The sequence below is a fragment of the Pseudoalteromonas distincta genome, assembly GCF_000814675.1.
Taxonomy (GTDB): Bacteria; Pseudomonadota; Gammaproteobacteria; order Enterobacterales; family Alteromonadaceae; genus Pseudoalteromonas; species Pseudoalteromonas distincta.
On the sequence record NZ_JWIG01000007.1, the window covers coordinates 57,672 to 115,342 of the forward strand.

Annotated in this window: 46 protein-coding genes and 1 pseudogene (2 of these 47 cut by a window edge); 28 read left to right on the top strand and 19 right to left on the bottom strand. The window is 40.2% G+C overall.

Translation table 11 applies throughout. The features are described 5' to 3' along the window. Positions 1–255, bottom strand: partial view of a DUF4870 domain-containing protein gene (locus tag QT16_RS05575; RefSeq protein ID WP_039486921.1) — the 5' portion only. Its footprint begins 111 nt before the window's first position; 255 of the gene's 366 nt are visible here — the first part of the coding sequence; the start codon lies at positions 253–255; the stop codon falls past the left edge of the window. Between the two features lie 185 nt (positions 256–440). Between QT16_RS05575 and QT16_RS05580 the strand changes: the two genes are divergently transcribed. From QT16_RS05580 to QT16_RS05595, 4 genes are all read left to right on the top strand, one after another. Then, entirely contained in the window at positions 441–1,142 is a 702-nt protein-coding gene (locus QT16_RS05580; RefSeq protein WP_002962336.1) for a spondin domain-containing protein, read from the top strand. A gap of 10 nt (positions 1,143–1,152) precedes the next feature. Next, entirely contained in the window at positions 1,153–1,887 is a 735-nt protein-coding gene (locus QT16_RS05585) for a spondin domain-containing protein (RefSeq protein ID WP_039486924.1), read from the top strand. Between the two features lie 62 nt (positions 1,888–1,949). Beyond that, entirely contained in the window at positions 1,950–2,675 is a 726-nt protein-coding gene (locus QT16_RS05590; protein ID WP_002962333.1) for a response regulator transcription factor, read from the top strand. 10 nt (positions 2,676–2,685) lie between these two features. Beyond that, entirely contained in the window at positions 2,686–4,173 is a 1,488-nt protein-coding gene (locus QT16_RS05595) for a sensor histidine kinase (RefSeq protein ID WP_033021861.1), read from the top strand. 43 nt (positions 4,174–4,216) lie between these two features. On the opposite strand, the gene QT16_RS05600 is transcribed toward QT16_RS05595, so the two are convergent. Both QT16_RS05600 and QT16_RS05605 read right to left on the bottom strand, forming a co-directional pair. After that, positions 4,217–6,391, bottom strand: a complete 2,175-nt coding sequence (locus QT16_RS05600) for a S9 family peptidase (protein ID WP_039486928.1) — start codon at positions 6,389–6,391, stop codon at positions 4,217–4,219. A gap of 137 nt (positions 6,392–6,528) precedes the next feature. Further along, positions 6,529–9,999, bottom strand: coding sequence for a S8 family serine peptidase (locus QT16_RS05605; RefSeq protein WP_039486930.1), 3,471 nt, complete (start codon positions 9,997–9,999; stop codon positions 6,529–6,531). Between the two features lie 236 nt (positions 10,000–10,235). Between QT16_RS05605 and QT16_RS05610 the strand changes: the two genes are divergently transcribed. Together QT16_RS05610 and QT16_RS05615 are read left to right on the top strand one after the other, a co-directional pair. After that, a complete protein-coding gene (locus QT16_RS05610; protein WP_002960170.1) occupies positions 10,236–10,706 on the top strand; it encodes a DUF2721 domain-containing protein in 471 nt (156 codons plus the stop codon). Between the two features lie 92 nt (positions 10,707–10,798). After that, on the top strand, positions 10,799–11,251 hold the full coding sequence (locus tag QT16_RS05615) for a c-type cytochrome (protein ID WP_024595584.1): 453 nt from the start codon (positions 10,799–10,801) through the stop codon (positions 11,249–11,251). An 88-nt stretch (positions 11,252–11,339) separates the two neighbouring features. Here QT16_RS05615 and QT16_RS05620 read toward each other — a convergent pair whose 3' ends face one another. Then, the gene (locus tag QT16_RS05620) at positions 11,340–14,462 is read right to left on the bottom strand and encodes an efflux RND transporter permease subunit (protein ID WP_039486933.1); all 3,123 of its coding nucleotides are present in this window, start codon (positions 14,460–14,462) and stop codon (positions 11,340–11,342) included. Positions 14,463–14,474: 12 nt separating this feature from the next. Next, the gene (locus tag QT16_RS05625; RefSeq protein ID WP_039486935.1) at positions 14,475–15,653 is read right to left on the bottom strand and encodes an efflux RND transporter periplasmic adaptor subunit; all 1,179 of its coding nucleotides are present in this window, start codon (positions 15,651–15,653) and stop codon (positions 14,475–14,477) included. 288 nt (positions 15,654–15,941) lie between these two features. Here QT16_RS05625 and QT16_RS05630 point away from each other — a divergent pair, with 288 nt between their 5' ends. Further along, the gene (locus QT16_RS05630) at positions 15,942–18,449 is read left to right on the top strand and encodes a zinc-dependent metalloprotease (RefSeq protein ID WP_039486938.1); all 2,508 of its coding nucleotides are present in this window, start codon (positions 15,942–15,944) and stop codon (positions 18,447–18,449) included. 69 nt (positions 18,450–18,518) lie between these two features. Here the strand turns inward: QT16_RS05630 and QT16_RS05635 are convergent, their stop codons facing one another. Next, complete coding sequence (locus QT16_RS05635) at positions 18,519–19,307, bottom strand: PhzF family phenazine biosynthesis protein (protein ID WP_039486940.1); 789 nt, start codon at positions 19,305–19,307, stop codon at positions 18,519–18,521. Positions 19,308–19,379: 72 nt separating this feature from the next. Further along, positions 19,380–19,994, bottom strand: coding sequence for a PQ-loop repeat-containing protein (locus tag QT16_RS05640; protein ID WP_039487033.1), 615 nt, complete (start codon positions 19,992–19,994; stop codon positions 19,380–19,382). Between the two features lie 289 nt (positions 19,995–20,283). Here QT16_RS05640 and QT16_RS05645 point away from each other — a divergent pair, with 289 nt between their 5' ends. Then, positions 20,284–21,417: a PepSY-associated TM helix domain-containing protein gene (locus QT16_RS05645; RefSeq protein ID WP_039486942.1), complete on the top strand. Its 1,134-nt coding sequence runs from the start codon at positions 20,284–20,286 to the stop codon at positions 21,415–21,417. Positions 21,418–21,466: 49 nt separating this feature from the next. After that, positions 21,467–22,552 (top strand): tetratricopeptide repeat protein, encoded by a 1,086-nt coding sequence (locus tag QT16_RS05650; protein ID WP_039486945.1) that lies wholly within the window; start codon positions 21,467–21,469, stop codon positions 22,550–22,552. Positions 22,553–22,581: 29 nt separating this feature from the next. On the opposite strand, the gene QT16_RS05655 is transcribed toward QT16_RS05650, so the two are convergent. From QT16_RS05655 to QT16_RS05670, 4 genes are all read right to left on the bottom strand, one after another. Further along, entirely contained in the window at positions 22,582–25,398 is a 2,817-nt protein-coding gene (locus tag QT16_RS05655) for a TolB family protein (RefSeq protein ID WP_039486947.1), read from the bottom strand. Positions 25,399–25,520: 122 nt separating this feature from the next. Beyond that, entirely contained in the window at positions 25,521–27,068 is a 1,548-nt protein-coding gene (locus tag QT16_RS05660; RefSeq protein WP_039486950.1) for a PH domain-containing protein, read from the bottom strand. After that, positions 27,061–27,594 carry a PH domain-containing protein gene (locus tag QT16_RS05665; RefSeq protein WP_039486952.1) on the bottom strand — a complete coding sequence of 178 codons (534 nt, stop codon included), beginning with the start codon at positions 27,592–27,594 and terminating at the stop codon, positions 27,061–27,063. Before QT16_RS05665 ends, QT16_RS05660 begins: the two co-directional genes overlap by 8 nt. A 36-nt stretch (positions 27,595–27,630) precedes the next feature. Then, positions 27,631–28,479 (bottom strand): D-hexose-6-phosphate mutarotase, encoded by an 849-nt coding sequence (locus tag QT16_RS05670; protein WP_039486955.1) that lies wholly within the window; start codon positions 28,477–28,479, stop codon positions 27,631–27,633. Between the two features lie 427 nt (positions 28,480–28,906). On the opposite strand from QT16_RS05670, the gene QT16_RS05675 reads away from it, so the two are divergent. The 9 genes from QT16_RS05675 (at position 28,907) to QT16_RS05715 (ending at position 39,403) form a co-directional block, all read left to right on the top strand. Next, on the top strand, positions 28,907–29,389 hold the full coding sequence (locus QT16_RS05675; RefSeq protein WP_002960189.1) for a MarR family winged helix-turn-helix transcriptional regulator: 483 nt from the start codon (positions 28,907–28,909) through the stop codon (positions 29,387–29,389). A gap of 100 nt (positions 29,390–29,489) precedes the next feature. After that, positions 29,490–30,812: a porin family protein gene (locus tag QT16_RS05680; RefSeq protein WP_002960190.1), complete on the top strand. Its 1,323-nt coding sequence runs from the start codon at positions 29,490–29,492 to the stop codon at positions 30,810–30,812. Positions 30,813–30,941: 129 nt separating this feature from the next. Then, complete coding sequence (locus tag QT16_RS05685) at positions 30,942–31,337, top strand: YbaN family protein (protein ID WP_039486957.1); 396 nt, start codon at positions 30,942–30,944, stop codon at positions 31,335–31,337. Between the two features lie 124 nt (positions 31,338–31,461). Further along, positions 31,462–32,094, top strand: coding sequence for a PepSY-associated TM helix domain-containing protein (locus QT16_RS05690; RefSeq protein ID WP_039486959.1), 633 nt, complete (start codon positions 31,462–31,464; stop codon positions 32,092–32,094). Next, positions 32,094–32,603 carry a DUF2271 domain-containing protein gene (locus QT16_RS05695; protein WP_024596098.1) on the top strand — a complete coding sequence of 170 codons (510 nt, stop codon included), beginning with the start codon at positions 32,094–32,096 and terminating at the stop codon, positions 32,601–32,603. The genes QT16_RS05690 and QT16_RS05695 overlap by 1 nt, the downstream gene beginning before the upstream one ends. Positions 32,604–32,637: 34 nt before the next feature. Further along, on the top strand, positions 32,638–33,483 hold the full coding sequence (locus tag QT16_RS05700) for a DUF4198 domain-containing protein (protein WP_002960196.1): 846 nt from the start codon (positions 32,638–32,640) through the stop codon (positions 33,481–33,483). A 280-nt stretch (positions 33,484–33,763) separates the two neighbouring features. Continuing rightward, positions 33,764–36,292, top strand: a complete 2,529-nt coding sequence (locus QT16_RS05705) for a TonB-dependent receptor plug domain-containing protein (RefSeq protein ID WP_039486964.1) — start codon at positions 33,764–33,766, stop codon at positions 36,290–36,292. Positions 36,293–36,498: 206 nt separating this feature from the next. After that, positions 36,499–37,392 carry a DUF4097 family beta strand repeat-containing protein gene (locus QT16_RS05710; RefSeq protein WP_039486967.1) on the top strand — a complete coding sequence of 298 codons (894 nt, stop codon included), beginning with the start codon at positions 36,499–36,501 and terminating at the stop codon, positions 37,390–37,392. A gap of 121 nt (positions 37,393–37,513) precedes the next feature. Continuing rightward, complete coding sequence (locus QT16_RS05715) at positions 37,514–39,403, top strand: monovalent cation:proton antiporter-2 (CPA2) family protein (RefSeq protein ID WP_010554522.1); 1,890 nt, start codon at positions 37,514–37,516, stop codon at positions 39,401–39,403. Between the two features lie 81 nt (positions 39,404–39,484). Here the strand turns inward: QT16_RS05715 and QT16_RS05720 are convergent, their stop codons facing one another. The 4 genes from QT16_RS05720 to QT16_RS05735 all read right to left on the bottom strand — a co-directional run bounded on the left by QT16_RS05720 (position 39,485) and on the right by QT16_RS05735 (position 44,417). Further along, complete coding sequence (locus QT16_RS05720; protein ID WP_039486971.1) at positions 39,485–39,898, bottom strand: hypothetical protein; 414 nt, start codon at positions 39,896–39,898, stop codon at positions 39,485–39,487. 274 nt (positions 39,899–40,172) lie between these two features. Next, a complete protein-coding gene (locus tag QT16_RS05725; protein WP_039486973.1) occupies positions 40,173–40,886 on the bottom strand; it encodes a hypothetical protein in 714 nt (237 codons plus the stop codon). A 139-nt stretch (positions 40,887–41,025) separates the two neighbouring features. After that, positions 41,026–42,816, bottom strand: coding sequence for an alkaline phosphatase (locus QT16_RS05730; protein ID WP_039487035.1), 1,791 nt, complete (start codon positions 42,814–42,816; stop codon positions 41,026–41,028). Positions 42,817–42,827: 11 nt separating this feature from the next. Further along, a complete protein-coding gene (locus QT16_RS05735; RefSeq protein WP_039486975.1) occupies positions 42,828–44,417 on the bottom strand; it encodes an alkaline phosphatase in 1,590 nt (529 codons plus the stop codon). Between the two features lie 582 nt (positions 44,418–44,999). Here QT16_RS05735 and QT16_RS05740 point away from each other — a divergent pair. The 8 genes and pseudogenes from QT16_RS05740 to QT16_RS05770 all read left to right on the top strand — a co-directional run bounded on the left by QT16_RS05740 (position 45,000) and on the right by QT16_RS05770 (position 50,669). Next, positions 45,000–45,749 carry a GntR family transcriptional regulator gene (locus QT16_RS05740; protein ID WP_039486978.1) on the top strand — a complete coding sequence of 250 codons (750 nt, stop codon included), beginning with the start codon at positions 45,000–45,002 and terminating at the stop codon, positions 45,747–45,749. Between the two features lie 291 nt (positions 45,750–46,040). After that, a pseudogene (locus tag QT16_RS20760) lies at positions 46,041–46,157 on the top strand (putative sulfate exporter family transporter); the annotation flags it as partial. A gap of 426 nt (positions 46,158–46,583) precedes the next feature. Continuing rightward, entirely contained in the window at positions 46,584–46,793 is a 210-nt protein-coding gene (locus tag QT16_RS05745; RefSeq protein ID WP_024595869.1) for a cold-shock protein, read from the top strand. Positions 46,794–46,980: 187 nt separating this feature from the next. Then, positions 46,981–47,190 carry a cold-shock protein gene (locus tag QT16_RS05750; RefSeq protein WP_007580429.1) on the top strand — a complete coding sequence of 70 codons (210 nt, stop codon included), beginning with the start codon at positions 46,981–46,983 and terminating at the stop codon, positions 47,188–47,190. Positions 47,191–47,377: 187 nt separating this feature from the next. Beyond that, positions 47,378–47,587, top strand: coding sequence for a cold-shock protein (locus QT16_RS05755; protein WP_007580429.1), 210 nt, complete (start codon positions 47,378–47,380; stop codon positions 47,585–47,587). A gap of 231 nt (positions 47,588–47,818) precedes the next feature. After that, positions 47,819–48,067, top strand: coding sequence for a DUF3297 family protein (locus tag QT16_RS05760; protein ID WP_002963088.1), 249 nt, complete (start codon positions 47,819–47,821; stop codon positions 48,065–48,067). Positions 48,068–48,235: 168 nt separating this feature from the next. Next, complete coding sequence (locus tag QT16_RS05765; RefSeq protein WP_039486984.1) at positions 48,236–49,141, top strand: homocysteine S-methyltransferase family protein; 906 nt, start codon at positions 48,236–48,238, stop codon at positions 49,139–49,141. Continuing rightward, positions 49,128–50,669, top strand: a complete 1,542-nt coding sequence (locus tag QT16_RS05770; protein ID WP_039486986.1) for a BCCT family transporter — start codon at positions 49,128–49,130, stop codon at positions 50,667–50,669. The genes QT16_RS05765 and QT16_RS05770 overlap by 14 nt, the downstream gene beginning before the upstream one ends. A 162-nt stretch (positions 50,670–50,831) precedes the next feature. Here the strand turns inward: QT16_RS05770 and QT16_RS05775 are convergent, their stop codons facing one another. Beyond that, positions 50,832–51,248: a MerC domain-containing protein gene (locus tag QT16_RS05775; protein ID WP_039486989.1), complete on the bottom strand. Its 417-nt coding sequence runs from the start codon at positions 51,246–51,248 to the stop codon at positions 50,832–50,834. 141 nt (positions 51,249–51,389) lie between these two features. Between QT16_RS05775 and QT16_RS05780 the strand changes: the two genes are divergently transcribed. Together QT16_RS05780 and QT16_RS05785 are read left to right on the top strand one after the other, a co-directional pair. Beyond that, entirely contained in the window at positions 51,390–53,798 is a 2,409-nt protein-coding gene (locus QT16_RS05780) for a TonB-dependent receptor (RefSeq protein ID WP_039486992.1), read from the top strand. Between the two features lie 32 nt (positions 53,799–53,830). Beyond that, entirely contained in the window at positions 53,831–55,228 is a 1,398-nt protein-coding gene (locus tag QT16_RS05785) for a hypothetical protein (protein WP_039486994.1), read from the top strand. 125 nt (positions 55,229–55,353) lie between these two features. Here QT16_RS05785 and QT16_RS05790 read toward each other — a convergent pair whose 3' ends face one another. From QT16_RS05790 to QT16_RS05800, 3 genes are all read right to left on the bottom strand, one after another. After that, entirely contained in the window at positions 55,354–56,193 is an 840-nt protein-coding gene (locus QT16_RS05790; protein ID WP_039486998.1) for an alpha/beta hydrolase, read from the bottom strand. A 37-nt stretch (positions 56,194–56,230) separates the two neighbouring features. After that, the gene (locus QT16_RS05795) at positions 56,231–57,136 is read right to left on the bottom strand and encodes an NYN domain-containing protein (protein WP_039487000.1); all 906 of its coding nucleotides are present in this window, start codon (positions 57,134–57,136) and stop codon (positions 56,231–56,233) included. A gap of 194 nt (positions 57,137–57,330) precedes the next feature. Beyond that, positions 57,331–57,671, bottom strand: the 3' portion of a protein-coding gene (locus tag QT16_RS05800; RefSeq protein WP_039487004.1) for a DEAD/DEAH box helicase. It continues 964 nt past the right edge of the window; 341 of the gene's 1,305 nt are visible here — the last part of the coding sequence; its start codon lies beyond the right edge, outside the window — the gene reads right to left on this strand; it ends in the stop codon at positions 57,331–57,333.

Here is a 57,671-nt window from a genome sequence, read left to right on the forward strand (position 1 = left end):
TATTAAGCCGATTGCTACAAACATCAGTACAAAACAAACTACATATGCAATTGCCATCGTTATTTGAAAGTTAAGCGCCTTTTTACCGTGCACGTCAACAACTGGCATTTCATCTCTTTTAATTAACCACACAATTAATGGCCCAATTATTGAGCCAAACGGCACCACAAACCCAGCAAGCGCACTTAAATGGCATAACATAGCCCACGTACGGTCATCTTTATTAACTGGTTCAACCTGTTGATTTTCTTCCATAACACTCTCCTTTTTGTTTTATGCATGTTGCCTCTTAACTAAACAAATGTCTACAAATCAACCAACGTATTTATGTTTAAAAATCACAGCGTGAAATCTTGTGATAAAAAAGTGATAAGTTTGTGAGAGTTTCTGGAGACGATTATTCAATACTTAACTCGAATCATCACTTACAGGAAATAATAATGAAAACTTCTACATTAACAATCGCAATTCTTTTAGCGGCAGCTAGCCAATCGACTATGGCCGCAGAATTAGACCTAAAAGTAACTAACCTAACCAAAGGTATTCACTTTACTCCACTGTTAATTACAGCACACAACAGCGAAGACACACTGTTTGAAGTAGCAACAGAGGCATCTACAGCACTACAAACAATGGCTGAAGGCGGCAATATTGCAGAGCTAGTTGCACAAGCAACTGCAGCGGGCAGTGATATGGCTGCAAATCCAGCTGAAGGTTTACTTGCACCAGCCGCATCTACAACGGCAACACTTACCACTACCGACGGTAACGAGTACCTATCTTTAACTGCAATGATGCTACCAACTAATGATGGCTTTGTAGGCTTAAACAGCTGGAAAATCCCAACAGAAGCGGGTACTTACACAATTAATTTAAATGCTTACGATGCAGGCACAGAACAAAACAATGAGCTTGTAGTTGAAGGCTCTGGCGCACCAGGTACTCCGGGTATTCCTGCGGCTCCAGGTGGCGACGCTGGCACTGGCGGTACAGGTGTATTAAGTGGTGATACAAATACTAACATTCATATTCACCCGGGTAGCTTAGGTGATGACGATTTAGAAGCGGGTAATAGCGATTTAAGTAATACAGTACACAGATGGTTAAACCCAGTAGCGCAATTAACCGTTACAGTTAAGTAGGAGCATGATTATGTCATCTGCTAACAACCTTAAAAAAAGTCTACTAGTGCTTGCACTTGCAACCACACTTGCAGCGTGTAGCGATAATGATAACGACCCAGTTGTTGAAGAGCCGGTCGTTGTTGAGCCAATTGTTGTAGAACCTGTGATCAGTGAGTTTACTATTACTTTTAGTAACTTAACTGCAGGACAGCCTTTGTCACCACTCTCTGTCATTGCTTTTGAAGATGAAGCACCTTGGTCATTCGGTACAACAGCTTCTGTGGGCTTAGAAATGCTTGCAGAAAGCGGTGCAAATGAAGAATACCTCAGCTACGAAAGTGCACTTGCTGCAATTTCAGCTGAAGGCGCTATTGGCCCTGGTGAAACCACCACAGTGATCATTACTGTTGAAGAGCAAGAAACGCTTAATTTGTCATTTGCTGCCATGCTTGGGAATACAAATGATGCTTTTACCGGTCTTAGTTCTTTAGATGTATCAACATTAGAAGTTGGCGGTTCGTTATCACGCACTACGACTGCTTATGATGCGGGTACGGAAGCAAATACAGAAACAGCTGAAACTGTGCCAGGTCCTGCCGCTAGCGGCGAAGGGTTTAACGAAATACGTGACGATACAGCCGATATAATAACGATGCATCCAGGCATTGTTTCAAATCAAGATGGATTATCTACATCAGCACTTGGTGTTGAACATAAGTTTGATAACCCAGTATCGAAAATAGTAATTACGCGCACGCAGTAACGTTCCAGCTTGTAATGGGGAAGTAAGGGAGCACGGATGCCCCCCTTTTTACGAGGTAATACATGCGTCACGAAAAAATATTAGTAGTAGAAGATGACAGAGAAATAGGTAAGTTAATTACCACGCAGCTAACGTCGCTTAACTTACATGTTGATCATGTTGTGAGCGCAGAACTAGCCTTAAAAAAAATAGCTAAGCATCCCTACGGACTTATTTTACTCGATATAAACTTACCACAAATGGATGGTTTGAGCTTATGCCGAAAAATAAAAGAGCATTACCCTACTACCTCCGTTATTTTACTCACCGCGCTGAGTAGCGATATGGACAGAGTTATTGGCCTTGAAATGGGCGCCGATGATTATATTTGTAAACCCTTTTTTGCACGCGAATTACAAGCCAGAGTAAAAACCCAATTACGCCACAGAGCACAACTACTCGCAGGCCAAAACAACGACAACTCTCCCGCTGATAGCGAACAAACACTAAATGTAGGCTCACTCAACATAGAATTTAGTTCGCACCAAGTGTATTTAGGTAAACAAGCCCTTAACCTTACCGCCACCGAATTTGATTTACTCGTTTACTTTGCACGCCATCCTAATCATGTTTTTAGTCGCCAGCAGTTACTCGATAAAGTATGGGGTTACCAACACAGTGGTTACGAGCACACGGTTAATTCACATATAAACCGCTTACGTGCCAAGCTAGAAGAACACCAACAAGCGCCTATCATCGAAACAGTTTGGGGTGTTGGTTACAAACTAAACCCTAGCCAACTCAATTAAGACACCTATTATGAAATTATCTTTGTATCAAAAATTAGCTATATCGCTAGTCGTGATTTTTTGCTTTATTTGCGCCCTAGTTTACGGCTGGAGCAAGCAACTGGAACTCACCTCAAAACATCATGCTGAGCAAAATTTACATTTGGCGCTTGCCGAGCATTTAGTACAAGATAATCCACTAATAAAAGAAGGTGTTTACGACTATAAAGCGCTTGAGAACCTCTTTCATACCTTGATGTTATTAGGTCCTGCGTTTGAATTTTATTTTGTAGACGAAACCGGAAAAATTCTTACTTACTCAGCAAAGCCGGGTAAAGTTAAACGCACGCACATTAGTTTAACGCCTTTAAAAAGGCTGATTAACGACCCAAGCGCTGCACCTATTTATGGTGATAATCCTCGTAATAAAGAACAACAAAAAATATTTTCAGCCGCGCCAGTATTTAATCAAGATAAGCTACAAGGCTATTTATATGTAATTATTGGTGGTGAGGCTTACGATACCTCACTAAGCACTGTAAAAAATAATGATAAGTTATGGCTGGCCGCTTTATGGCTTGGCTCTGCACTCGCTTTTTTATTTATTGCGATGCTAATTTTGCTACGCTTTTTTACCAACCCAATACAGCGCTTAGCACGTGATGTTAGCAATATTGAAGCCGCTAATTACAGCCTTACCGACACCAAGCTAAGTAACTATTCAACGCAAAAAAGTAACGAAGTGCATAGTTTAGGGCGAAGTATTCAAGCCATGCTTACCCGTATTAACGAGCAGTTTAAAGCACTTGAGCAAGGCGATAAACAACGCAAAGAGTTACTGACTCACTTATCGCACGACCTACGTACACCACTTGCTTCACTGCAGGGGTTTTTAGAAGTTTTAAATCAATCAGGTGAGCAATTAAGTCAAAAAGAACAACAAGAATACTTACAGGTATCGCTTAATAATTGTGGGCAATTAAAGCTACTCATAGAGCAAATATTTGAACTTGCTCACTTAGAAAATGGCGAAATAAGTATAAATAAAGAAACCTTTAATTTAGGTGAACTCATTTACGATTGCATGGCAAAATTTAGTTTAGCCGTTGATAAAAAAGGCATTAGCTTGTCGGTAGAACCTGCGATTTGTGACTTTCCTGTGGTTGCCGATATAGCTAAATTAGAGCGCGTGTTAAGTAACTTAATTGACAATGCAATTAGGCACACCCCTCGCGGCGGCAGTATTGCAGTACATGTAAAACGCAGTGACGATAATCAACTATTTGTGCATGTATCAGACACAGGCGTAGGTATAAAAGAAGATGAGCTGAATGCTATTTTTGACCCGCACTACCAAGCAAGTAATTCTAATAAAGAAGGGCGCCAGCAAGGTGGTTTAGGATTGGCCATTTGCAGAGGTTTATTAAAACTGATGGATAGCGAAATTTACGTACAAAGTGAAATTGGTAAAGGCACTATGTTTAGCTTTAATTTGCCACAAAAAAAGGTGCTTTCTTAAAAAGCACCTTATTGAGTTAAATCTATTTAAATATAAAGATTAATTACTTTTTAATACCCGCTAAATCAAGCATAAATGCATAGTTTAGCGCGGTATCTTCTAAGCGCTTAAAGCGACCTGATGCACCACCGTGCCCTGCTTCCATATCTATTTTAAACAATAACTTATTGTCATCAGTTTTATAGTCACGCAGCTTAGCAACCCATTTTGCAGGCTCAAAGTATTGAACTTGTGAATCGTGCAAGCCAGTCGTCACTAGCATATTAGGATATGCTTGCTTAGATACTTGGTCGTATGGCGAGTAAGACAGCATGTAATCGTAGTACGCTTTTTCGTTCGGATTACCCCACTCGCCGTATTCATTTGTTGTAAGCGGAATACTCGCATCAAGCATCGTGGTTACTACATCTACAAACGGTACCGCTGCAACCATGCCTTTATAAAGTTCAGGCGCTTGGTTTGCTACTGCGCCCATTAATAAGCCACCAGCACTGCCACCTAACGCAAATATTTCATCTTTTGCGCCATACTTTTGAGAAACCAATGCTTTAGTTACATCAACAAAGTCATTAAACGTATTCTTTTTAGTGAGTAGCTTGCCGTCTTCGTACCAAGGACGACCTAGCATTTGCGAGCCACGTACATGGGCAATTGCAAATACAAAGCCACGGTCAAGTAAACTCAAACGCGTGCTTGAAAAAGTAGGGTCCATGGTTGCGCCATAAGAGCCGTAACCATATTGCAGTAGTGGGTTAGTACCATCTTTTTTAAACGCATCTTTACGGTAAACTAAGCTTACTGGTACTTTTATGCCATCACGTGCTGTTACAAAAATACGCTCTGAGGCGTAATTATCAGCATCAAAATCACCTAATACAGCTTGCTGTTTAAGTAGTTTTTTATCGCCAGTCGCTAAATCTACATCGTACGATGAGCTTGGTGTAGTCATACTGGTGTAATAAACACGTAACGTGCTGCTATCTATATCGTTATTGCCATAAGTACCAATTGTATAAGCGCTATCGTTAAAGCTCAGTGGTAACTCTTTACCTGTTTTTAAATCACGCGCAATCAACTTTGATTGGCCCATTTCACGCTCTTGGTAAACTAAGTAGTCATTAAATAAATCAATGCCTTCGAGCTTAATATCATCGCGCGCTGGGATCACACTTTGCCAATTTGCTTTGTCACCTGCTTTATCAATATCCACTTTCATCAGCTGAAAGTTTACAGCATCTAAGTTAGTTACAATGTAGTAAGTATTCCCTAGTTTAGATATTTCATATTCAAGCCCTGCTTCACGCTCAATTAAGCGTTTAGGCATTGCCTTAGCATCATCAGCACTTAGTACCGATACGCCTGATGCTGCTGTGCTGCTGTGCCAAATATAAATTTCTGACTCATCTTTGCTTTTACTCATACCCATGTAGTAACTGGTATCAGTTTCTTCGTAAATTAGCTCATCATCAGCTTGTGGTGTACCTAATGTATGACGATAAACTTGATAACCTAATAAAGTTTGTAAATCTTTTTTAATATAATAAACAGTTTTATTATCGTTTGCCCAAACTATACCGCCGTTGGTGCCCTCAAGTGTATCTTCGAGTAATTTACCGGTAGTTAAATCTTTTATTTTTATACTATAAATACGACGGCTAACAGTATCTTCGCCATAAGCCATTAAATTGCCATTCGGGCTTACATTTAAGCCACTTACTGCATAATAATCATGGCCTTTCGCAAGCTCATTTACATCTAAAATAACTTGCTGATCGGTACCTGTAAAATCGCTGCTGCGTAAGTAAGTAGTGTACTCGTTATCGCCACGTGTTTGCGTTGAGTAAAAATAATCACCGTTTTTAACTGGGACTGAATCATCGTCTTTTTGGATACGCCCTTTTAGCTCTTCAAACAATTCACTTTGCAGCGTTTTGGTATGTGCAAGCATTGCATCTGTGTATGTATTTTCAGCTTCTAAATAGTTAATCACCTCTGGCGCTTTACGTTCGTCATCACGTAACCAATAGTAATTATCTACACGTGTGTCACCATGAATAGTCATCTCATGAGGCACTTTTTTAGCAACTGGGGCAATAGCTTGGGCTACTTGAACCGTTTTAACTTGTGTATTATTTTTTTTGGTTTCTTCAGGGGCTTGATTACAGCCACTTAAAATAGCTAGCGATAATGCAGCAAGTGCGAATGGAGTACGTTTCATCAGTCAAAGTCCTTGTTGGTTTTTATTTTTATTAAGTAATTAAATATACCTAAAAATAACCTGTGTTGTGATTTACTTTGTGAAGCTATGTAAAAAGGGAGCCGAAGCTCCCTTTGTATAACAATTAAGTTATAAAATTACTTTTGTTTACGACGACGCATAAATGCAAATGGCGCTACTAGTAATGTTAACCATGCAAGTGAGCCAGATGAGCTCTTTTTGCTTTCTGGTGCTATAGTCTCTACTACTGGTGGTACTACTTTTGTAATACTTATAGTAACTACAGCAGGAGCAGATACATTACCGCGTACATCAATGGCAACAACTTGAATTTCAGCTGATGAATCACCAGTTAACAATTCAGTATTAGTTACAACCACTTGTCCATCCGCATCAATACCAAAACCTTGGTGAGTACTTGATTGCACATAGTACTCTGACACATCTAAGTCTTGATCAGACTCAGTGATAGTTAGTGCACCAACAACTGTTCCGTTAGCAGCATCTTCTGAAACACTAAATTCACCACCAACTAGCATTGGAGCCTCGATTGCAGGAAGCTCTAACTCAGCACTATTCATCACTTTAACAATATCTAAACCAGACGTTTGTGATAATGCAAATGGACCGCTTGCTTCAACAATTGCTTTTTCACCCGGTTTAAGTGAAGTAACTGCTTCGCCAGTTTCCATAGAAGTAAGCGTTACACTTGGAGATGCTCCAAATGTAGTTGAGCCTTCAATACTATCTGTCTGAGTGAATACACCTGTAACATATGAAGGGTAACCTACAGATGCTTTAAAGTTCATGTTTTCACCAAGTAATGAACCATCAACGTTTAGTAGCTCACTACAAGTTGAGAAGGTAATAGTATCTTCACCGGCTGAGTGATAAAGCGGAGTAACCCATGCTAACGAATCGTTACCAGCGCCATCAGTTTCACCAATTACTGTACGGCTACGGCCAGGGAATGCTGTTTCACGACCGCGGTCGTTATAGTTTTGCATAACTTGATCATAAACACCGTCATTATCAGTATCAACTTCTAATCTGTAGCCTGCTTGGAATACATGCGTTAATGGGTCGCGCAATTGGATAGACGATGTTACAAAAATACCAGAGTCACAAGAGCTATCTGCAAATGCAGAGAAAGTAGTCGCTAAAATATTAAACTCAGCTTCTTCTCGTGTTTTCTCTGTGCCTGTTGCAACAATGCTTTCTGCAAAAGGAGTAATGTCTGTTTGGCCGCTATTTTCAACAATAAGTGCCATTTCGTTATCAATGATTTGAGACGAAACGCTTAATTCTGTCGCAGCTTTTGGCATTGCATGATATACAACGTGTAAATCGTGGTCTGTATCAGTGCTTGCGTCATTAAATACCAATGCACCATCAAACTCTACTGAAGTAAGAGCAGCGCTTCTTGCAGCAATGTCGTCTGCACTAAATGGGTTTTCTAATTCCCACGCTGGTAGTTTTGTTGGATCAACAGTTAGCGTCACATCAAAGTTAATTGACTGACCTGCAGGGATTGTTACCGACTCAGGGAAATCCCAGCTAATTGCAGCTGTATCGTCATCATTTTGGTAGCGAGCTTCAGTACGCAGCGCATACGTTTTAGCATCTGATGAGAAGTTCTTAACAGTCACTGTTTTAGTTAGAGACTCTGTTCCAGCCATTGACACAAGGCCGAATGAAAGAGCCGCTTGTTTAGTATTAAACTGTGTATTATTAACCCATGCAGCAACTGGTAAGTTGACTGCTTTAGTTACATCAACCAAGCCTGAACCAATCATACTAATTGGAGCCAGTTCTGAGTCAGGACTGCTTGCTAAAGGCTCATTTGTTACATTTAAGTCAGCTGCATTCATTATTGTAGCTTTAATCTCAAATGCATTACGTTCAGGATGAGCTTCACGTACCATTGCAACAGCACCGGCTGTAATAGGGCCTGAAAAAGATGTTCCAGATACAGGAGCTAGCTGATCTTGCGTGCCTGCTGCTGCAACTAATATACTAGTACCAGGAGCAGTAATTTCTGGTTTTAATAAACCATCCATCGAAGGGCCACGAGAAGAGAACGTAGCTACTGCACCTGCTGTAGTTTTAATTTTTACATCAATATCAAATGTTGCCGTATCGCCTGCCGCTAATTGAGCTTTTAAAGCAGCACCTGCAGCAAAATTAATGCCTACACTTTTAATAGTTACATTGTCATCACTGCCACCCATTGGTGCAGGAGTGCCATCATCTGTGTTATTTGCAATCAGTACAAATTCAGCACCTTTCTTCTGTGCACTAAGTACTTTAACTGTAAATGCACATGCACCACGGTCAATTAAAACCGCTTTACCAGTAAAATCAACATCATCAGCAAAATCAACACAACCATCTTGGTTTGTGTCAGGGTACACTAAATCGATATCTGCACCTGTAATGACAAAGTCAGTTTGCGGGCCAAAGCCTGATGCTTGAATATTACCTTCAATACCAGCAACAGTACCTGTAGCAGTACCAACTTCAGTTGTAGGATGAGTCATTGCGCCTACTGATAACGCATTTGGTGTCGTGCTTGGGCCACCAATACGGAATGGATGATCACCATCATTACCGGCTGAAATAACCATATTCACACCTAAATCAACAGCACGTTGAATTAGGTATTGCGCACCACCACCTGTATATGTATCGCCAAACTCGCCACCTAATGACATGTTCATAACATCTACGCGGTCTGAAATATCACCATCGCCATTTGGATCCATTGCAGCTTCTAATGCCGCAGCTTGAGCGGCACTTGGACAGCCACCACCACAAACAGAGTAAACATATAATTCAACATCTGGTGCAATACCATTTACTGAGTTTGAAGAAGACGTACCATGATTCGTTGCATCACCTGTAGAAGGAGAATTTGCAGCATCATTTTCAATTGGATCAGCATCGTCACGAATAAAATCGTAACCGCCTTGTATAATACCTTGTGGCCAATCAACCGTTGTAGGATCAGCTTGAGCAGCCTCGTATGCTTCTACAGTACCCTCACCACCAAATGCTTTGTGGGTATAGTCAATACCAGTATCTAGAACAGCCACACGCTGACCTTTACCAGTTACAATACCATCAACAATTAAAGGCTTAGCATTAATATATTCAGACGTTGCAGCTACATGTAATTCGTAGTCAAACATCGGTAATACTTTAGCCACTCGTGAATCTTTAGCTATTTTAGCTAAGGCTTCTGGTGTCGCTTGCACAATTAATGTTGGTGCTAATATTTTTGTTTTACCAATTATTTTTGCATCAAAGTCTAAGCTACTAAGCTCGTTGGCCATCGTGTTTTGAAGCAGCTCAACGTTAGCAATCATTTCACGACTGCTTGACGCTTCATAAGTGCCAGAAGCCACAGCATCAACAGAAGTTGCTGCACGTAAAACAATCATATGTGCTGAAGGCTGTTTTTGCTCAGATGCTAACTCTTTCACCTGTTCAGCAGCTTGAGGTGCAATCGTTGCATTAGGTAAAGTTGCCGCATTAACAAAAGTAGCAAGAAATGCACTTGAGACTGCCGTAGCTATAGCAGTTTTTTTTATTATATTTTTAGCCATGAGTTCCCCTTGGATAGGTTATGTATTATTGTATTTGTATTAATCAAAATGATTATATTGTTGTACTGAATATAAAACTTTTGGTACAACCCAAGCAACACCTTGGTTACAAACACATGACATCAAATCCAAAAAACAAGAAAACACCACCTCAGCAAATTGATTTAAAACAATAAAGTTAAAAAATCATATTTGTGAACTAATGTAAACAACTCTAACTTTTTCTTGAGAAATGAATGAATAACGAAGTAATTAACATTTTAACCATGGCTAAAGTAATTCAAACGGCCGTTGCCCCTGTATTCTTAATCACGGGTATTGCTGCTACTTTAGGTGTTTTATCTAATCGTTTGGCACGAATTACCGATAGGGCACGTCAGTTAGAACGCAGATTAAAAGTAAGTACTGACGAGGACTTTAATAAATCACTCGCTACAGAGCTGCGCGCTCTTTTAAAGCGTTCTCGATGTATACATATTGCTTTTAGTTTAAGTGTATTAAGCGCATTGCTTGTATGTGCTGTGGTTATGTTGTTATTTTTATCGCATATTCAATCTATAAACTTAGGCGTTACCATTGCAAGTTGCTTTGTAGCAGCAATGGCATTACTCATATGTGCATTTATGTCGTTACTTGGTGAGGTATTCTTAGCAACTAGAAGCATGCGTCGCGGGATGATATTTGCAGATATTGATATAAACGATTAAGTTTTAGTTAAATCTATCGTATTCACTTGAATAAATACGATGTTAGATACAAGATACCGAATTAAGAATTACAATTTTCAACAGGGGCAAACATGAAATTAAAAAAAGTATTAGCAACAATAGCACTGGCAACGTGTGCATTTAGCGTATCGGCAAATTCTGCATTTAAAGAGCCAAGTGACGCGATTGAATACCGCCAAGCAGCATTTTCAATGATCTCAGTGCAAATTGGTGACATGGGCGCAATGTTAAAAGGTAAAGTACCTTTTGACGCAGAGCAATTTAAAAAGCGTGCTAACAACGCAGCTGCGCTTTCAAAAATGCCATGGGAAGCGTTTTACGAAGGAACAGATAAAGGCGACACAGCTGCACTTGCTGCTGTTTGGTCTGAAAACGATACTTTTATGAAAAAAGCAACTGCATTCCAACAATACGCGGATGAGTTAGCAGTAGCGGCTCAATCAGGCGATAAGGCCGTAATTGGTAAAGCTTTTGGTGCATGGGCTAAAGGCTGTAAAGATTGCCATAAGCAATTTAAAGATTAATTATTGTTGTAGCCAGTTTAACAACAATAAATAGATAATAAAAAGCACTGAGCGTTAATAACGGTCAGTGCTTTTTTATGTTTTTTATCTACGAGACTTCCACAGCTCGGCTTTTAAATGGGCGTTTAAATACGGCACCAATATCACCTAAAATAATATATAAACACGGTACTAATATAAGCGTTATTAACGTTGCAAACATAACAGCAAAGCCAAGTGCTACTGCCATAGGTATTACAAACTTAGCCTGCAGGCTTGTTTCAAACATAATGGGCAATACACCAGCAAAGGTAGTGATTGATGTTAATAAGATTGCTCTAAAGCGGGCACAACCTGCTTCTATTACTGCATGTTTAACGCTAACACCCTCGCGGCGAACTTGGTTTACGTAATCGGTCATTACTAGGGAGTCGTTTATAACAACGCCTGCAGCAGCAATTAAGCCAAAGCCCGACATTAAGCTCATATCTAAATCAAACCAGTAATGACCCCAAATAGCGCCAGTTAAGCTAAACGGAATAACCGACATTACAATAAGCGGTTGTGAATAGCTTTTAAGCGGAACAGCTAGCAGTATGTATACTAAAATCATTCCGCCAATAAAAAACATTATTTGCTCATTAGCTTGAGCTTGCTGCTCTTCAATGGCGCCACCAAGCTCTGATTTAACACTTGGGAATTCTTCAATTAGCTGTGGCAGTAAGTTTTCTTTTACTTGCTTAACCACTTCGCCTGGCTCAATTTGCTCTTCATCAATATTGCCATAAACATACACAGTACGGTAGCCACCTTCGCGGCGTATATAGCTAATACCTGGCGTTTCTGTTAGCTCTACTACATCACCAAGAAGCACTTCTCGACCTTGCGGAGTAGTAACAATGGTGTGTTTAAGCGATGAAAATGCCTCTCGAGTCAGTTTAGGATAACGTACCATTACGCGTACTTCTTCGCCGTTTCGGATTACGCGCTGTGCTTCGCCACCATAAAAACTAGCACCCACTTGATTTGCAATACCTGCCAAATCTAAGCCTAAATCGTATGCAACTGGTTTAAGGCTCATTTGCACTTCTTTGCTTGCAGGATCTATGGTTGAACTTATATCAAACAACCCTTTTTGCTGTTGAAGTAATTGAATAAAACGACGACCCGCTTGATTTAAAGTATCTATGTCTGAACCATACAATAAATAGCCAAACTCGCCGCCACCATTACCACCGCCGCCACCAACATCGTCTTGAATAGTTAACGACTTAATACCAGCAATAGTCGGCATAGCCTCACGCCACCGTCGCGAAAGCTCAAATGCATTGTATGGACGTGAGTCTTCGTCAACCAATGGCGCAAGTAACTGCGACTCGGTTCTGCCTTGATTAAATACCAATACATCACGAATAATTTTTTGACCAAACTCACGTTCTGTTTCTTCATCGACTCTAAGTACCATAGCCTCTATTTCACGAATAGCGGCAATGGTTTGTAAGTCAGAAACGTTGTCGTTCATTTCAACTTGTATTTGTGGAAAGTCGTGCGGCACTTTAGGAGTTGGAACTGTACGTACTTTATTAGACGTAATAAGTGCAATACTGATTATAAACATTGCAATAAAAGCAAACAAAACAGTCCAGCGCCAATCAACACACTTAGCAATAAAACGTTTGTATGGGCCATTTACGAAACCAAAAAAGCGTGTATTGAAGCGATCGCGCCAGCCACCTTTTTTAATCGGCGAAAAGTGCGTATGAGCAATGTGAGCTGGCAGTATCAGCTTTGATTCAATCAAACTAAATACTAAACACAGCATTACTACAACAGCTATACCATAAAAGAAGGCACTTTCTGGCCCGCTCGACATTGTGAATGGTGCAAATACAGCAATCGTTGTTAACACACCAAAGGTTGCAGGGGTCGCGACTCGGTTAGCGCCACGCACAACATTTTCTACACCACCGCCGCTTTTTTCAACTTCGGTGTAGGCAGCTTCCCCTATCACTATGGCATCATCCACCACGATGCCGAGCACCATTATAAAAGCGAATAACGAAATAATATTAATGCTAATGCCAAATAGCGGCATCATCATCATGGCCCCTAAAAAACATACAGGTAAGCCAATCATTACCCAAAGCGCTAGTTTAAAACGCAAGAATAACGACAACATAATTGCCACCAAAATGGCACCTTGAAACAGGTTAGCTTTCATCATATCTAGGCGAGCATTCAGGTAGTAGGTCATATCCATTAATGGCTCTAATCGAATACCTGGCGGTAGCTGCTTATTTTTTTGATCAATAAACGCTTTAACCGAATCCGCAACGGGAATCATGTTTTGCTCTTGCGTTGCTTTTACCGATAAATACACCGCGTTTTCGCCATTAAACTTAAAGTAGCGCTCACCTTCGATAAATTGATCTTTAATAACTGCAATATCTTGCAGTAAAACTTTAGCGCCATACTCGCCAATTTTTACCGGAATTTGCCTAAACTCTTCACCTGAGTAAAACTGATTCTCGACGCGAACAGAAATAACACCTGCGTCTGTTTTTAGCTGCCCCGCCGAAAAGTTAGCTGAGTAACGGCGTACCGCATTCATTACATCACTAAGGGTTAGATTATATTGGCGTAGCGTGTCAGGCTCTATTTCAATTGCTATTTCATCAAGAGGAACATCGTTTACCACTAACGACACGTTAGATAACTGTAGTAACTCATCCTCTATTTGGTTTGCTATAGGCTTAAGCTCTGTAAGTGGTAAATCAGCAACGAGCGTCATACCTATTACGTCTTGCCTAAACTCAACCTGACTTATGGTGACCGGTTCCATACCGGCCGGAAAAGTCGCAATACCATCAACACGCAACTTTACTTTATCAAGCACATCGGTAAGTTTTGCATCGGTGTTTATTTCCAGGCTGGCTGTACCGCCATTTCTAAATGCGCGATACACGCCTTTTTTAATTTCGGTTATATCTTTAAGTGACTCTTCAACTTTTATAAGAATACTTTCTTCTATTTCCTGAGGAGAGGCACCTGGGTAATTAGCCTCAATATTAATGTAGTTAATCTCTACATTAGGAAACATTTGACGCTGAATCGTAAAGTAACTTATAGCCCCCATAATAATGATAAAAAACATCATTAAATTAGCGGCTACTGAATTATTAGCAAAGTAGGCAATTAGCCCTGTTTGTTTTTGTTGTATTGACTCGCTCATAACTATTACACCCTACAGCTGTTGCGTGTTTGAAGTGCTCGTTTCTGAGCTTTCAGGTTTTGTAGCTACACCTGCAATTTTAACCTGCATTCCTTTTTGCGGGTATTCAGGTAGAGTAATAACAAGTTTATCATCGGCATTTAAACCACTGCTAATGTAAAAATACTCACCCTCTTCACGAATAACCGTTACTTTACGTGGCTCTAGCTCTTGGTTTTCGTTTACTACCCACACAGTTTGGTTGTTAACTAAAGCTTGCGGTAAGCGGTAAATATTATTAAGCATTGCACCTGCAAAATTTACCTGTACGTAGCTGCCAAACTTAATGGCTGGTTGTATGTTTTTAAGACCGTATGGGTCTTCTATACGCACTACTAAACTACTCATACGCGTAGCGTTATCAACAATCCCTAGGTCGCGGTCAATTACACCTTCACGGGTGAAGCTGTTTAGGCCTTTTTGAATAATCGTTGCGGTAATACCTTTAATACGTTCTGGCAAAAAAACGCTATCGAACCCTGCGATAGGAATAATCACTTCAGCGGTCTCAATATTATTGAGTTCAGCAACTTGCGAACCCATAGTGACAAACTGTCCTACACCTATATTTCGGCTAATCACCAATGCGTCGTAAGGGGCTGTAACATCACAATTATCCAAATCACGTTGCGCGCGCTTTAATGCAGCTTGCGCCGACTTAACAGATGCTTGTGCACTGAGCACTTGAGGTTTACGTAAAAATAAATCTGTGCGCGCTTTACTTGGAAAGCGCTTGGCTTCGTCTTCGGCTACTTGAGCTTGAGCTTGTTCCTCTATTAAACCCGCTTGTGCGCGAGCAAGCTCGGCCTCTGCAACAAGTACTGCTGCTTCATAGTTGTCTTTTTCGATAGTGAATAAGGTTTCACCGCGAGCAACTATGCCACCGGCTACAAAATTAGGATGCCAACTTAACACCTCGCCCGACACCTGCGCCGAGAGCAGTGTATTTTCAAGAGGCTTTACTTCACCGTAGCTATTAATAATAACTTGATGATCGTTTGCAGCCACTGGCTCAACTTGCACTGTTGGACGAGTATCAATTACTTCTTTTTTTTCTGGCTCTTGTGCAATGGCATTTATTCCCATAAAGCCAACAACACCAACAATGAGCGCCACAAATGGAAAAACCCATCTAAGTGAATTTGTTTGCATATCCTATTATCCCCAAAATTCTATTAACGCCATAATACCAGAGCCATATGAAACATTAAGGTGACATTTGTAAGCAACTGTTGCAAATACATATAAACCGCTGCTATTTAGGGCTATAGAATATAATTTCACATGCAGCTCATCTCATTCGTTATATTTTGTTACAAACTTTTATTCATTAATATCAGTTAATTAGCGTCAAACACTTAAATTTCATCGCGAAGATGTGCGAAATTAAATTAATTTACGTACAGTCCGATTAAATTAACAAATATTAAAAGTCTCAAAATGAAATTAACGACCATCACCCTTGCGCTTAGCTTAGCGTTTGGCAGCCATGCATTTGCAGCCGATAAAAAAGACGAAAAAGAGTCAAAAACACTTAGCGAAATGATCAAAGGACAAACCGAATTTGCCGGTATATTTAGCCTTTATCAAGACGAAAAAACCGGTAAGCACCTTATGGTGATTAACGAGTCCCAACTCAATACGCCGTTTGTGTATTTTGCGCACACTGTCGATGGCGTTACAGATGCAGGCCATTATCGTGGTTCGTACCGTGAAACTAAGTTAATTGAATTTAGAAAATACTTTGATCGTATCGATATCATTAGCAAAACACCTCGCTACAAATTTGACGAAAACAGTGCCATTTCAAAAGCGAGTGATGCCAATATTAGTGAAGCGGTACTTGCGAGCATTAAAATAGAAAAAGAAGAAGACGGTAAAATAGCATTTAACGTAAATAAGTTATTTTTAAGCGAAGCACTTCATAAAGTATCACCTACGCCAAATCCAGCTGATAAAAACGCCAAAAAGCGCTTTAAAGTAGGCAAATTAGACGATAAAAAATCACGCATTATTAAACAGCGTCCATACCCTAATAACTTAGACGTGGTTGTTGATTACGTATTTACTAACCCAAGCCCAACGGTACGTGGCTCAAATGCAGTAAGCGACCCGCGTAGCGTATCGGTAAAAGTTCAGCACTCGTTTGTCGCTCTACCTAACAATAACTACGCACCACGTATGGATGATGCGCGCATTGGTTATTTTACAAATCAATTTGATCAAATGACATCTACCGATTGGGCACCTTATCAAGATGTTATAAAACGCTGGGACTTACAAAAGAAAGACCCAAGTGCAGCACTTTCAGAGCCAGTAAAACCAATTACTTGGTGGATAGAAAACACCACACCCATTGAATGGCGCGATACTATTCGTGACGCTGTTTTAACGTGGAATACTTCTTTTGAAAAAGCCGGTTTTAAAAATGCCTTAGAGGTAAAAGTACAACCAGATGATGCAGACTGGGATGCGGGCGATATTAATTACAACGTACTGCGTTGGACTTCGTCACCTAAGCCTCCATTTGGCGGATACGGACCAGCACTTGCTAACCCATTAACAGGCGAAATACTGGGTTCAGACATTATGCTTGAGTTTGTATTTATGAAAAACCGCTGGATTTACGACACACTTTTCACACAAGGAACAATGAGCCACGGTGAAACAACAAATACCGGCGAGCTAAATTGCTCTCTTGGGCATGAGATTCAACAAAATCTAATGCTTGCCAAAGGTCTTGCTAGCGGCGACAAAATTGAAGATAAAGAAATGCTTCGCCAAGGTCTAACGCAATTGGTACTTCACGAAGTTGGCCATACTTTAGGTCTTAACCACAATATGAAATCATCTATTTTGTGGGATGAAAAAGAAGTACACGACAAAAACAAAACCCAAGGCATAGTAACCGGTTCTGTTATGGATTATGCACCGGCTAACATTGCCCCAATTGGTGTGCAACAAGGTGATATTTTTCAAACAAAACCAGGTCCTTATGACGATTGGGCAATTAATTACGGTTATAGCGTAGCGCTTGCAGATGAAGCTGCTGAGCAAGCTCGACTTGAAAAAATACTTGCTCGTTCAAGTGAACATGCCCTTGCCTTTGGTAACGATGCAGACGATATGCGCGCACCAGGTCGCCATATCGATCCACGTGTAATGATTGGTGATTTGTCGTCAAACCCTGCTGCCTATGGCGCAGATCGTATGGCACTAATTAATAAACTATTTACTGAGCTAAAAGATAAAGCAACGGTTAAAGGTGAGTCTTACCAACAGCTTGTTACCTCTGCTAATAGCTTATTTGGTCAGTACCGAGCTCAAGCAGGTGTGGTTTCTCGCCAGATTGGTGGCGTATACGTTGAGCGCGCTGTAGTGGGTGATACAAATGCAGATAAACCATTTACACCGGTATCGCTTGAGCGTCAAACACAAGCAATGGATATACTCGCCAAGTTTGTATTTGCACCAGATGTACTACAAAACATGCAACCTCTTTATAGCTACTTACAGCTGCAACGTCGTGGCTTTAATCACTTTGGCAAAAATGAAGACCCTAAAGCACACCAAATGATTTTAGGAATGCAAAAGTCTGTACTTGCACAGCTATTACACCCAGCGGTATTACTGCGTATTTCTGACACAGCTCTGTACGGTAACGAATATAGCCTAACTCAGTTTATGGAAGATTTAACTGCCAGCATTTTTGTGAAAAGCAAAGACGCAAACTCTATTAGCCACAACTTACAAATTGAGTATATTAACCAGCTAATCGCGATTGCAGGTCTTGGCAAAGCAAGCAAATACGATAACTTAGCTAAAACAGCAGCGTTATATCAGCTAACTCAAATAGCCGATACCAGTGTTGCTTGGGGTGCAGATACAGCAACTAAAGCGCATAAGAAATATATTGATCGCTTAATTGCAAAAGCGCTAGAAGCATAAAACACCTCTACTAATTGAGTAAACCAAGGCCACGATTTACGTGGCCTTTTTTATAACTTAATTCACAGTTCAAATATAAATAGTGCCTTTTAAATACCTTACAGCATGCCCAGTCAAAGTGACGGTTGTATCATCCACTTTGCAAATTAAATGCCCGCCTCTGCTTGAAGCCTGATAAGCACTTAACGTAGTTTTACCCAATTGCTGCGCCCAGTAAGGTGCCAAGCCAGTATGAATTGAGCCCGTTACATAATCTTCGTCGCCACCGCTTGCAGGCCAAAAATAACGAGATATAAAATCATATTCATCGCTAGGAGCTGTAGCCACTACATCAAGTGGGTAAAGCGTTTTTAAAAGCTCGGAATTAGTTTTTAATTCAAGTATTTGATCGGCATTTTCATAAATAGCAAAGTAAGCTTGGCGATTTTTAAGCACTTTGCTCGGTTGTATAGACAGGCCATCAAGTAATTGCTGCGGCACATTTTGTACCTCAATCGGTGCTTGTTTAGGAAAGGTCATTGCAAAGCTGCCATCAGCGCTTCTATTAACGATTAGCTCGCCCACCGCATCAGCAACAAAGCGAATTTTCGATATATTATGGTCTTCACATAAAACATAGGCAGCCGCAAGTGTGGCGTGACCACAAAAGTCGATTTCCATCAACGGCGAAAACCAGCGAATAACAAAACTTCCATCGTCTTGCAGGCAGGTAAAAGCCGTTTCAGATACGTTATTCTCAGCGCCAATCTTTAGCATTAAATCGTCACTTAACCACGATTCTAGTGGGATCACTGCCGCATAATTACCTTTAAATAACTCATTCGTAAACGCATCAATTTGATGAATAGTTAATTGCATTGTTTAAACTTTGTAATGATTAATAGCTTAAAACTGCCACACCTAAACTCAATTAGCACTTTTATTTTAGCTTTAAGCCATTACAGGTCGCATTCTATAATATTGCATACAACCAAATTGCACAGCATTGGTAAGCAATAGCATAATAAACATAAGTAAGTGCGCCGTGCTTGGAGCAACTGTTGTAAGCTCAACAACTAAGCCGCAAATACCAGCAATAAACTGCAAGCTAAAGTAGCGCGCGCTTAAATTACTCACATTACCCGTACGCAATGTTTTATAAGTTTGCGGCATAACACGTACCGAACTCATCACAAGGCCAACATACGTTAAAGCGCTTAATACCGTTGCAGTATCAAGGCTTGAATTTAAAAGCAGTGAAAAAGGCAGTAACGAAAAACCTAGCATAGTAACCAGCTGTACACGTTCTCGTTTAGCTGCGTTGAAACGTGCAAAAAAATATAAAATAAGCCCGCTTAACACACCGGTTACAATAAATGGTAACGCAATATAATAGCGCTCAAAGAAAATGTTGTAGGTTATAAAATAAAGGCTTTGTGCTAATCCAAATGTCATCATTAATAGTGACAAACCAGAGACACTACGATTTTTTCGAATTTTGTTTAGTAATGGTAAAAAACTAAAAACCAAAATAAATGAAGACAATATAGGCAAATAATGCGCCAAAGCAACCTCGCTCGTTACATAAATGTTAATTAAAAACAGAAATAAAAACATTTAATAAACATCTGTTTTAAAAGGCTTTTACTATGAGCGCGGCATTGTAGAGCCGCGTAAATTTAACTCAACTAAATAAGATATTCTTATTTTAGGTACTGGCAAGCTAGGTATACAAAAACCGTAGAATTAAGTTCACGGTTTACCTATTTAAGGGGAAACCTACTCACAAACTATCAAATGAAAATGATAGTTGTTATCATGCGCAGGTCATTAGCTGCCATATATAAAACTATCTATGAGAAAAACTCTTTTTAAAATTCACAGTTGGATCGCTCTTATAGCTCTCATTCCCTTGATTGTTATTAGTATTACAGGAAGCGTATTAGTTTTTAAAAGTGAAATAGATGGCTTACTTATGCCAAGCAGTCACTATGTTGTAAAAGCACTGCCAGAGCGCATGCCAATCGACAAATTAATCGCAAAAACAGAGCTTGCTTACCCTGAGTATGTAGTAGGTAGTTGGGAGATATTTAACGATGATACTGCTGATCGGGTTTACTTAGTTAAACGCGGGACAGAGCAATGGTATAAGTTTCATTTAAACCAGTATACGGGTGACATTTTGTCAGAGCCTGTTGGTACCAGCCATTATTTTACTGATTGGTTTTTAGAACTGCATTACACCTTTTTACTTAACGACTTTAAAAACCTGCCAGGGCAAACAGGCACAGTACTAGGCTTCTTTTTTGCTCTGTTTTTATTGGTATTAGGTATTACAGGACTTATTATTTATCGTAAATTTTGGCAGCGCCTATTTAGTGTGCGCTGGCGTGCAACACTGCAAATTGTACTTAGCGACATTCATAAAATGACGGGGGTGATAGGGTCGCCCATCATTATTATTTTAGCTATCACAGGTGGCTACTTTAACTGGGCGGTGTGGTATCACGAAGTTATTGAACACGCTGAGGAAGAGCACTTTGTACTAACCAAAAACTTGCACAGTAGCGATATTTCGTTTCAACACATACTCGATGACAGTAAAAAGCAAATACCCACTTTTAATGGTACGTTTTTAGTTATGCCACTCGAGCCTGACGAAAATATCACCTTATTCGGCGAAGTCGATACAAATAACCCACTTGCAAGCGAATATGCCAATACGGTTAGCTACGATAAGCAAACAGGCGAACATTTAACTAACTGGGATATTCGCGAAGTTGGCGTTGGCTGGCAAGTAATTGATAGCTTTAGAAAGCTTCATTTTGGCTACTTTGCAGGGCTAATAAGTAAAATACTGTGGTGCGTAATTGGTTTAAGCCCAGTGTGGCTAGCAGGTACTGGTTTTTACTTGTGGTTTACCCGCCGTAAACGTAAAAAACAATCACAAAAAAATCGCTCAAGTAAACGCAGTACAGCAAGTGCTTGATTAATAACCCACCACATTGTAATGTAAAATTTAACAATGGAGTGGGTTTATGATGTTTTATAAAATAGCAGTCTGTATTACTTTTTTATATTTAGTTGGATGTAACACAACCAAGGTTCAGCAAGTAGAACAACAAATAGAGCTTGAACAACTATTAAACCATTCTTTGTTTAATAAACTCGACACTCCTTCTGAGTACAGTATTTTCGAGCTGCCAAATGCTGAAAAAGAAACGTTTTTAGCTTACGCCGAAAAACAAAAACAGTCTGAAATCCGTCATGACCGCATTATTTACAACTACCTCGAAAGCAACTTAGCTAACTTTAAATACCACGGCGATACACTTACTTCAGCCCAAGCCTTAAAACTTTCGCAAGGCAACTGCATTAGCTTAGCTGTTTTAACACAAAGCTATGCACAAGCTCTCGGATTAGAAACGAGCTTTCAAGAAGTAACAAGTCAGCCTGTATACGCAAAAGAAAATAATGTTGTTTATGTAGCAAGCCACTTTAGAACAAGAGTATACGCCCCAAAAGTAGAGAAAAAAGATGATAATATTGTTGAATTTTTCAGAGCGAGCACCTTAATCGACTACTTTCCTACCCGTCGCAGCTTTTATTCAAGCAGTGCAGATTATAACGATTTAGTTTCTAAGTTTTACAGTAACTTAGCTGCAACAGCGCTAGCAGACAAACAGCTGGATATTGCGTACTCACTTATTCTACAAGCAAACAAATACACTCCCAATGATCCTGAATTATTTAATATAGCGGGCATTTTGCATCGTCGGGCTGGTGATTTACAAAGCGCTAAAAAATTAGGCGACAAAGAGCTTGTTAAAGAGCTCACCTCACAATTAGTTAATAAAGAAAAAGACCCATACGAATTACTAGTAATCGCTAAAAACGACTTACAAGCTGGCCACGCTCATCAGGCTAAAGCGCACCTTGAGCAAGCTATTACTAAAGCGCCTTACATTGCTGAGTTATACTTGGAACTCGCAAAAGTTCGCTATCAACAAGGTAATATTAAACAAACACAAACCTTACTTGAGAAAGCTATTGAACTAGAACGTGATAACCAAAAAATCGATGTATATCAAGCTAAGTTACTGTCGTTACAAATGGACAAATAACTTAGCCAAACCGTGGTTAACTTTAAACGCTAAAGGGAGTAATAAAAGCTTAGCCACGCTCGCATTTCATCTTCAAAACTATCGCCTTCTACTCGCGACAGTCCCATATTAAATGTTAAGTCATTTATACCAGCAGGCCCCATTCCAAAACTAAAATCACCTTGGTGTTTTATCCCGTAACTTTGTGCATATACGGTGCCGTCGAGTTGATGTTGCTTATAATAAAGCCACGGCATGCCTTCTTTAAAGCTAAAGCCGCCACCGTAACCTTGATAGCGCTTTGCAGTTGCGCTATAAAAAGGCAGCTCAGATGAAAGTACATATTCACTATTTTGCTGCTGATTAATAAGATTTGAGCTAAAGCCACCTAATGCAAGGCTGCTGTCATCACGTTGCTTTAGAGAAAAATTTGCATAAAGAGGAATACCAAACGCTTTACCAAAAATTTTGGCGGCTAAATCGTAACCTTGCCAACTATTATTTTTACTACTGCCATCGTACCAACTCGCATAAAGGCTTTGGCCTATTACAAAGTCTTGACGATCATATTGCCAATTTTGGGCAACGCCTAAACGCGTCCAATTTTTATGGCTTTGTTTATAATCAGTGTAATTGTAGGCAAGCTCTGGCGTTAAACTTAACTGCCCAAATTTAACGGGGTAACTTATTGCAGCAAAACCACCACGGGCATCCATATCTGCATTTAGGCTTTGTTGATACTGCCGCGATGTATTTAAATTATAGTCAAATAGTGCAAGTTTCAGTTTTACATCAAGCGCATTATATTTTGCCTGCACATAACCACCGTGCAGTGCTCCATCGTGTAAATCAGTGCTATATCCCGCTTGCAAGTCGAGCTGTTTTAGTAAGTCGCTACTTTTAATGCTTAAATCTAACAAACTGGTAGAAGCCGAATAATACTGCGTTCCTAGTGCAAAAGTAGCGTGCTGTTCGAGCACGTTGTAATTTGTTTGCTGCGTTGTTTGGTGCGTATATATTTTAGCTTTTGGAAGCGTATGTTCGTTTACAATGAGCAGCGGTGCTTTTTTATTAGCTGAAAGTTCAGTAACTACACTGCTGTTTATAGCTTTTGGCAGTGTTTTTACATTTGGCCCATCTGCGGTTATCGAAAAATAGAGTAACGAGCCATCAGCCATTTCAATCGGGTGGGCAACTGCCTCTTGCCCCTGAGTTAACTTGCTGAGTGTTTTACTCTCTATGTTGTAGTTATAAATATCAGTAGCGCTATTTAAACCTGCAACTAAGTAAAGTGACTCGCCATTATGGCTAAAGCTAGGCTGACTTAAATATTGATACCCGTTTGGCATAGGTACTAATTGCTGCTTATTACCACCTACATCTTGTATATACAATTGCCAGTTTTCATTTAATGACGTTGATAAATAAGCTAATTTAGTTTCATCAGGACTGAGTATTGGGTAATCGTAAGTTGTCTCAAGGCTTTTTGTAAATAATGGTGTGATGGTTTGCGTATTGAGATCAACCTTCACTAATTCAGAGTAGCCATCTCTTATTTGCTCGCCATACAAGGTTTCACCGTTACTGGTTACGCTAAATCGTCGTATACCAGCAAGTTCGGTAAGCTGTGTAATATTTCCAGTGTCAGTGTTATAGCTAAATATATCAGACACTTTGTTATAAATACCCGACTCTTCATTGCTGTACGCATTAAAGTATAACGTTGTGCTATTTACCCATTGCGGGTTTGCAATACCGGCTCGGTTAATTTGATTAAGCACTTGTTTTTGTTCGCGCTTAAACACACTTGGCGCTGTATCGGGGATGTCCTGTGCATCGTTTTCGAGTAGCTCTTTTTGCGCTTTAGTAAACTCTTCTTGCGCCTTTATGTTGTCATCCGTGCTATAAATTATAAGCTTGGTATTACTCTCTTTATCTCGCTCAACAATCGCAATCTTACTACCATCTTTTGAAAGTGCTGGGTTACTTGCATATAAGTTAAGCTCAAGCCAGAGTTCACTATTAAGTAACACCTCCCCTTGCTCTATTTGCATTGCTTTATAGGTATATTCAGCTATAAATCGGCGATATAGCTTGGCTGCACTTTGCCCAAACACACCGCTAAATGCCTCATCAAAATCACGCGTTTTTACGCCTTGCATTCGCGTCCAAACACTATCGAGTGTTTGTTCTGAATAATTTTGCTCTAACCAATTTAAAAAGCGACTACCCATTAAATACGCCATTGAGCCGCCCATAAAGCCCTGCTCGCCATTTAATTGCCCATAGGTTGGCAAAGCACCTTGCTGAGCAAATTCTCGCAGTATTGACTCTGAGTAGTTATCAAATAAACGCCCACGGCCCGTCATTTTAGACTCAATCAATGTGGCATAACCTTCGGCTACCCAGCGCGGTGTATCACTGTAAGTTAAGTCGTATAAATCCCATATGCCACGTACTTTTTGCTGCCAGTCATTGCGTGTAGGCTGTGCTAAGTGCACTAAGTGAATATATTCATGCAGTACAAGTAACTGCTGCCAGCCAGCGCTGTTTGATATAACGGTGTCGGATTGTGGTGGGGTTGTAAAAAGTGCCATTACAGGATTATTTGAGGTAGGTAGCGCAAAGCCATTTGCCGCATTTAGGGGATCAAACACCACTACATCAACTGTTTTATCAAGTGCTCGGTTTTGCTGCTCAAGCACTTTGTTGCGTACTATTTCAAGCTCTGCTGCAGTTGATTTAGCAAAATCAGCATGCTCAACACTGTAGTGAATGTTGAAATGTTCGGTATGAATAGTTTGCCAATCGGCTGCAAAGCTCGGTGCTGCTAGTAATAAAGCTGATGCGATAAGTGTTCTTTTCATGAGCGTCCCTAAAATAATTCCTTAATACCATCTAGGGTATTATTAAATGTCTTTCATGGGCAGTAAGAAAGTGTAATAAAACATGTGAAAATGGGTATTTACACATGCTTTATTAGGGTAATTTACATCCAGCTGCGAGTATCTGACTCAATCTGCTTAATTGTAAAATCAATAATAAAGTCAGCATCTTGCTGCTTTATGTAGGGCATAAATGCAAAGCCTGAAGCAAGTTGTATATACAGGCTTTTTAAGCCAGATTTTCTCATTAAGTACGTACTTATACTGCGCGCACTTTGCGCTTTATAAAGCTCAAAAACACGGTAATGAACGCCAATCATACCTTTGCGTACAACCATGTAAAATCGGCCATTATCCTCATGCATGTAATAACCATGACGCTGATACGACAAAGTAACTAAGCCAGAAAACACCACCAAAACACCAAGGCTTATCAAAGTATTAATATCAGCAATAAAACAAAAGCCAAACACGAGTGCACTCGGTAGCAATGAATAAAAGCCTAAATTTTTATACAAAAGCGCTCGCTCTGCGCGCTTAAAAGCGAGTTTTTTACTATTAAACCACGGGTAAATCCATTGGCATACACTATCAACTTGTTCGCTATTTAATACAGGTAATACTAACGTTTGTTTATTTTTTTTAGCCGCCACACCGGCTGCTATTCCGCCGCTACTTGCTTGTAAACACTCAACGGTAAATCGCTTTAGTAATCGCCCCATTAGGTTTTGTTTAATAACAATAGATTGCACTTTATCCATGCTCATAGAAAGCTGATGGCGCTCTAACAAGCCAGCAATACGTTTAAACTTTTGACCTTTAAAATAAAGCTCAAAGTTATAAAAACGAATAAGCGACATAGTCACCGATAGCATTACAGCCACCACAACTAGCAAAACAATTAAGGTGATCATCGCAAAAGCAGCAGCACTTGCCAGCATACCAAGCTCTTGTTGGTAAAAGCCTTCTACTTTCGCAATAATTTGCTTCTCTAAAAAATCGATAATCAAGTTTATAAAAGGAGCAAAAGCAGCGATTGCTAAAATAGCCATATTCGACATCAAACCAAATTTGGCTATTTCTTTATTGCTAATGCTTAGGCTGTTTTCGATAGTGTCTGTTTCGCTTTGTTCAGTATTTGGTGCTTCTTGCTGTTGCTGCGCTTTAAAATCAAATATTTGTTTACGCATTTGCTGTGCATAATCTTTAGTGACACCTGGTAAAACAACTTCTTGCGACACACTGCCAGCGGCATCAAAAATACAATTAACTAAGTTTACGGGGGTAAAATAAAACGGCTCGGCAATATTAACGTTTTGCACACGGCCAAATTTAAGCGTAAGTCGCTCTTTTTTAAATACACCTTTGTTAAGCAATATTTCGTTGTCGCTACTAATACTAAACTTAAAATTTAAATAATATAAAAATGAGTAAACAAGTAGCAAAATTAGTGCAATACCGCCTGCAACCTGCGCCCAAAACAACTTATTTTCTACTTGAGTAACAAATACGACTAGCATGGGCAGTAAGTTTAAAAGGCCATCTTTTACAAAGCGCACACTAAAGTGCACAACAAAGTATAAAAGTGCCCAGGGCGATACTTTCTGCCAGTAAATAGGGCTGGCTTTATCTTCGATAGTTGTATTACTCATCTACTAAAGCTGCCTGAGTAGTTGCGTCGTCTTGGCGGTAGTTTTGTACAAATTGGCGCATGTTTTTACAATCATCATGGGTTAGCCCGCTAATTTGTAAATCGGCACTTACACCGCCAGCGCTAAATAATTTAATGCTCGCAAGGCTAAGTTTTCGCTCTATTGGCCCTTGGTGTATTTCCATATGCTGTACACGCGCTAAAGGTAATACCGTTACTTGTTGCCAAATAACGCCTTTTTTAAAAGCAATGTCATGATTTCGCACTGCAAAACCTCGCAACCTCACACTTATTATGTTGTACGCCATAGATACGGCCACCAAAATTGGCATACCAATTAGCAAATATGTTTGTGCGTTATTAGCAAAGGCTTCATTAAAATAACAAACAGCAATAAGTGCTCCAATTAGCGGTATATAAAACAGAAGCGAGCTAAGCTGTGTATGTAATAAGGCTTTATCAGCCAATGGCTTAAAGCTAATATCACTATGCTTTGGTAAATCCATTATTTGTTGATTGTTAAACACTATTTGTCCCTATTCCTGCTTTTAATTATGGCTAGCTTACCAACTAATGGTGGTTATTAAGGTGTGGCTTTGTTTTGGCTCAAGCGTTACTTTATCTGTCAGAACATTAGCAGCCTCTAGACACAGCATTGTTTTATATTCATCGTCAGCAAAGTTAGATAAGCGTTTTGATTTTTCTATCCATGGGTTCCACAGCACACACGAACTTGAGTTTTCGCGGCTCACATTAATAACACCTTCTGGCGTATTAATGGCTTGTACTGCATTTGCTTGTGTATAAACCATGTCGGTTTCGCGATTAAAGCTTACAACATCATTTTGTACAAATGGCCCTTCACTAAACTCAATATATTGCGCGCCTTGCAAACCATCTACATGGGTATTTGTAATATCTGAGGTTGGAAAATAGGTATGCAATGCTTGAGTAAAGCTAAATGGCACACTTCCTAAGTTAGTGGTCGTTAAGCGAACCTGTAATTTATCGCTTAATATAAACTCAACTTTTAATGCGCACTGATGCGGCCAATACGTTGTATTAACAAGTTTCATGGGGAGCTTTAAACTAACTGTAATTTGCTCATCAGATTCGTGTACTTCATCAGCTTGCCACACACTTGTGCGCGCAAAACCATGGGCAGGCCACCCATCATTAGCGTGTGTGCCAAACCACGGCCAACAAATAGGAATACCACCTCGAATACTTGCCCCTTCTTGATAAGTTTCGTCTTGTGATACCCATATAAGTGGCTTGTTATTTTTAGGGATAAACTCGGTAATTTGCCCACCTTGCAAAAATATTTTTGCGTCGCACTTTTCACTAGCTATTTTAATAAACTCAAGACCGGTTTCGCTTTGCTCAATGCTAACTGATGGCGATAATTTCATACCTTCCCCTATAATACTGATACTAAAGATTTTTAATATTTGTGCAGAAACAATAATGCATGCTTAAAGTATACGCTATTGATATTAAATATTGATTGCTGAATTTGTTCATTGCCGATTAATACATATACAGTAAACTCACAAACAATTACTTTGTACTAACAGCTGTAAATGAATAATACTAAAGTCTATACAATAAGACTTGCCAATTATTCACAACATACGTACTGTGCGCAACTTAATGCACACAAGGTGCTAAGAAAATTTACCAATATTTAAACAATATAATTTTACATTAGTTACTGCTCTAACTATTAAAAACCAATAAAAGCGGGCTAAAGTACAATATATTATTTGAATTCAATTTATTTGATGTGTAACATTTCGCGATTACGGCAAACTACCGCCCCATCGACGAGATAAGCAAATGCAAAAATATGACGAGTTATTGGTTTCTTTACGTAAAGTTATCCGCGCGATTGACTTACATTCTAAGCAGCTAAATAAAACTTCGGGTTTAACTGGCCCACAATTGCTTATAATGCAAGAAGTGCAAAAAACCGATGGAATAACGGCGAGCCGTATTGCTCAAAATGTAAATTTAAGCCCAGCAACGGTCACCAATATTCTCGACAGAATAGAAAGCAGAAACTTAGTAACACGCGTACGCAGTCAAATGGATAAACGCAGAGTGAGCTTATACCTCACCGATAAAGGAAAAGAGTTACTTGATAAAGCACCTCAGCCATTGCAAGAACACTTTATTGAAAAGTTTTCTGCACTTGCTGAATGGGAACAGAGCCTTTTACTCTCATCAATGCAGCGTGTAGCCGCAATGATGGATGCAGATAAATTAGATGCATCGCCCCTTCTAGAAGTTGGTGCGCTTACTCAAGCTCCTAAAGAATAAATAATAAAAAAAATACATAGTTTTTGTACTTACCCTAAACGTAAGGCGTTTTTTTACGTCTTGAATTTTTTATTTTTTAATCAAAATCTGAGCGGCAATTATGACTAAACTCTCAAAATTAACACTAGCACTAGTTCTAGGTGGTGTTACAAGTACTTCTTATGCGTCTGATGATCTAGACACGTTACAAAGCCAACTTAAGCAGTTAAAGCAACAAATGCAACTGCTTGAAAATAAGTTAGCTGATGAAAAAACAAAACAGCAAAAAATTAATGAGCAACACAAGCAAGAAGTTGCAAAAATTAGTAAAAAAGCTGATAACAAAGAAGTTGTTGTTGCTGCCGCTGAATCTGAGAAAAAAGACGAAGGTGTTAAAATTGGTGGCGCAGTGCGTTTTAATTACAGCACTAATTCATACGATGAAGACACTCAAGATCGTAGCGGCGACTTAGACTTCGAAGTATTTCGCATTAACTTATCTGGCGAAATAAACGATATTTCTGTTAATGGTGATTTTCGCTTTTACGATTACATGACCATTGTTAAGTATGCATACTTAGGTTACGAATTTACTGATGGCTGGGAAGCACAAGCAGGTATTGCACCTGTCCCTTTTGGTAATGGCCCATACAACTCACACAGCTATTTTTTTAGCACTAACTACTATGTTGGCCTAGAAGACGACTTTGATTTGGGTGTAACAGTAAACCGTAAACTAAAAGATAACTGGAAACTAGACCTAGGCTTTTTCAAAAATGATGAAGTAGGCGGCGTTGATGGCAGCTCTGAAGTTAACGAGCGTTACTCTTTTGATATAGTTGGTAGCCGTGCAACAACCGAAGGCACATACGATGCACCTGGCTCTCGCCTTGGTGAATACAACACATTTGCAGCTCGTACGGTGTACCAAATTGAGCATGGCGAAAACGCTAAAACCGATGTGGGTGTATCACTATTAAGCGGTGGCTTACATGATGGTAACGACCGTGCAGGTAACTACGGCGCATGGGCGTTCCACGTAAACAGCCAAATTAATAACTGGAATATTCAATTTCAGCACGGTGAGTACGACTACGATCTAGACGACAACAGCAACCGCTTTGTTGTAGGTGCGTTTGACTACTACGACACCGTATCAAGCGAAGCTACCATGACTAACTTTAACGTAGCTTACGATCTATCGGTTGATTTAGGCCCTATAACAGGCGTACAGTTTTACAACGATTACGGCATCATTTACGACAAATCTGACGACAGTGCAGATACATGGATGAACGTAACAGGTATGAGCGTATCAGCAGGCCCGTTATTTACGTACTTTGACTTTATTCAAGCACGTAACCAGCCATTTATTGGCGGAACAATTATTGGTGATGGCGATACAGAGCGTCGCTTTAACATTAACGTAGGTTACTACTTCTAAATAAGTAAAACCTATTTTATAAATTTAAAAGGGCAAACTTAGTTTGCCCTTTTTTATGTTTTTACACTTCGATTTTATAACTATTTGGCCTACAATCCAAAGTATCAGCCATTACTAAAAAGAGCCTAAGTGAATATAAAAGCAGTGTTTATTTGTTATAAAAACTTATGGTTTAAAGCACTTGGCTTAATACTTGTAGCCTTGGGCATTATTGGCATTGTGCTGCCGGTCATGCCTACCACTATATTTTTTATTTTAGCGCTCACTTGCTTTACTCGCTCATCACCCGCGCTTGAACAATGGCTGTTAAACCACCCTCGTTACGGTGCAACTTTGCAGCAATGGCAAGCTCATAAAGTAGTGCCTGTAAAAGCCAAATGCTACGCCGCCATTGGCATGTTAATTGGATTTATATTTTTACAGTATTCAGCCGCCCCTATTTGGGTTATTTATCTCGTTGCAGTAATAGAAGTATTGGTAATGATTTACCTTATTTTAAGACCTTCCAGCCCTCCTAAGCATTAAATATTCATTTTTTACCTGCATACCACCTTTGTTTTAAAGTTTTTATGTAAAGATAAGTAAGTAAATTTGTAATAGCTAATGCAAATCATTATCATGTTGTAAATTTAATTTATTTACTGTTTTTATGTCGTTTATTAACAAGCGGGCTTTGTATAGCACAAGCCGTGCTCTACATATTTATATTTCTACAGCTTTGTTTTTTTTGCTTATCTTATTTTGCGTTAGCGGCATTGTGCTCAACCATATTGATTGGCTTAAAAACGATAAAAATAACGGTCAAGTAACTGCAATAATTCCAGCAGAGCTAGTTACCAAAGCGAATGAGCAGCTAAATACGCTGCCAACGCTTTACCCTGAAATAGAAGCTTACCTAGCCGAGCAATATGCACTTACAAAAGTAAAAAGCATTGAGTGGGAAAAAGAAGACGCGCTTGTCATGCTCGACTACCCACTGCCTGCTGGGTTTGCCTACGCAGAGCTTGATTTTACAACTGGCGAGCTAAATCTTGATTACCAAACAGGTGGCTTTTTAAGCCTTATTGGCGACTTACATAAAGGCCGCCACAGCGGTGAAGTATGGAGTTGGGTAATTGATATATCTGCCGTACTAATGATTTTATTTGCCATCACCGGCATGATTATTTTGTTTCAAAATAGAAAAAAACGCTTAGCAGGAATATGGATAACCGTACTAGGAGTGGCAACTCCACTGGTTATTTATTTATGTTGGGTTCCACAAATAAAAGGAGTGTCTTAATGGTTAAATTTAAATTATTTATAAGCGCCGCATTACTGCTCGTAGCTGCGTTTTTTCAAACAACGGCGCATGCAAAAACACCACAGCTAGAGGTTGAATTAACGCTTCCTGACTTAGAAGTACAACCGTATCACCGCCCATACGTTGCAGTTTGGCTTGAAACACCAGAGCGCAAACACGTTACAACGCTTGCACTTTGGGTGCAAAAAGCAGAATGGTTTAAAGACTTACGTCAATGGTGGCGTAAAGCTGGTAAAAGCGATGCCAACTTTGACGGCATTAGCGGCGCAACCAAGCGCGCGGGTACTTACACCATAAATTGGCAAGGTAATGATTTAGACGGTAACCCAGTAAAACCAGGTAAATACTTACTAAATATTGAAGTTGTACGCGAAGAAGGCGGCAGAGACTACACCCGCGTTGAGCTCGATTTAACTAAATCAGGCAAACTAACAATTGATGGTAAAAACGAGTTTTCTAAAAGCTTCGTCACTGTAAGCACTAAGTAGCTGCTACTTAATCATTTGAATTTAAGGAAATACAATGAAAATTAATTTATTAAAAACGGCATTAATCGGCGCATTGAGCTTATCTGCTTTAGTGTCAACTTCAGCAAGTGCACACGGACGTTGGTTACTACCTTCGCATACATCTTTATCAGGCGATAAAGCGCATTACGTAATGATTGACGCTAGTATCTCTAACGAAATGTTTGCACCAGACAAAGCCTTTAAGCCTAAAGAAAAAGGCGCCGAGTACGACGACACATTATTAATGGCACTTGCGCCTAATGGTGAGCCAGTAAGCGACACCATTCGTGCTTATTACTTAAAGCGTAAAAGCTCAGCTGCGGTAAGCTTAACAGAGCAAGGCACTTACCACATTGCAATGACCCAAAAGCCAATGTACATGACCTTCTATAAAAACGAAGAAGGTAAGCGCAAGCGTGTATTTGGTAAAAAAACAGAAGCCGAGTTACCTAGCAATGCAAAAGATGTAACGACAACGAAGGTTGTTTCAACAGTAGATACATTTGTAAGCCGAAATGGCACCTCAAAACCTGCACAGCTAGGTTTAGGCTTAGAGCTTAGCGGTCCAACGCATCCAAACGATTTATTTGTAGGTGAACAAGCACGTTTTCAGTTACTACAAGATGGTAAATCTGCTGGTGAAGGCGTTGAAGTAAGTATTTTAAAAGGCGACACACGCTACCGTAACGAGCGTGGCGAAGTAAAAGTAACGACCGATAAAGACGGTATGTTTACAATTACGTGGAAAGAGCCAGGCCTATACCTAATCGAAACCTCTAACAAGGTTACCGTAAATGAAGAAGGCGTAGATGCAGGACGTTATGCATTATTTACAACGCTTGAAGTTGCCCCTGAGTAATTTAAATTACTAAATTTAAAAAATTGAAAGGCCAAGCATTTGCTTGGCCTTTTTACGTCTTACTAACTTTTATCTAAAATCCCCTTGAATTCGCAACCATTCGACACAAGATTGCAACTACAACGATCCAAACGCCTATATCACGCGTAAACAGTGACCTTATATGTTAACAACTTAGAATATCTTAGATAGTTTTCATCTTTGCACTAGGGTAGTCGCTTCTATATGATGCGCTCCTTTTTAAAATCAATAGTCAGCAGCCCTCAAGGGAATCAACATCATGTTAAAGCCATTATCAGCCAAAAAAGTAGCACTTAGCCTGGCCGTTTCTTCTGCACTTAGTGCACCCTATTCTTCTGTATTTGCTGCAGAACAAGATGTTCAAGCCGAAAAAAGCATTGAAGTGATTTCAGTAACAGGTACTCGCCGTAGCTTACGCAGTATTGCCGAAAGCTCAGTACCTGTAGATATTATTACCAGCAGTGATATGCAAAGTACGGGTCAGCTAGAAATAAGCCAAATACTAGCAAACCAAGTACCTAGCTTTAACTACCCAAGTGCCACTATGGGTGATGGTACTGACCATGCAAAACCAGCTGTTTTACGTGGATTAGCACCCGATCACACATTAGTACTTATAAACGGTAAGCGCCGCCATGCCGGTGCGCTATTAAACTTAGCAGGTGTTGTTGGTCGAGGCTCTACCGCTGTTGATTTGAACATGATCCCAACCTCTGCAATTAAACGTGTTGAAGTACTTCGTGATGGCGCAGCCGCACAGTACGGTTCTGATGCAATTGCTGGGGTAATTAACATTGTACTTAAAGATGCCTCAGAAGGTGGCAGCGTTAGCGTAACGTACGGTAAATACGATACTCAAATGGCTGGCGTACCTCAGCTAGAAAGCACCTATGCAGATGCTAACGGCGACTTAGCGTTTAATACCGGTGGCGACAGAGAAGTAAACGACGGTGCAACACGCACTGTTAGTGCAAACTCTGGTTTTGCGTTATCTGATAACGGCTTTGTAAACGTATCAATTGAATACCGCGATAACGACTCAACGCAGCGCTCAGGCTTTGACCCACGCGAACAATACAGCCGTCTTGATGATGGCAGCCTAGACCCACGCGAATTTACTATCGATCGTTACAATCACCGTTTTGGTAAAGCTGACCTTGAAGATTACGCGTTGTTTTACAACATGGGTTACGATTTAGATAACGGCTTAAACCTTTATTCATTTGGTAGCTACTCAAAGCGTGAAGGTAATTCAGGTGGTTTTTACCGCCGAGCAAAAGACAGCCGTAACGTTTTAGAAGTGTACCCAGATGGCTTTTTGCCGCAAATTGAAACAGACGTACAAGACTACTCATTTGCACTGGGCTTAAAAGGCGAAACTAACGACTGGACATGGGATGTAAGTACCAACTACGGCCGCAACGACTTTGGTTTCGGCGTTGTAAATAGTATTAACACATCACTAGGTGCCGACAGCCCAACTGAATTTGATAACGGTGCACTGGTTTACGATCAGTTTTTAGTAAACGCAACGGCCAACACCACACTCGATTTAGGCTTACCCGATGACGTATTTTTTACCATAGGTACTGAATACCGCCACGAGAGTTACAAAATAGAAGAAGGCGAAGAAGCGTCTTACATCACCGCACTTGATAGCGACGGCAACCCAATTGCAGCCGGTGGCGCGCAAGTACTTGCTGGTTTTGGACCAGAAAGTGCGACTGACGAAAGCCGTCATAACATCGCTTTATTTGTTGAGTTTGATACCTACTTAACAGAAAAATGGAACGTCGTTTTAGCGGGTCGTTATGAAGATTACAGCGACTTTGGCGACACATTTACCTCTAAACTTGCTTCGCGTTACAGCATTACAGAAAACCTATCGCTGCGCGGTGCAATTAGCACAGGTTTCCGCGCGCCATCTTTAGCGCAAAGCTCGTACCGCCAAATCTCTACTGTACTTGAAAACAACCAACCATTTGAAGTTGGTTTATTCCCAACCGATTCAGCCGCAGCGCAAGCACTCGGTGCTCAGCCGTTAGATGCAGAAGAGTCAGTAAACGTTACTGCGGGCTTTATGTACACGCAAGGCAGCTTTAGCTTAACCGTTGATGCGTACCGTATTGATATTGATGACCGTATTGTATTGTCTGAAAACTTAGAGGGCGATGCCGTAGTAGAAATACTACAAAATGCCGGTGAGCTAAATACCGAAAGCGTACGTTACTTTACCAACGCTATCGACTCACGCACGCAAGGTGTAGATATAGTTGCCACTTATAACCTAGATTTAGACAACTTAGGTGATTTACGTTTAAACGTAGCAGCTAACTTTAACGATACCGAAGTAACACACGTAAACGACAACCCAAGCGAACTAAACTCACTAGGTGACGACTACGTAGTATTTGCACGTCGTGAAGTAGGTCGCTTTGAAGAAGGCACGCCAGATAGCAAATGGAACCTATCAGCAGTGTGGAACTTTAACGAATGGCAAACAACGCTTCGTGCCACACGTTATGGTGAAGTCGCTGATATTTCAACTACAGCTGATCGCGATGAATACCTAGACCCTAAATGGATCACCGACTTAGAAGTGGCATACCGTCCAGACGAATATTGGAAATTTGCCGTTGGTGCAAACAACTTATTCGATCAATACCCACAAGCCACCGTGGATAACATTGGTTACTCTGACTTTGGCCAAATATTCCCGTACACACCGTATGCACCTTACGGATTAGACGGACGTTTCTTATACGGTAATATTACTTACAGCTTTTAATTAGTTTACTAATAAAAGCAGAGCAATTATAAAAGGATGCATCACGCATCCTTTTATATTAATAATTAGTTATTTTAACCACTTATTAGTATTTCAACTTTCATAAAAAACCACCACCCTATATAAAACAACAGCTTACATTTCGGCCTCATTTTTGCTCTATATTGTTTATATAAATACAAACAATAAATACCAAAGGACTAAACATGAGCTCATCAACTGTATCTAGCATTACAAAACCACTTTCACTTATTGGCGGAATTTTATTATTAAGTGGCTGTGTATTTCATATATCGCCAAGCGTTGCCTCAGTAAAGCAAACTCAACAGCTATCACTGCCAAGCAATAATCTTGAATATTTAAATGTGTTCAGCGGCGCAGGTAGCCTTGAAATAAAAGGCTCAAAAACGGCCACCAGCATCAGTGTTGATGCCACTATTTACACAGCCGACATTGAAGACGAATACGAGCTAACGCTAGATCAAAACGGTAAACAGGCAAAGCTTGTTGCCCAAAATAAAAGCCGTAATGGCATTAGCTTTTACAGTGGTCAATCTCCAAGTATTAATTTAGTGGTTACTGTGCCAAGTAATCTAAATTTAGATATTGATGATGGCTCTGGCGATATTTTTATAAGTGCTATGCAAAGCAATATTGATGTAAAAGACGGCTCGGGGAATTTAACGATAAGCGGTGCTAAAAACCTAACTGTTGACGATGGATCAGGTGAAGTAAACTTTGAAAACATCACAGGTAATTTAGAATTAACCGACGGCTCTGGCAGTATTCATATAAACAACGTAAGCGGCAATGCAACTATTGACGATGGTTCTGGCGAAATGCACGTGAGCAACATAAACGGTTCGCTAAACGTTGAAGATGGATCGGGTGATTTAGTGATAAGCCATATAAGCGGTACTGTTAATGTTGATGATAACTCTGGCGACATGATCATTGAGCATATTGGCTCAAACGTATCAATTGAAGATGGTTCGGGTGATATTCGCGTTAATCATGCAAAGGGGCTGAGCATTACTGAGTCGGGCTCGGGCGATGTAAGTATCGATAATATTAGCGGTTCAGTAAAAGTAGCTGACTAACAGTATGAGCTAAAAATAACGTATTTTCAGCCACATGAATTATTGTATTTTATAAGAACCTAAGTCATTCTATTTATGCTCAAATACCTTGAGCATAAATAGAATGACTTAGGATAAACGCGTGTTAGAAATTGCTTTAATTTACTTAGCAGCAGCCATTGTAGCTGTCCCTATTGCAAAACGAGTCGGACTTGGCTCTGTGTTAGGTTATTTAATTGCCGGAATACTCATTGGCCCTTATGCGTTGGGTGTTGTAGGCGATCAAACCGATGTAATGCACTTCGCTGAATTTGGCGTAGTAATGATGCTGTTTTTAGTGGGCCTTGAACTACAACCTTCGCGTTTATGGACATTACGCCACTCTATTTTAGGGCTTGGCGGCTTACAGGTTGTGCTATCGGCAGCAGCTATTTTTGCATTTTGTTATTGGTTTTTTGCCATGCATTGGCAAACCGCACTCGCCATTGGTTTAATGCTCGCGCTCTCCTCTACCGCTATTGTACTGCAAAGCCTTGAAGAAAAAGGCTGGCTAAAGCAAGAAGCCGGACAAAACGCTTTTTCGGTATTGCTGTTTCAAGACATCGCAATTATTCCTATTTTAGCCCTATTGCCACTGCTTGCATTTGCCCCGCAAACTAGCACAAAAGAAATCAGCGATTCGATTATTGCAAGCTGGCCTGTATGGCAACAAGTATGTGTATCGGTTGCGGTTATTGCCGCTATTATTGCCGGTGGTAAATATGTATCGGCGCCGTTATTTAGATACATTGCCCAAACACACATGCGTGAAATATTTACTATTTTTGCACTGTTTTTAGTGGTCGCTATTGCGCTAGTTATGCAAAGTATTGGTTTATCGCCTGCTTTGGGCACATTTTTAGCCGGCGTTGTACTTGCCGAGAGTGAATTTAGACACGAATTAGAAGCCGATATTGAACCCTTTAAAGGCTTACTGTTAGGATTGTTTTTTATAACTGTTGGCGCATCAATTAACTTTGAACTGCTATTTAACGAGTTTAGTACCGTTATTGGCTTAGTGGTTTTACTTATTGTAGTTAAAGCCTGCATTTTATTTGCCCTTGCCGTTACCTTTAAAATTAACAGTAAACAGCAGTTATTATTTGCCCTAGCCCTTGCCCAAGGGGGTGAATTTGCGTTTGTACTTTTAAGCGTTACCACCACCTTAAGTATTTTAACGCCCGAGCAAACCAGCCTTGTTACCTTAGTTGTGGCGGTATCAATGCTAATAGCGCCGTTATTACTTATGGTTTATGAGCAAATACAAAAACGCAGCAGCAGTGCTTTACCTGAGTTTGATAAGCCAGAGCAAATTAGCACCGCTAAGCACGTAATTATTGCGGGCTACGGACGTTTTGGTCAAATTATGGGGCGTTTACTGCACGCGCAAGGCTACGAAATTACCGTACTTGATCACAGCCCTAGCCAAATAGAATTACTACGCCGTTTTGGCAATACTGTATTTTATGGCGATGCCGCACGCCAAGAACTCCTTGAAGCCGCAGGCGCGCACACAGCGCAAATGCTGGTAATTGCAATTGATAACCCCGATAAAACCATTGAGATAATTAAACTAGCGCATAAAAACTACCCGCAACTTAAAATAGTTGCTCGCGCAATCGACCGCCGCCATGCGTATCAGTTACTTAATTTAAAAGTAGATGCGTTTAACCGCGAAACAGTCGACTCAGCTATTAACCTTGCCGTAGAAGCACTCGAGTTACTAGGTAACACTAAGCAAGATGCAGAGCGCGCCGGTAAGCTATTTAGAGACCACGACCGCGCTGCAGTACTGCAACTTGCTGCATTATGGGGAGACGACGCCAGCTACGGCGTAGCCGTGCGCCAACGTATGGAAGATTTAAAACAAGTGCTGCAACAAGATAAACAAGCACAAAGCGATTTAAATACCTGCGATAGCGGCGACTGCGAAGACGGCTTAACAGAAGTAGCGAGTAAACCTAAAAAGCCTGATGATGCTCATTTGGAGTAGTATTGAGTCATCGTGTTTGTGCAGTTAGCAGACAACCTCAGCTCTCCGTTTAGAGTGAAAAATAGTTGGTTAAATAACCAACTATTGCTCAGATGATGGTTCTGGCACTTTTAGAGGGCTAGGTTGATTTGACATTATTTCATTATTTTTCTCTGTAATTGTTTTGTATTTATCCATCATTGCGACTATTGCTGAATTACCGGTATCAATAGTGCCCTCAAGTGCGGAGCTTAATGTAGCTATTTCCATTACATCATCTCTTGCCCTTACATAGACTTGTGCGGCTTCATATTGCTCAGGAGTTTTTGGATGAAGAAGTGATATCTGATTTTGCCACGCAACTTGCTTTTGATTAGCCGCAGCATTTATGCCAGCTAACAAATACTGCAGTTCGTGCTTCCTTTTTTTACCTTCATTTATTACTGCTGTCTGATAAATAGCGATTCCTGTTCCGACGAAACCAAATAGTAAACCTAAAATTTCAGATACGCTCATGATTTTCCTTAGTAATACTAACAGCTCTACTGAAGGGCACTTTTATTATTTTCACAAAAATGTCCCTATCGTGTGAACTTCTATTAATATCAAATAGTGTAAATTATTACCAACTATAAATATTATGCGGCTGATGGTGTAGGTTTTATAAAAATAGGAAAGTGTTTGTTATATTACTGGGGTGGGAATAGCTTAAATTAATCTATTTTTGAAAATTGGCTTGTAGCTCATAGCGGCCTGTCATTTTTAGCTATGAACTACAACATTTAAAAACCTAGTGGTGGTGCCCGCCTTGAATAGCCTCGCCCTGCTGATTATAAAAACCTGTTGCGCTGTGCTCAATAAAACCAAGGTTTATCATTTTAGCTAAAAACGGGTCACCTTCGTTATCGCCAATGTCGGCGTAATCGGTGGTTTGAAAGCGATCCCACTGTGCAAATTGAGCACTAATTAATGGCACATCAGTGCTTACATTATTAAGGCTTAGCAATGTACTTGTTTGGCTTTTTTTATTACTAATACTAAATGTTTTAACTAATTTTGAATGCGTGTAAAAGGCGAGGTTAAAGTCGTTGCCATTTTCGCTCAGTGTATAGTTTTTTACTTCATCGCAGCCTTTGCCTTGTGTGCTTACTAGGGTCATTTTTTCGATTAGGTGGTTATCCACCAGCTGACTTTTAGCACTCCAGTTTTGTACGCCGCGTACTTCAGATGGTTGATATTCTATGCCGCGTTGCTGGGCGTTAAAGTAACGTATTGGTCGTATTTGATTATTGGCTAAATGCTGCCAAAGCTCGGTTATTACTTCACTTTGATGTGCTACTTGCTGATTGTTTCGCCAAAGGGTAAGTGACTCGCTACTTTGCTGCGCTTTATGGCTGTTGGTAATTTTATAATCCGCTTTTAAATGCTTGGCATCAATGTCACATTGCGAGGCAAAGCTACTTGTACTTACAAGCGTGGCAATTATTAATAACGCTTTTTTCATTTAGCTATCTCTTATTTATATTTCAAGTTTATGGCAATAACATAACGATTATAAATGTCAGTTTAATGACAAAAACCCCGCACAGTATGCGGGGTTTTTTATTTAGATATATTTAACTAAATTTATAACTAGCCGGTATTTATTGCGCTAGTTTTTCGTCTGCTGTTTTTACAAAGTCAGCGGCAAAGTCCATTACATGGAATAAAAAGCTTTGCTCGTTTGTGCCTGTTACCAAGTGTGCACCTGGCCCCATTGCATAAACGCCTACGTCTTCACCGGCATGTGTTTCTGAGCCCATTGGTACCAGTGCTTCTTGATGAAAACCAGGTGTTGTTGTATCAACATCAGTTAAATCAACACGCCCTGTAACAGGTGCAAACGCGTAACCTGCATCGGCATCGGTCTCGCTGCCTAGGTTTCTAAAACCACCACCATTGGTGTAACCAACCGTTGTATAAGGCATATCGTCGGCAGCTAAGCTTGGCTCAGTAGCGCCTACTGCAACCACTTTACCTAAAATTGGGTTACCGCGTTTAGGGTAACCGGCAATGGTAAATACATGGCTGTGATCGGCAGTTACAACTATTAATGTTTCTTCTGGGTTGGTGTTTTCCATTGCCACTTTAACGGCTTTAGCAAGCTCAATAGTGTCGTTTAACGCGTTATAAGCGTTACCCGCATGATGCGCGTGGTCAATTCGACCCGACTCAACCGTTAAGAAAAAACCTTGCTCGTTGTTATCAAGTACGTTTATTGCTTTTTCGGTCATTTGTGAAAGCGAAGGCTCGCCTGCTACATCGTTTGCACGGTCAGCTTCGTACTGCATGTGGGACTCGTTAAATAAGCCAAACACTTTAGTGGCGTCGTCACTTATTGCATCAAAACCGGTTTGATCCATTACGTACGTGCCATTTGGATATTGCGTTTTCCACTCTGCGGTTAAGTCGCGGTTATCTGTACGATCCCCTTCAACAGCACTTACTGCATCGGCTGAATTAAACGCGGCATCTTTTGGTAAAAAGTGACGACGACCGCCGCCCATTACTACGTCAATACCGTCTACATCAACACCACTAAAGCGTGCTTCTAGGTTGGCTTCAAAGTTAACTAGTTGCGATGCAATGTCTTCACACGTTGCAGCACTTTCTGGCATATCGGAGATATCTTCCCAATTACGCTCTGCCGATTTAGCATACGTTGCAGCTGGTGTTGCGTGAGTAATACGCGCTGTCGAAATAATCCCTGTTGCTTTGCCTGCAATTTCAGCAAGCTCTAACGAGGTAACAAGTTCGTGCCCTTTGCCTGATGCACAATTACCACGTTCAACCGCTTCATCAATACCAATAACGCCTGCGTCGGTTTTAACACCCGATGCCATTGCGGTCATAGTTCCTGCCGAATCTGGCGTTTGCGCATCTACGTTGTATGTTTTTACAAAGCCCGAAAAAGGCATAGTTTCAAAGCTTAACTGGTGATCTTCACCCATTTCGCCCTCTAACTGCCCCGCTAAAATACGTGCTGCGGTTATGGTAGAAATACCCATACCATCGCCCACAAATAAAATTACGTTTTTAGCTTTGCCTGATTCAGTAACAATGTTGCTACTGGCTGTTTGTGCTGCACCTAATTTTGTTTGTGCTTCACTAAACCACGTATTGCTAGTGAGCGAGGCTAACTGCTCGGTAGTTAACGACGTTGCAGGTGCATTACACACTAAATTAGTTGAGTTAACTTCGTCGCTATCTAGCACGTCGTTATTATTGGTATCTGCGCCTACTTGCGTCTCTACACCACCATTAATACACTGCTCAGAGCCCACTGCAATAGCGTTATCTACTGCGATAATATTATTTTCATTTTTGTTATCGTCACTCGAGCAACCTGCTAGCGCGACCATTACTGCCAAAGAAAGTACCGTTAATTTGTTCATGTTAGCCGCCATTATTGCTGAGTTAGTTCAAGAGCTTGATTAATTAAATGAAATACAACGTTTTGTTCAATTACGCCCTGTGCTAGCTGAGCACCAGGACCTTTAGCATGTAAAGATATGTCTTCACCTGCGTGTGTTTCTGAACCCATTGGTACGGTTGCTTCTTGGTGAAAACCTGGGGTTGTTGTATCAACGCCATTTAGCTCAACACGCCCTGCTACAGCAGCACTTGTGTAGCTTGCATCAGCATCAGTCTCGTCGCCTAAATTTCTAAAACCTAAGCCATTTGCGTAACCGACTGTGGTGTACGGCATATCGTCGGCGGCTAAGCTTGGCGTTGTTTCGCCTACTGCAACTACTTGACCTAAAATTGGATTACCACGCTTAGGGTAGCCAGCAATAGTAAATACATGGCTGTGATCGGCGGTTACTAAAATCAGGGTTTCTTCTGGGTTGGTGTTATCTACCGCAGCTTGCACGGCTTTAGCAAACTCAATGGTGTCGTTAAGCGCGTTGTATGCATTACCTGCGTGGTGCGCGTGGTCAATTCGACCCGACTCAACCGTTAAGAAAAATCCGTTATCGTTTTTACCAAGCACTTCAATTGCTTTAGTGGTCATATCGGTAAGTGAAGGCTCGCCCGCTACATCGTTTGCGCGGTCAGCTTCGTACTGCATGTGCGATTCGTTAAATAAACCAAATACTTTAGTGGCGTCGTCTGCTATTGCATCAAAGCCTGTTTGATCCATCACGTACGTAGCATCTGGGTATTGCGTTTGCCACTCAGTCACTAGGTTGCGCTCGTCAGTACGGTCGCCTTCTATAGCACTTACTGCATCTGTTGAGTTAGCTGTTTCGTCTTTTGGTAAAAAGTGACGACGACCGCCACCCATTACAAAATCAAGACCGTCTACGTCGGTCCCTACAAATCGTGCTTCTAGGTTTTTTTCAAAGTTAACCAGTTGCGATGCAATGTCTTCACAGCCACCTGTTACTGCATCTTCTGGCATATCTGATACGTCTTCCCAGTTACGGTCAGCCGATTTAGCATATGTGGCAGCAGGGGTTGCATGAGTAATACGTGCTGTAGAAATAATACCGGTAGATAGCCCTTTAATTTCAGCCAATTCGGTCGCGGTAATTAGCTCGTTACCTGCCACTGTTGAACACACGCCGCGTTCAATATCTTCGTCTACACCAATAACGCCCACATCGGTTTTTACACCCGAAATAATAGCCGTCATCGTGCCTGCTGAATCAGGAGTTTGGGCATCTACGTTATACGTTTTAACTTGTGCAGAGTATGGGAACTCTTCAAAGCTTAAATAACCTTCTTCGCCAGATTGATTATTACGCTGCCCTTGTAAAATGCGCGCGGCGGTAAGTGTAGAAATACCCATGCCATCGCCAACAAATAAAATGACGTTTTTAGCTTTAGTGGCTTGTGTAGCCTGCGCTTGTGCTGTTTTTGTTGTTAGTTTAGTTTGCGCAGCGCTATACCAGCTGCTGTCTTTTTGGCTTTGCGGTAGTACATCAGCATGGCTAACTGCGCTAAACGCAAATGTTAGCGCGATTGCCGCAGCGACTTTTTTAATTTTCATCCGTAATTCCCATTGTTTAGTGGTTATTTTTTGAAATGTGTAAACACAAAAAAGATCAACCGCTGCACTATAGAAAACAGATGTGACTGATAAAGGTAATTTTGATGAAAGTAAGGTGACTAAACTATTACAAAAATAAGTCACAAAAAAAGCGCAACGTGTTAAACGTTGCGCTTTTAAGGGAAATTATCGAGGGAGTTATTTAAAATCTGGCGAAAATGCTATATCTAACCCAGAACGCCTGTACATGAAACCACTACTACCTCTGCCGGAGAGTTAAATTCGTCAATTTCAGCTTTAGTGTAAGTGATATCACCGGTACTACGGGTAAATTTAATCGAGTAATTGTATTTATAACACTGAAAAACGAGTGGCAAACCCAGTGAAAAAACAATCCATCAAGTAATGTGGTTACTCCGCCTGAGATTAAAATGAATAAGGACGATTTTTAAACATAATATGCAGTTTGCCTCAATAAGAAATTACTGCGGTAGCTCACGTTTAATCAAGAAACGCAAATATGCGTAAAAGGCTTCACCTATGATATAACTACAAGTGGATTAAATTTAATGGTAAATAACAATGAGTAACTCTATGTTTGATCACAAATTAAGTAGCCCAAGCTTGGATTTTCAACCACTCTACTTACAAGTGGCTGATAGTATAAAACAACTCATTGTTAAACGGCATTGGTTGCCCGGCGAGGCTTTACCAAGCGAATTTCGCCTTGCTGAAGAATTTAACGTAAGCCAAGGTACTGTTCGTAAAGCGCTTAATTTATTAACCGACAATAAAATAGTAACTCGCCGCCAAGGCGTTGGTACGTTTGTATCAGAGCATACCTCGCAAGATGCCTTATTCAGGTTTTTTCCGTTACAAGCCGACGGTAAAAGTGACAACTCACCAAAGGCAGAACTGCTATCGGTTGAGCTTTGTGCAGCGCCTGCTGAAGCTATAAAGGCTTTGCAGCTAAATAAAAAAGACAAGGTTACTAAGCTTGTTCGCAGACGCATTCTCGATAACGAATTTTGCATGAGCGAAACTATATACCTACCGCAAAGCTACTTTCCTGATATACATAAAAGTAGTGATATACCGCACACACTATATCATTACTATCAGAGTAAATTTAACCAAACGGTACACAAAACCCAAGACAGTATTAAAGCCGTACTTGCTACAATAGATGATGCAAAAATGCTTGCTATAAAAGCAGGCGATCCACTGCTGTTAGTATCGCGCATTACCGAATCAATCGAAGGTAAGCGTATTGAATACCGCCTAAGTAAATGCCGTAGCGATCACTATCATTACCAAATTGAGCTCGACTAGTTAAACGTACTTAAACTACTAATTAGCAATCTTAGCGCGTAACCATTAAATATTTTTTAAAGGCACCATAATGAATTAGGTGGTGCACTTCCAATTAGAATCTATGAAGCCTTACCTTGATGGCTTTCTGCAGGCTTTCCATCCACTAATCAGCCGCTTTGCTGTAAACGCAGCATGATTCACTTATTACATAACGCATCTTCGAGATAAATTCCTATTGAAATAATTAAGTACCCTACTGGAAGGAGGGGTCTATTTATTAAGCTTAGAGTAATAATATTGTGTACAAACGGTATGAAAACTAATTTAGGAAAACTAACCGAAGTAGGTATGAAACCCATTATTTTAATTGTGGCTGAAACACTTTGGATTGCGTTATTAATACTTGGATTTGTAATTTGGAGCTAAAGAATTACATTATTTAGGGTATATCTCAAAAAAAATTAGTAGGTAATTAGGTCATGTTTTAACCAATTAAAAGCTGTGTTTTGCCTACTTTAAAACTACGCACAAAAACAGGCTTAACGTATTGATTAAACAAAGCTTACCTTTATTTTAAAAGTATGAAATGTCATCTTAATCATAACTAGTTAGTTAAAAAAACAACAAACAAATAAAGTACTTACTCTAAAATAAATTTACAATAGGGCTTGGTATATACTTTAATTTACTGTTATCCTGCCTCGCATCGGGTTGACAGAAAACCCTATTTATTTGTAAGTACCACGTTGTTTTAGTAATAATCCTTCGCGTTATCCTCAGTTAAATGTATGTTTTCTTCCTGTTAAATTGCCTAATTTAAGGCGCACTTTTATTAATCCTTAGGATACTATTATGTCTACAACTACAACTGGTACAGTTAAATTTTTCAACGAAGCAAAAGGTTTTGGTTTCATCGAGCAAGAATCTGGTCCTGATGTTTTCGCACATTTCAGCGCAATCTCTGGCGACGGTTTCAAAACTTTAGCTGAAGGCCAACGTGTACAGTTTACTGTTACTCAAGGTCAAAAAGGCCCGCAAGCTGAAAACATCGTTAGCATCTAATTGCTACACAATATAATGGGTTAGCAATAACCCATTTTGAATACTAGTTTGAAAGAAGTTTTGTTTTATTTGTTAGTACCGAGTTGTTTTAGTAATAATCCTGCACGATATCCTCAAGTTAACTATTTTTTCCGGCTCAATCGCCTCTTTTCAGGCACACTTATATTAATTTTTTAGGATACATATTATGTCTAATACAACTACTGGTTCAGTAAAATGGTTTAACGAAGCAAAAGGTTTTGGTTTTATCGAGCAAGAATCTGGCGCAGACGTGTTCGCACATTTCAGCGCGATCTCTGGCGACGGTTTCAAAACTTTAGCTGAAGGCCAACGTGTACAGTTTACTGTTACTCAAGGTCAAAAAGGCCCACAAGCCGAGAACATTGTTAGCATCTAATTGCTACACAATATAATGGGTTAGCAATAACCCATTTTGAATACTAGTTTGAAAGAAGTTTTGTTTTATTTGTTAGTACCGAGTTGTTTTAGTAATAATCCTACGCGATATCCTCAAGTTAACTATTTTTTCCGGCTCAATCGCCTCTTTTCAGGCACACTTATATTAATTTTTTAGGATACATATTATGTCTAATACAACTACTGGTTCAGTAAAATGGTTTAACGAAGCAAAAGGTTTTGGTTTTATCGAGCAAGAATCTGGCGCAGACGTGTTCGCACATTTCAGCGCAATCTCTGGCGACGGTTTTAAAACTTTAGCTGAAGGCCAACGTGTACAGTTTACTGTTACTCAAGGTCAAAAAGGCCCACAAGCCGAGAACATTGTTAGCATCTAACTGCTACACAATTTAATGGGTTAGCAATAGCCCATTAATATACTTATCTATATAATTTTTAGTCAAATATCTTCAAAATCCTCCTCTGTAAATATTTTTCAAGCTCAATCTCATTTGTATACACAACTCATTAATTAGTACATTTTTAAACACATTTACGACTATCTCTCTTGAGCGAAAGCTTTGTATTGCCTACAATAGCGCATACTTCATTCAATATAGAATATGACCATGAACGACACTACCGCAAAACCTGCTTTACCAGATCGCCTTTCTATTAATCCACGTAGCCCACATCATGTGGAAGAAGTTTTTGAACACGATATTGGTATCACGTTCAACGGCAAAGAGCGTTTTGATGTTGAAGAGTACTGCATCAGCGAAGGTTGGATAAAGTTTGCATCTCCAAAAGGCCTTGATCGTCGCGGACAACCACTTTTACTTACAAGAAAAGGCACTGTTGAAGCCTTTTATAAGTAAGCTAATAATACCTACTAAAAAAGCGACACCATATTGGATAGTCGCTTTTTTTGTGCCCTTTTAATAGGTTGAGCTTTTTTCATGCCCAACCTGATGAAGTTTCATTATGATTTTTTAAAAAATATGTTTGAATAGCGCCATAACATTTAGACATATAGAAGTCCATAAGTGAAAAAGGTAACAATTTTAGATGGCGGCATGGGACGTGAACTTAAGCGCATTGGCGCACCGTTCTCACAGCCACTTTGGAGTGCACAAGCACTTATAGAAGCCCCACACTTTGTCGCACGAGCCCATCAAGGCTTTATAGATGCAGGCGCTGAAATAATTACGGTTAATAGCTACGCCTGTGTGCCGTTTCATTTAGGTGAAGAACGCTACGAAAGCCAAGGCGCGTTACTCGCAGAGCAAGCTGCCCTTATTGCTAATAAAGCAGCAAATAATGCAAAGCAAAACGTACTGGTTGCAGGATCACTACCCCCTGCATTTGGTTCATACCGTCCCGATTTATTTGAAAGTGAACGTGCTTTTACTATTTTAAATACCTTATACAATGCGCAAAATCCCCATGTAGATTTATGGCTTGGCGAAACAATATCGAGTATTGAAGAAGCGCAAGTAATGGCAAGCGTACTTAAAGGCTCAACTAAGCCATGTTATTACGCATTTACCCTAAGTGACGAAGTAACTGAGCAGGCAACGCTGCGTTCAGGAGAGCTGGTAACCGATGCCATAACCGCACTACTTGAGCAGCAAAACATTGCAGGTATTTTCTTTAATTGCTCTATCCCTGAAGTTATTGAGCAAGCACTGCGTGATACTAACAACGTATTAATTAAGCAAAATAAAAAAGTATCGTTAGGCGCATTTGCTAACAGCTTTACTCCTATTTCAAGTGCTCACAAAGCAAATGAAGCAGTGCAAGACTACCGTGATTTATCTCCTGACGAGTACCTGGAATTTGCAAAACAATGGCATAGCCTTGGCGCAAATATTATTGGTGGTTGCTGCGGAATTAATCCAAGCCATATCGAAGCACTCGTACAATGGAGAAACGCCATTGAAAAACCTTAACTTTGAGCTGGCTATTCCTGCAATTACATTAGTGATTACCTTATTAGTTATCTCAACTTTATATCCAGAGCAGTCACAATTATTAGCAAGCAACGCCATGCATTTTGTAACAGGCTGGTTTGGTTGGTTAGTAGAGCTTGTGAGCTTGGCTTTAGTTGGTTTTTTATTTTGGTTAGCTTTTTCAAAGTACGGATCTATTAGGTTAGGTGAAGAAAAAAAAGAGCACTCTAACTTTTCGTACGGCGGTATGATTTTTACCGCAGGTGTAGGTGCTTCTCTTATATATTGGGGAATTGGTGAGCCGATGTATTACTTGCAATCGCCACCACTTTTTGCCGAACCAAATAGCTACGCAGCAGCAGCTTGGTCTGCTACTTATTCTATTTTTCATTGGGGCGTGACTGGCTGGGCCATTTACTGCTTTCCGGCAATCCCGTTTGCGTACGCGTTTTACGTACAAAAAAAGCGTACTTTAAGACTTTCAACGCTTTGCGGACCGGTAGTAGGCAACAATCCTATTATTGCTAAAGCAATCGATTTACTTGCAATTTTTGGCACCCTCGCAGCTTTTGCAAGCTCACTAGCACTTACTGTATCGTTGCTTAGTACTGGCGTTTCTGCATTATTAGGAATTAAAAATAGCTTATTACTCCAAGGCAGTATTATTTTATTGTTTGTTTTAATGCTCGTTGCGGTAATGCTTGTTGGTTTTAAAAAAGGTATTAGCAAAGTGTCTGACTATACGGTTGTAGCAGCAATATGCTTTGCCTTGTTTGTATTACTTGTGGCTGACTCTCAGTTTATTTTAAATAACTTTACTGACTCAATAGGTGTCATGCTCGATAACTTTTTTAGAATGTCACTTTGGACCGACCCAGTTCAAAAAAGTGGTTTTTCGCAATCGTGGACTCAATACTATTGGTTTTGGTACTACGCTTATTTAATTATGATGGGGCTTTTTATTACCCGCATTTCGCGTGGACGTACTATTAAAGAAGTTATTTTGTACACTATCTCGATGGGTTCACTCGGTTGTGCATTCTTTATATCAATCTTTGGTGGTTATGCAGTATGGGCACAATTAATTGGTGGCTTACCTGTTCAACAATGGATGAGTGAAGGCGGTTTAACGTTTGCAGTAGTTTCACTAATTCAAACTCTACCATCGGGTAATATTGGCTTAGTATTATTTTTGATTATTCAATTTTTTTTAATGCTAACGACTATGTCAAGCGCAAGCGTTGCCACCGCTATGTTGACAACTAATAAACTAGAGCTAAATGGCGACCCCGATCATAAAGTTAAGCTTCTATGGGCTGGTGCAATTGCACTCATTAGTTTTAGCGTATTTTTATGCGGTGGTGGAATAGATACTATTAAGTCACTCTGCGTTGTAGCAGGCCTACCAATGATGTTTATTTACATGATCTTAGTAAAGCAATTAATGATGCAACTAAAGGGTGTGAATCAAATAAAAACACTTGAGCAGTATGAAAGTATAAATTCTGAAACGGTTAAAGTGAATTAGAAACATTTTAAGGCCTCATGTTATGAGGCCTTATTTACTATTACTGAGCATGTTACTACAGCATGAAAGAGGTCGCCTTTTAAAACAAAGAAGCCTTAGTATTTAAAATAAATCAGTATTAATTTAGCCGACGAGAGCCATACCACCAGCAACAACTAAGCGTTAAACCATTTGATCCAATTTGCTACCTGAACACGGGCAGTTGTCGTCATTCTGTTTAAGACATTGCTGATAATTAAACCAATGGGCCACAGCAATAAAAGCCGAGCCTATTAAGGTTAGTGCTTTTTCGGCTATTTCATGCCCTAGTAATACTGCGCATATCATAAAGGCTAGCCCAATAACGCCGCAGGCCATATAACGTAAACGTTTATGCTTTTTACAGCCTAAGCTTAATGCCAATAAACTGGTTGGCAGTACCGCCGCAAGAATCCATAAATGAAATTGTTCACTATCTATTTGCAGTACGGCAAAGCTTGGTAATAACGCTAAAATAACCGGGGTTGCAAAACAATGCACTGTGCACATTACCGATAACCCTATTGCCATACGATCCATAACACTTTGACTCGACTTCATTATTTCCTCTACTAAATCAGTGTCTCCACTCAAAAACGTTACTTTTAAGGAGACATTTTAATAACATCAGTTAATTGCTATTGATATATTATAACATTACCCACATAATTGATATAATATAACATCCAACAAGGTAGTCAAATGAAACGTAGATCGCAATTAGCTGTTCTCATAGCAGCTTTATTGCCGGCTAGTGTGCTTGCATCCACAATAGAAGGCGTTATTTTAAACAACAAAGGTAAAGTAGTTACCAATGCAACGGTAGAAGTTGAAGGCTCAGATCTAAAAGTAACCACCGATGAAAACGGTAAATTTGTTATAACAGAACTAAAAAATGGCTTAAAAGAGCTTCACGTTGTAGCCCCTGGTTATGCGCATCTTCATCGCGATATAACAATAACTAATGATGGAAACCAATCGGTTACTTTTAATTTAAAGCGCTCGCCTATTGAAGTTATTGATATTGAAGCGACCCCTATTCATATGTCGGCAATGGAATCTGCATCGCCTGTTAGTGTTTTATCTGGCGAACAACTAAGGCGCCAACAAGCTGCAACCCTTGGCGACAGCCTTGAAAAACTCCCAGGCGTTAATACAAATTTTCACGGTAAAGTAGCCAGCACACCTATTATTCGTGGTTTAAGCGGTCCTCGCGTACTTATTACTCAAAATGGCCTGGATGTAAGTGATGTATCGCGCGTTGGCCCCGATCACTCTGTTGCATCGGAGGCGTCTACCGCACAACAAATTGAAGTATTACGCGGCCCTGCAACGCTGTTTTATGGCAGTGGCGCAATTGGTGGTGTGGTTAATGTAGTAGATAACCGCGTACCTACCGACAGCACCACGCGTGGTGAATGGAACCTAGAACATAACTCGGTAGATAACCAAAAAGTGGCCTCGTTTAATGCCACCACAGGCACAGACTCGGTGGCTTTTTACGCCGATGCGTTTTGGCGTGAAGCCGATGACTACGAGGTACCGGTAGCTGCTGATATAGATAGCGACGGTGAAGAGCATAGTGGCGATTACAAAGTTGAAAACAGTAATGAAGAGTCTGACGGTTTTACTGTTGGCGCTAGCTATTTAATGGATAACGGATTTATTGGCTTAGCAGTAGAGCAATTTAATCGTCAATACGGTATTCCGGGCCATACGCACGGTGATGAAGAGGAAAAGCACAGCGACGAAGAAGAAAGCGTATTTGCTGATTTAGAGCAAACTAAAGTGCAATTATTAGGTGAGTACAACCTAGATAATAAATGGCTAAACAAAGTTAACCTGCGCGCTGGCCATACCGACTACGAACACGCTGAAATTGAGAGCGGCGCTGTTGGCACTACCTTTAAAAACGAAACCAACGAATTACGCATAGACCTACTACATAACCAATTTAGCGAGTGGAATGGCGGCATTAGCTTTCATTACAAACAAAGCGATGTTGAAGCACAAGGTGAAGAGGCTTTTACTCCTCCATCAGAAACCGAAAGCTTTGCTGTAGCGTTAATGGAAGAAAGGCACTTTGGGGATTTTTTAGTGCAGTTAGGTGGGCGTATTGAGCGTGTAACCATTGAAGCAGGCAACGTATTACTGCCAAATATTGACGCTCACGCACACGATGAAGCGCAAGAAACCGACGAGCATGATCACGACCACGAAGAAAGCGCAGAAACCACTCGCGTATTTGATGTAGAGCATGAATTTACACCAGTCAGTTTATCGGCAGGGGTAGTATGGGATTTTACATCTAACTATAATTTAGGACTTTCTGTATCGCGCTCTGAACGTGCACCTTCTGCCTCTGAATTGTTATCGTTTGGGCCGCATATTGGTACTGGCACCTACGAAGTAGGCGCACTATTTGATTTAGATGAAGATGGCCATTTAGGTTTATCTGATCAAGCAATAGATCTGGAAACAGCCAATAATATCGATTTAACCCTACGTAAAACTCAAGGCGATGTTGGCTTTATTTTAAATGCCTTTTACAACCAAGTAGATAACTATTATTACCAAATAGACACAGGTTTATACGCACAAAGTGGACACGACCATGGCGATGAAGAAGAACTCGCTGACGAACACGACCATTCATCAGAGCTACCCGTTTATTTATTTAAAACAGATGATGTAGTTTTACATGGTTTTGAAGCGCAAATTGCGTGGCAATTAACAGATGAGTTTAAGCTAGATGTATTCTCTGACTACGTTCGTGCACGCCTTAAAGACGGCGGCGATTTACCCCGTACACCACCGCTTCGTTTTGGTAGCGAGTTAAGCTATCAAACAGATAAACTCAGTGCGCATATTCACGTTACTCGCTATCAAAAGCAAGACCGCACAGCCCCACAAGAAACAGCAACAGACGGCTACACATTGATTGATGCAAGCATCTCTTACGACCTTTCAGTATTAAACCAAGATATGTCTGTTTACCTGCGTGGCACCAACTTAACAGATACAGAGGCACGCGTGCACAGCTCGTTTGTAAAAGATATAGCACCACGTCCAGGGCGTAGCTTTGCGCTAGGCATTCGCGGTTATTTTTAAGCATTAAAAAATTATAATTAAGGGAAATAAACATGAAAAAACTATACAAATTAAAGCTTATTGCACTGGCTATTAGCACTACATTTATTACAGCCTGTGGCGATGCAGAAACTAAAATTGTAGAAAAAGATCCTATTGTTGTAGAAGACGAACACGATCATGACGATGATGATCACGACCATGATGATGGCTACACAATTGATTCATTAGGCAGATTAGCTGTGCTTGCAGGCAACAGCAACGAAGCCAGCTTTTATGACCTAGATGACAACGCTTTACTTGAAACATTTACCCTGACGAATGATTCAAACACGCTATCGTCATCACCTGATTTTCGTTATGCCGTTATTGCAAGCCGCGCACAAGATTACTTAGGCTTTATTGATGGTGGTTTATGGCGTGAAGACCATGGCGAGCACCTGCACGATTACGAGCAAAGCCCAGCGGCTAGCAGCTATGAGTTAACAAGTGGTAGTCGCCCTACACACTTAATAACTCACGACGGGCAATTAGCTGTTTTTTATGATGGTGATGCAGACTCAGGTACGGTTGCTTCTGTTGAAGTATTAACAGATAACGACATAACAAGTGCAACAGCAACACTACCTGGTATTAGCTACGATATTAATATGCACGGTGTAGCAGAGCCTCGCGGTGAGCATTTATTATCAACCATTCGCCGTGATGACAGCGAAAGCACATCGGTTGCTAAAGTACTGCCAGACCAAGTAGGTGTTTATCACTTTCATGATGGTGAATACGAGCTTGAACAAACCTTAGAAGTTACGTGTCCTGATTTACACGGCGCAGCACAAAACCATGACTATGTTGTATTTGGTTGTGGCGATGGTATATTGATTGCCCATCAACAAGGTGATGTATACAGCGCTCAAAAAGTTGTAAATATAGATGCCGTAGGCGATCAGCGCATTGGTAGTATTTATGGCCACGAAGATAGCGAGACCTTTATTGGCGTAGCGTCTGGCCATGGTGGCGGCGAAGCCGTAATTGTAACTATTAACCCTGTAACAGCACAAATGGAAGAACTAGAATGGCAACTAGCCGATGGCGCAAGTGCTGTATCGTACTCTTTTTCTGCCCATGGCGAGCACTTTTTAATATTAGACAGCTTAGGCTTTTTAAATGTATTTAGCGCACACGACCATGATGGCGAAATGCATTGGGAGCTTGAAGGCCAAGTTGATATTACCGAGCAAGATGTATCAACCATGCCAGAGGGCATGAGCTTTAGCATGACAGTGGCACAAAACGGTCAGTTTGCTTATGTAGCAGACCCTATTGCTCAGCACGTTGTGCAAGTACACCTTGAAGACTTAGAAATTGAAAGTGAGGTTGAGCTTACTTTTGCCCCAAGTGCAATTACTTGGCTTGGTATTGCGCAAGAAGAAGAGGACGATCACGACCACTAAGTTAATAAAAGTTCTGAGTAGCTAGCTTACTCTTTTATTGCATATTGAAAAATAAACCTATCATTAGCTTTACTAATGATAGGTTTTAAATGGTAACGTTTTCTAACGTAAGTAATTTTACAGTATTACTCACTTACAGTGCTGTATATCCAATCAAGCCCTTGTATTGCAGTAGTAGGAAATGCCGTTGCATGGCTCGCTCCTTCAATAACAACACTTTTTAATTGTATGTTGTCACTGTTAAGTGCATTAATTTTTTGTACCAATAGCTTGGTACCCTCAACCATATTTTGTCCTTCACCAAAAGCAGGGGTTTCCTTTGCTCCCACCGATATATAAACTTTTATAGGCACTTTAGGTTTATTTGCTTGTAGCGCTAAGATTGCGTTGCTATCAAACCAAACAGACGGGCTACCAATAATATAATGGCTAAATAAATCGGGCTCTGTAAATAAAATAGAGGCACCTAATAAGCCGCCTAGCGAGTTACCTATGTAGGTTTTGTGTGTGTGACTAGCTCGGTAGTTTTGCTCAATATAAGAAAACACAGTGTTTTTAATAAACTGAATATGGCCTTGTGCATTACCTGTTTGTTTTTTCCAATCTTTTGCAAAAGTAGGTGTGTAGTCTCTAATTCGACTAGCTGATCCAATAGACCCTTTTTCATAACCAATGGCGACAATAATTGCTTGCTGCATTTTTCCGGTATTCATAGGAAATCGTGTTGCCCCTGCCACTATAGGGAAGGTATACGGCGCATCGGTTAAGTAAATAACTGGATATGTTTTATCCTGCTTATTTTTATATGACTTAGGCAATTGAATGTAAACAGAGTAAACACGCTTACTAGAAGGTTCGGTTAGTTGAATAACGCTACTTCTAGGGATTTCGTATGGGGTATTTGCACTTAATTTAAAGCATATTAAAGTAGTAGAAAGTAATAATAGTTTTGATATTAAGTCCACATTTCACCCTTTATTAAATATAAGTAGTTTCATGTCGCTAGTTGTTAAATAGCTGAGTATATTTTTGTGCGTAACTTAGCACTATTTTTGCTGTTTCTTCATTATCGAGTAATAGAATAGGAGGATCTGTTAATGGCGGTAAATCATCAAAGCTAGGTAATGGTTTTTCCAACCAGCGCCAGCATTTAGTTCGATTAGCTTCAACTTGTAATAAAGTTAATATTATTTCTTCAAGTATTTCTGGCTGACCAAACCAACCTATAGGTTTAGAAACTGGTTTTCTTCCTCCCTGGATAACACGTGGCAACTGCGACTGTTTTAGTTCTTCAATTAAAATATTCCTACGCGTCCAATCAGCATGTATATCTAGTTTTTCATTGGGGTAACGAACACTATCAGTAGTAGGGATCACTAAGCCTATTTTAACTTTATTTAGAGATTTTATTTTTTCTAAAGCCCTTTCTAAGTCTGTATCATTAGTAACAAACACAACTTGCTCAATTGAGTCATCCGTAAATACATCAAATAAAGCCTCCACCGCAATATTTACATCAGTTTGCTTTTCTTCAAGCTTCCAAATGTCCACATACTCACATTCATTTGGGTGTTTTTTAGGTTCTTTTTCATCAATTTTAAATGCACGTGTTGGGTTTACAGAGTAGTAACCTTTGATTATTTCTAGCTGACCATTTGAACTATTGAAAGTTAAAGCTCGGTGATAAGCCTGCTGATCAGCTAAAGAATCTTTTGACGTAGCTGCCTTTTCTACAATATTCGCAGTAAAAAACTTAACGCTTAAATTATTGCTAGTGTGGGCTTTACTTGCAGCACTGGGGAGGATGTAGTCATCAAATAATTTAAATATATCTAACCACTTGTAAGGTGTTCGCTTAAGACATCCATAATATAAATTATATCCATCAATATATATTCGAGTCTTCAAAGTCGATCCTTAAATTTTAGCTACAAAAAAACCGACACTAAGGTCGGCTTTTTCTCCCTATATCCAGGAGACTCAATGCTACGCGTGGAAGTAGGGTTAGTTGTTAATAATGATCTTAGTCAAAATTGACCAATACGTCAATAACTGATTTTATCGCCAATTGTAAGGTTAGACAAAATAATAAATTATATTTCCTATTTAGAACGCCCTCTCCAGCCGCTCCATACGTCATCTTCTTGGTTGGATTTTTTCTTCTTTTTCTTACCTGTGCCTTCAGGCTTTGCCATTGGCTTATCGTTTTTAAGTGCAAGGGCCGCATCAAGGTTTGCTTGGTTTACCACAAAACCCGTTACTTCCTCACGCTCTAAACGAAGTTTGTTTTTTTTCTCGATTATTTTAAAGTGATGAAAGTCTTCATAATCAATTAACGATAACGCTAAACCCACTTCACCGGCACGGCCGCTTCGGCCAATACGATGCATGTAATCAGCGGGGCTACGCGGTAAGTTAAAGTTAATAACAACAGGCAGTTTGG

Bases quoted from the DNA above. Each gene is read 5' to 3' on its own strand.
- QT16_RS05580 (WP_002962336.1), top strand. From the start codon at position 441: ATGAAAACTTCTACATTAACAATCGCAATTCTTTTAGCGGCAGCTAGC.
- QT16_RS05585 (WP_039486924.1), top strand. From the start codon at position 1,153: ATGTCATCTGCTAACAACCTTAAAAAAAGTCTACTAGTGCTTGCACTT.
- QT16_RS05590 (WP_002962333.1), top strand. From the start codon at position 1,950: ATGCGTCACGAAAAAATATTAGTAGTAGAAGATGACAGAGAAATAGGT.
- QT16_RS05595 (WP_033021861.1), top strand. From the start codon at position 2,686: ATGAAATTATCTTTGTATCAAAAATTAGCTATATCGCTAGTCGTGATT.
- QT16_RS05600 (WP_039486928.1), bottom strand. From the start codon at position 6,391: ATGAAACGTACTCCATTCGCACTTGCTGCATTATCGCTAGCTATTTTA.
- QT16_RS05605 (WP_039486930.1), bottom strand. From the start codon at position 9,999: ATGGCTAAAAATATAATAAAAAAAACTGCTATAGCTACGGCAGTCTCA.
- QT16_RS05610 (WP_002960170.1), top strand. From the start codon at position 10,236: ATGAATAACGAAGTAATTAACATTTTAACCATGGCTAAAGTAATTCAA.
- QT16_RS05615 (WP_024595584.1), top strand. From the start codon at position 10,799: ATGAAATTAAAAAAAGTATTAGCAACAATAGCACTGGCAACGTGTGCA.
- QT16_RS05620 (WP_039486933.1), bottom strand. From the start codon at position 14,462: ATGAGCGAGTCAATACAACAAAAACAAACAGGGCTAATTGCCTACTTT.
- QT16_RS05625 (WP_039486935.1), bottom strand. From the start codon at position 15,653: ATGCAAACAAATTCACTTAGATGGGTTTTTCCATTTGTGGCGCTCATT.
- QT16_RS05630 (WP_039486938.1), top strand. From the start codon at position 15,942: ATGAAATTAACGACCATCACCCTTGCGCTTAGCTTAGCGTTTGGCAGC.
- QT16_RS05635 (WP_039486940.1), bottom strand. From the start codon at position 19,307: ATGCAATTAACTATTCATCAAATTGATGCGTTTACGAATGAGTTATTT.
- QT16_RS05645 (WP_039486942.1), top strand. From the start codon at position 20,284: ATGAGAAAAACTCTTTTTAAAATTCACAGTTGGATCGCTCTTATAGCT.
- QT16_RS05650 (WP_039486945.1), top strand. From the start codon at position 21,467: ATGATGTTTTATAAAATAGCAGTCTGTATTACTTTTTTATATTTAGTT.
- QT16_RS05655 (WP_039486947.1), bottom strand. From the start codon at position 25,398: ATGAAAAGAACACTTATCGCATCAGCTTTATTACTAGCAGCACCGAGC.
- QT16_RS05660 (WP_039486950.1), bottom strand. From the start codon at position 27,068: ATGAGTAATACAACTATCGAAGATAAAGCCAGCCCTATTTACTGGCAG.
- QT16_RS05670 (WP_039486955.1), bottom strand. From the start codon at position 28,479: ATGAAATTATCGCCATCAGTTAGCATTGAGCAAAGCGAAACCGGTCTT.
- QT16_RS05675 (WP_002960189.1), top strand. From the start codon at position 28,907: ATGCAAAAATATGACGAGTTATTGGTTTCTTTACGTAAAGTTATCCGC.
- QT16_RS05680 (WP_002960190.1), top strand. From the start codon at position 29,490: ATGACTAAACTCTCAAAATTAACACTAGCACTAGTTCTAGGTGGTGTT.
- QT16_RS05690 (WP_039486959.1), top strand. From the start codon at position 31,462: ATGTCGTTTATTAACAAGCGGGCTTTGTATAGCACAAGCCGTGCTCTA.
- QT16_RS05695 (WP_024596098.1), top strand. From the start codon at position 32,094: ATGGTTAAATTTAAATTATTTATAAGCGCCGCATTACTGCTCGTAGCT.
- QT16_RS05700 (WP_002960196.1), top strand. From the start codon at position 32,638: ATGAAAATTAATTTATTAAAAACGGCATTAATCGGCGCATTGAGCTTA.
- QT16_RS05705 (WP_039486964.1), top strand. From the start codon at position 33,764: ATGTTAAAGCCATTATCAGCCAAAAAAGTAGCACTTAGCCTGGCCGTT.
- QT16_RS05710 (WP_039486967.1), top strand. From the start codon at position 36,499: ATGAGCTCATCAACTGTATCTAGCATTACAAAACCACTTTCACTTATT.
- QT16_RS05720 (WP_039486971.1), bottom strand. From the start codon at position 39,898: ATGAGCGTATCTGAAATTTTAGGTTTACTATTTGGTTTCGTCGGAACA.
- QT16_RS05725 (WP_039486973.1), bottom strand. From the start codon at position 40,886: ATGAAAAAAGCGTTATTAATAATTGCCACGCTTGTAAGTACAAGTAGC.
- QT16_RS05730 (WP_039487035.1), bottom strand. From the start codon at position 42,816: ATGAACAAATTAACGGTACTTTCTTTGGCAGTAATGGTCGCGCTAGCA.
- QT16_RS05735 (WP_039486975.1), bottom strand. From the start codon at position 44,417: ATGAAAATTAAAAAAGTCGCTGCGGCAATCGCGCTAACATTTGCGTTT.
- QT16_RS05740 (WP_039486978.1), top strand. From the start codon at position 45,000: ATGAGTAACTCTATGTTTGATCACAAATTAAGTAGCCCAAGCTTGGAT.
- QT16_RS05745 (WP_024595869.1), top strand. From the start codon at position 46,584: ATGTCTACAACTACAACTGGTACAGTTAAATTTTTCAACGAAGCAAAA.
- QT16_RS05750 (WP_007580429.1), top strand. From the start codon at position 46,981: ATGTCTAATACAACTACTGGTTCAGTAAAATGGTTTAACGAAGCAAAA.
- QT16_RS05755 (WP_007580429.1), top strand. From the start codon at position 47,378: ATGTCTAATACAACTACTGGTTCAGTAAAATGGTTTAACGAAGCAAAA.
- QT16_RS05760 (WP_002963088.1), top strand. From the start codon at position 47,819: ATGAACGACACTACCGCAAAACCTGCTTTACCAGATCGCCTTTCTATT.
- QT16_RS05775 (WP_039486989.1), bottom strand. From the start codon at position 51,248: ATGAAGTCGAGTCAAAGTGTTATGGATCGTATGGCAATAGGGTTATCG.
- QT16_RS05780 (WP_039486992.1), top strand. From the start codon at position 51,390: ATGAAACGTAGATCGCAATTAGCTGTTCTCATAGCAGCTTTATTGCCG.
- QT16_RS05785 (WP_039486994.1), top strand. From the start codon at position 53,831: ATGAAAAAACTATACAAATTAAAGCTTATTGCACTGGCTATTAGCACT.